Origin of the sequence: Paraburkholderia aspalathi (assembly GCF_900116445.1) — a bacterium.
Classification (GTDB): Bacteria; Pseudomonadota; Gammaproteobacteria; order Burkholderiales; family Burkholderiaceae; genus Paraburkholderia; species Paraburkholderia aspalathi.
This window is the reverse complement of sequence record NZ_FPBH01000003.1, coordinates 1-57,671: the sequence shown is the minus strand read 5'-3', so window position 1 is coordinate 57,671 and position 57,671 is coordinate 1. Positions and strand designations below refer to the sequence as shown.

At 60.8% G+C, this 57,671-nt stretch carries 51 protein-coding genes and 1 pseudogene (1 of these 52 running past the window's edge); 45 read left to right on the top strand and 7 right to left on the bottom strand.

Annotated elements, in window-relative coordinates:
- Together BM438_RS05410 and BM438_RS05405 are read left to right on the top strand one after the other, a co-directional pair.
- Nucleotides 1-304: the final stretch of a methyl-accepting chemotaxis protein gene (locus BM438_RS05410; protein WP_093633314.1), read on the top strand. Its footprint begins 1,424 nt before the window's first position; only the last 304 of its 1,728 coding nucleotides appear in the window; its start codon lies off the left edge, out of view; the stop codon is at nucleotides 302-304.
- Between the two features lie 120 nt (nucleotides 305-424).
- Complete coding sequence (locus tag BM438_RS05405; RefSeq protein WP_093633313.1) at nucleotides 425-1,018, top strand: DUF2844 domain-containing protein; 594 nt, start codon at nucleotides 425-427, stop codon at nucleotides 1,016-1,018.
- A gap of 107 nt (nucleotides 1,019-1,125) precedes the next feature.
- On the opposite strand, the gene BM438_RS05400 is transcribed toward BM438_RS05405, so the two are convergent.
- Nucleotides 1,126-1,977 (bottom strand): IclR family transcriptional regulator, encoded by an 852-nt coding sequence (locus BM438_RS05400; protein WP_093633312.1) that lies wholly within the window; start codon nucleotides 1,975-1,977, stop codon nucleotides 1,126-1,128.
- 193 nt (nucleotides 1,978-2,170) lie between these two features.
- On the opposite strand from BM438_RS05400, the gene BM438_RS05395 reads away from it, so the two are divergent.
- From BM438_RS05395 to BM438_RS05355, 10 genes are all read left to right on the top strand, one after another.
- Nucleotides 2,171-3,235: an ABC transporter ATP-binding protein gene (locus BM438_RS05395; RefSeq protein WP_093633311.1), complete on the top strand. Its 1,065-nt coding sequence runs from the start codon at nucleotides 2,171-2,173 to the stop codon at nucleotides 3,233-3,235.
- Between the two features lie 94 nt (nucleotides 3,236-3,329).
- Nucleotides 3,330-4,652, top strand: a complete 1,323-nt coding sequence (locus BM438_RS05390) for an ABC transporter substrate-binding protein (RefSeq protein WP_093633310.1) — start codon at nucleotides 3,330-3,332, stop codon at nucleotides 4,650-4,652.
- A 75-nt stretch (nucleotides 4,653-4,727) separates the two neighbouring features.
- Complete coding sequence (locus BM438_RS05385) at nucleotides 4,728-5,669, top strand: carbohydrate ABC transporter permease (protein WP_167378309.1); 942 nt, start codon at nucleotides 4,728-4,730, stop codon at nucleotides 5,667-5,669.
- A gap of 4 nt (nucleotides 5,670-5,673) precedes the next feature.
- Nucleotides 5,674-6,567, top strand: coding sequence for a carbohydrate ABC transporter permease (locus BM438_RS05380; protein ID WP_093633308.1), 894 nt, complete (start codon nucleotides 5,674-5,676; stop codon nucleotides 6,565-6,567).
- A gap of 7 nt (nucleotides 6,568-6,574) precedes the next feature.
- Nucleotides 6,575-7,711, top strand: a complete 1,137-nt coding sequence (locus BM438_RS05375) for a mandelate racemase/muconate lactonizing enzyme family protein (RefSeq protein WP_093633307.1) — start codon at nucleotides 6,575-6,577, stop codon at nucleotides 7,709-7,711.
- An 82-nt stretch (nucleotides 7,712-7,793) separates the two neighbouring features.
- A complete protein-coding gene (locus BM438_RS05370) occupies nucleotides 7,794-8,135 on the top strand; it encodes an L-rhamnose mutarotase (RefSeq protein ID WP_093633306.1) in 342 nt (113 codons plus the stop codon).
- A gap of 302 nt (nucleotides 8,136-8,437) precedes the next feature.
- Entirely contained in the window at nucleotides 8,438-8,713 is a 276-nt protein-coding gene (locus BM438_RS44655) for a hypothetical protein (protein ID WP_143131650.1), read from the top strand.
- Between the two features lie 6 nt (nucleotides 8,714-8,719).
- Nucleotides 8,720-9,085 (top strand): DUF2946 domain-containing protein, encoded by a 366-nt coding sequence (locus BM438_RS05365; RefSeq protein ID WP_093633305.1) that lies wholly within the window; start codon nucleotides 8,720-8,722, stop codon nucleotides 9,083-9,085.
- A 184-nt stretch (nucleotides 9,086-9,269) separates the two neighbouring features.
- Nucleotides 9,270-10,280 carry a transporter gene (locus BM438_RS05360; protein WP_425270727.1) on the top strand — a complete coding sequence of 337 codons (1,011 nt, stop codon included), beginning with the start codon at nucleotides 9,270-9,272 and terminating at the stop codon, nucleotides 10,278-10,280.
- Nucleotides 10,270-10,854 (top strand): TlpA disulfide reductase family protein, encoded by a 585-nt coding sequence (locus BM438_RS05355; RefSeq protein WP_093633303.1) that lies wholly within the window; start codon nucleotides 10,270-10,272, stop codon nucleotides 10,852-10,854. The genes BM438_RS05360 and BM438_RS05355 overlap by 11 nt, the downstream gene beginning before the upstream one ends.
- A gap of 116 nt (nucleotides 10,855-10,970) precedes the next feature.
- Here BM438_RS05355 and BM438_RS05350 read toward each other — a convergent pair whose 3' ends face one another.
- Complete coding sequence (locus BM438_RS05350; RefSeq protein ID WP_093633302.1) at nucleotides 10,971-11,822, bottom strand: hypothetical protein; 852 nt, start codon at nucleotides 11,820-11,822, stop codon at nucleotides 10,971-10,973.
- 394 nt (nucleotides 11,823-12,216) lie between these two features.
- On the opposite strand from BM438_RS05350, the gene BM438_RS05345 reads away from it, so the two are divergent.
- From BM438_RS05345 to BM438_RS05295, 11 genes are all read left to right on the top strand, one after another.
- Nucleotides 12,217-13,782, top strand: a complete 1,566-nt coding sequence (locus BM438_RS05345) for a multicopper oxidase domain-containing protein (protein ID WP_093633301.1) — start codon at nucleotides 12,217-12,219, stop codon at nucleotides 13,780-13,782.
- Between the two features lie 10 nt (nucleotides 13,783-13,792).
- Nucleotides 13,793-15,445, top strand: a complete 1,653-nt coding sequence (locus BM438_RS05340) for a multicopper oxidase family protein (protein WP_093633300.1) — start codon at nucleotides 13,793-13,795, stop codon at nucleotides 15,443-15,445.
- A gap of 17 nt (nucleotides 15,446-15,462) precedes the next feature.
- Nucleotides 15,463-23,733, top strand: a complete 8,271-nt coding sequence (locus BM438_RS05335) for a choice-of-anchor Q domain-containing protein (protein WP_167378308.1) — start codon at nucleotides 15,463-15,465, stop codon at nucleotides 23,731-23,733.
- A 13-nt stretch (nucleotides 23,734-23,746) separates the two neighbouring features.
- On the top strand, nucleotides 23,747-24,247 hold the full coding sequence (locus BM438_RS05330; protein ID WP_244179263.1) for a hypothetical protein: 501 nt from the start codon (nucleotides 23,747-23,749) through the stop codon (nucleotides 24,245-24,247).
- Nucleotides 24,248-24,289: 42 nt separating this feature from the next.
- Nucleotides 24,290-25,129 carry a LolA-like protein gene (locus tag BM438_RS05325; RefSeq protein ID WP_200620120.1) on the top strand — a complete coding sequence of 280 codons (840 nt, stop codon included), beginning with the start codon at nucleotides 24,290-24,292 and terminating at the stop codon, nucleotides 25,127-25,129.
- Between the two features lie 26 nt (nucleotides 25,130-25,155).
- The gene (locus BM438_RS05320; protein WP_093633298.1) at nucleotides 25,156-25,989 is read left to right on the top strand and encodes a LolA-like protein; all 834 of its coding nucleotides are present in this window, start codon (nucleotides 25,156-25,158) and stop codon (nucleotides 25,987-25,989) included.
- 2 nt (nucleotides 25,990-25,991) lie between these two features.
- Complete coding sequence (locus tag BM438_RS05315) at nucleotides 25,992-27,686, top strand: c-type cytochrome (protein WP_093633297.1); 1,695 nt, start codon at nucleotides 25,992-25,994, stop codon at nucleotides 27,684-27,686.
- A gap of 441 nt (nucleotides 27,687-28,127) precedes the next feature.
- Nucleotides 28,128-29,369, top strand: a complete 1,242-nt coding sequence (locus tag BM438_RS05310; protein ID WP_244179262.1) for a cytochrome C — start codon at nucleotides 28,128-28,130, stop codon at nucleotides 29,367-29,369.
- Nucleotides 29,370-29,395: 26 nt separating this feature from the next.
- A complete protein-coding gene (locus tag BM438_RS05305; protein ID WP_093633295.1) occupies nucleotides 29,396-30,070 on the top strand; it encodes a c-type cytochrome in 675 nt (224 codons plus the stop codon).
- 426 nt (nucleotides 30,071-30,496) lie between these two features.
- Complete coding sequence (gene ccsB, locus BM438_RS05300) at nucleotides 30,497-31,720, top strand: c-type cytochrome biogenesis protein CcsB (protein WP_093633294.1); 1,224 nt, start codon at nucleotides 30,497-30,499, stop codon at nucleotides 31,718-31,720.
- A 191-nt stretch (nucleotides 31,721-31,911) separates the two neighbouring features.
- Nucleotides 31,912-32,421, top strand: coding sequence for a DUF1269 domain-containing protein (locus BM438_RS05295; protein ID WP_093633293.1), 510 nt, complete (start codon nucleotides 31,912-31,914; stop codon nucleotides 32,419-32,421).
- Nucleotides 32,422-32,520: 99 nt separating this feature from the next.
- On the opposite strand, the gene BM438_RS05290 is transcribed toward BM438_RS05295, so the two are convergent.
- Nucleotides 32,521-33,153 carry a lytic transglycosylase domain-containing protein gene (locus tag BM438_RS05290; RefSeq protein WP_093633292.1) on the bottom strand — a complete coding sequence of 211 codons (633 nt, stop codon included), beginning with the start codon at nucleotides 33,151-33,153 and terminating at the stop codon, nucleotides 32,521-32,523.
- Nucleotides 33,154-33,710: 557 nt separating this feature from the next.
- Here BM438_RS05290 and BM438_RS05285 point away from each other — a divergent pair.
- The gene (locus BM438_RS05285; RefSeq protein ID WP_093633291.1) at nucleotides 33,711-34,493 is read left to right on the top strand and encodes a response regulator; all 783 of its coding nucleotides are present in this window, start codon (nucleotides 33,711-33,713) and stop codon (nucleotides 34,491-34,493) included.
- Between the two features lie 18 nt (nucleotides 34,494-34,511).
- Here BM438_RS05285 and BM438_RS05280 read toward each other — a convergent pair whose 3' ends face one another.
- A complete protein-coding gene (locus BM438_RS05280) occupies nucleotides 34,512-35,645 on the bottom strand; it encodes a sensor histidine kinase (RefSeq protein WP_093633290.1) in 1,134 nt (377 codons plus the stop codon).
- A gap of 284 nt (nucleotides 35,646-35,929) precedes the next feature.
- Between BM438_RS05280 and BM438_RS05275 the strand changes: the two genes are divergently transcribed.
- From BM438_RS05275 to BM438_RS05210, 14 genes are all read left to right on the top strand, one after another.
- Nucleotides 35,930-36,562, top strand: a complete 633-nt coding sequence (locus BM438_RS05275; RefSeq protein ID WP_093633289.1) for an SCO family protein — start codon at nucleotides 35,930-35,932, stop codon at nucleotides 36,560-36,562.
- Nucleotides 36,563-36,592: 30 nt separating this feature from the next.
- Nucleotides 36,593-37,282, top strand: a complete 690-nt coding sequence (locus tag BM438_RS05270; protein ID WP_093633288.1) for a response regulator — start codon at nucleotides 36,593-36,595, stop codon at nucleotides 37,280-37,282.
- A gap of 166 nt (nucleotides 37,283-37,448) precedes the next feature.
- Nucleotides 37,449-37,898: a type II secretion system major pseudopilin GspG gene (gene gspG / locus BM438_RS05265; RefSeq protein ID WP_093633287.1), complete on the top strand. Its 450-nt coding sequence runs from the start codon at nucleotides 37,449-37,451 to the stop codon at nucleotides 37,896-37,898.
- A 63-nt stretch (nucleotides 37,899-37,961) separates the two neighbouring features.
- Complete coding sequence (locus BM438_RS05260) at nucleotides 37,962-39,164, top strand: type II secretion system F family protein (protein ID WP_093633286.1); 1,203 nt, start codon at nucleotides 37,962-37,964, stop codon at nucleotides 39,162-39,164.
- 151 nt (nucleotides 39,165-39,315) lie between these two features.
- Nucleotides 39,316-40,956, top strand: a complete 1,641-nt coding sequence (locus tag BM438_RS05255) for a GspE/PulE family protein (RefSeq protein WP_234486822.1) — start codon at nucleotides 39,316-39,318, stop codon at nucleotides 40,954-40,956.
- Nucleotides 40,937-41,824, top strand: coding sequence for a hypothetical protein (locus BM438_RS05250; RefSeq protein ID WP_167378306.1), 888 nt, complete (start codon nucleotides 40,937-40,939; stop codon nucleotides 41,822-41,824). Before BM438_RS05255 ends, BM438_RS05250 begins: the two co-directional genes overlap by 20 nt.
- Nucleotides 41,821-42,348, top strand: coding sequence for a hypothetical protein (locus tag BM438_RS05245; RefSeq protein ID WP_093633284.1), 528 nt, complete (start codon nucleotides 41,821-41,823; stop codon nucleotides 42,346-42,348). Before BM438_RS05250 ends, BM438_RS05245 begins: the two co-directional genes overlap by 4 nt.
- Nucleotides 42,348-42,923 carry a hypothetical protein gene (locus tag BM438_RS05240; protein ID WP_093633283.1) on the top strand — a complete coding sequence of 192 codons (576 nt, stop codon included), beginning with the start codon at nucleotides 42,348-42,350 and terminating at the stop codon, nucleotides 42,921-42,923. The genes BM438_RS05245 and BM438_RS05240 overlap by 1 nt, the downstream gene beginning before the upstream one ends.
- Entirely contained in the window at nucleotides 42,920-43,618 is a 699-nt protein-coding gene (locus BM438_RS05235) for a hypothetical protein (protein ID WP_244179260.1), read from the top strand. Before BM438_RS05240 ends, BM438_RS05235 begins: the two co-directional genes overlap by 4 nt.
- Nucleotides 43,619-45,880 (top strand): secretin N-terminal domain-containing protein, encoded by a 2,262-nt coding sequence (locus BM438_RS05230; protein ID WP_093633282.1) that lies wholly within the window; start codon nucleotides 43,619-43,621, stop codon nucleotides 45,878-45,880.
- A gap of 9 nt (nucleotides 45,881-45,889) precedes the next feature.
- The gene (locus BM438_RS05225) at nucleotides 45,890-46,429 is read left to right on the top strand and encodes a type II secretion system protein (RefSeq protein WP_093633281.1); all 540 of its coding nucleotides are present in this window, start codon (nucleotides 45,890-45,892) and stop codon (nucleotides 46,427-46,429) included.
- A 9-nt stretch (nucleotides 46,430-46,438) separates the two neighbouring features.
- Nucleotides 46,439-46,828: a type IV pilin protein gene (locus BM438_RS05220; RefSeq protein ID WP_093633280.1), complete on the top strand. Its 390-nt coding sequence runs from the start codon at nucleotides 46,439-46,441 to the stop codon at nucleotides 46,826-46,828.
- Nucleotides 46,829-46,935: 107 nt separating this feature from the next.
- On the top strand, nucleotides 46,936-47,481 hold the full coding sequence (locus BM438_RS05215) for a type II secretion system protein (protein ID WP_244179258.1): 546 nt from the start codon (nucleotides 46,936-46,938) through the stop codon (nucleotides 47,479-47,481).
- 155 nt (nucleotides 47,482-47,636) lie between these two features.
- Nucleotides 47,637-48,317 (top strand): alpha/beta hydrolase, encoded by a 681-nt coding sequence (locus BM438_RS05210; RefSeq protein WP_093633279.1) that lies wholly within the window; start codon nucleotides 47,637-47,639, stop codon nucleotides 48,315-48,317.
- 137 nt (nucleotides 48,318-48,454) lie between these two features.
- Here the strand turns inward: BM438_RS05210 and BM438_RS05205 are convergent, their stop codons facing one another.
- Nucleotides 48,455-48,898: a PaaI family thioesterase gene (locus BM438_RS05205; protein ID WP_093633634.1), complete on the bottom strand. Its 444-nt coding sequence runs from the start codon at nucleotides 48,896-48,898 to the stop codon at nucleotides 48,455-48,457.
- Between the two features lie 316 nt (nucleotides 48,899-49,214).
- On the opposite strand from BM438_RS05205, the gene BM438_RS05200 reads away from it, so the two are divergent.
- The 7 genes from BM438_RS05200 (at nucleotide 49,215) to BM438_RS05170 (ending at nucleotide 55,955) form a co-directional block, all read left to right on the top strand.
- On the top strand, nucleotides 49,215-50,330 hold the full coding sequence (locus BM438_RS05200) for a branched-chain amino acid ABC transporter substrate-binding protein (protein WP_093633278.1): 1,116 nt from the start codon (nucleotides 49,215-49,217) through the stop codon (nucleotides 50,328-50,330).
- Between the two features lie 86 nt (nucleotides 50,331-50,416).
- Nucleotides 50,417-51,334 carry a branched-chain amino acid ABC transporter permease gene (locus BM438_RS05195; protein ID WP_093633277.1) on the top strand — a complete coding sequence of 306 codons (918 nt, stop codon included), beginning with the start codon at nucleotides 50,417-50,419 and terminating at the stop codon, nucleotides 51,332-51,334.
- Complete coding sequence (gene livM, locus BM438_RS05190) at nucleotides 51,334-52,620, top strand: high-affinity branched-chain amino acid ABC transporter permease LivM (protein WP_093633276.1); 1,287 nt, start codon at nucleotides 51,334-51,336, stop codon at nucleotides 52,618-52,620. The genes BM438_RS05195 and livM overlap by 1 nt, the downstream gene beginning before the upstream one ends.
- Nucleotides 52,617-53,468: an ABC transporter ATP-binding protein gene (locus BM438_RS05185; protein WP_093633275.1), complete on the top strand. Its 852-nt coding sequence runs from the start codon at nucleotides 52,617-52,619 to the stop codon at nucleotides 53,466-53,468. The genes livM and BM438_RS05185 overlap by 4 nt, the downstream gene beginning before the upstream one ends.
- Nucleotides 53,461-54,186 carry an ABC transporter ATP-binding protein gene (locus tag BM438_RS05180; RefSeq protein WP_093633274.1) on the top strand — a complete coding sequence of 242 codons (726 nt, stop codon included), beginning with the start codon at nucleotides 53,461-53,463 and terminating at the stop codon, nucleotides 54,184-54,186. Before BM438_RS05185 ends, BM438_RS05180 begins: the two co-directional genes overlap by 8 nt.
- Before the next feature lie 407 nt (nucleotides 54,187-54,593).
- Nucleotides 54,594-55,403, top strand: a complete 810-nt coding sequence (locus BM438_RS05175) for an NAD(P)H-dependent oxidoreductase (protein ID WP_093633273.1) — start codon at nucleotides 54,594-54,596, stop codon at nucleotides 55,401-55,403.
- Between the two features lie 93 nt (nucleotides 55,404-55,496).
- Nucleotides 55,497-55,955, top strand: coding sequence for a VOC family protein (locus tag BM438_RS05170; protein WP_244179257.1), 459 nt, complete (start codon nucleotides 55,497-55,499; stop codon nucleotides 55,953-55,955).
- A gap of 90 nt (nucleotides 55,956-56,045) precedes the next feature.
- On the opposite strand, the gene BM438_RS05165 is transcribed toward BM438_RS05170, so the two are convergent.
- Nucleotides 56,046-57,524: an aldehyde dehydrogenase gene (locus BM438_RS05165; RefSeq protein WP_093633271.1), complete on the bottom strand. Its 1,479-nt coding sequence runs from the start codon at nucleotides 57,522-57,524 to the stop codon at nucleotides 56,046-56,048.
- Between the two features lie 26 nt (nucleotides 57,525-57,550).
- Nucleotides 57,551-57,671: pseudogene (locus tag BM438_RS46115) on the bottom strand (CoA ester lyase); the annotation flags it as partial.

The window sequence follows — 57,671 nt, the reverse complement described above, 5'->3', positions numbered from 1 at the left end:
GATGGACGAGGTCACGCAACAGAACGCTGCGCTTGTTGAGCAGGCGGCCGCTGCAGCGCAGTCCCTCGAAGAGCAGGCAAAGACTCTTCAGGGCGCGGTGTTGGTGTTCAGATTTAGCGATCCGGCTTCCTCCCAATCGCAATTGATCGTCCCGGAAAGCAGGCCGCGCATTCCCGAGTCGCGGGTGTCGCGGCCCCGTGGGGCGCCGAAAGCAGCTGGGAAGTTGCCCGGTACAGTGACAGTTTCCGCCACGACCATGGCCACGTTAGCGTCCAGGGAAAATGAAACGTGGGAAGCGTTCTGATGAAAGCAAAGAATACGAGTGCCATTCGCGAACTCCCGAACAAATTCAGGATGCCTACCTTGCTCAACAGCAACAAGGTTTCATTTCTCAACACGCTTCCGACCAGACTGAAGGAGCAAAGTGGCAGCCAACGATAGATTGCTCTGGCGAAGCGTGCCGCCTTCCCGCAAGTCCCGATTTAACGTGCCCGCCGGGTCGTTGGTGAAACTTCCCGAATTGTTGATCTTCAAAGGATCAATCTTACCCGGGACACGTACAGCGTACGTCTTCGTTGGTCTCATTGGTCTGATAGTCGCTTCGTCATGCAAAGCGGAGCTCGGTAGCGCACCCACATGGCAACCTGGCAATTCGAATAACACTAAAACGTTTTGCAAACACGCAAATACACCTGGCATGTCGTTCTCAGTCAATGAGACGGCTTTCACTACGGGAGCTGTCGCGAGAGAATATGTCGCACAAGCGGGAACCGTATTTGCGGTGGCGTGGAACGGCCCCCAGATGGCGCCACTCGACGTACTTCTTGGACCTTACTTTCCGAATTATCGGTTAGCACTTGCCACCGCACTGACAGGGGCAAACGCCGGTGTCGACTCCATGAGAGTTGAGCAGAGCGGTCTGATCATCGAGATCGACAACCATGGCGGTGCATTTGCCGGCCGCGTGTATTTGCCGCAGGCGCTGCCAGCAGGGGTTCGAGACGACTCCATCAGATAGCAGATGGCGCGTCTGGCGTGAACTCGAGTTGACACGCCTCTGCACGTGCTTCGCCCGAGGGTTCCGTGCTTCGCCTGCCGAAGGTACTTGCTGGTTTATCTTCAGTTTCACCGACGATCGGATCGCTGGGTGGGCTGTGAAGCCGAATCCCAATAGACGTTGAAGCCCATCAATGAAGTGAGCGTTTGCGCTGCCCGTTCCATCATGTCGCCGACTTCGGTCATCGACGGCACGGGGGCGTCGTCGATTCGCTCGATATAAGGGGTAGTCAGTGCCGCAATGGCATGACCGTCCCGGCCGAACACAGGGTAGGCCAGATTCTTCACCCCCTTGACCTGCCGGCTGGACATACGTGCGTTGCCGTGTTTGCGGATCTGCGCGAGGTCCTTCGCAAGCTGTTGCGGGTCCATGGCCCGTTCGCCTTCCACCGGAACGTGCAGTTCGAACATCTCGACGCGTTGCGGTTCTTCCTGAAAGGCGAGCAGTACCTGTCCCGACGCGGTATCGGTGAGTCCTATCAACGTGCCGACCTTCAACGCAAAGCCCCAACGCTCCGGACTTTCGACGCCGGCGACGATCAGCACGCGTCCCTTCTGATACACGCACAGATGAAACGACTGGCAGGCATCTTTGGCGAGTTGTGTCATCAGCGGTAGCGCGCTCGATACTAGCGAGCGCACGGGCTGATGCCGGTGCGCCAGCTGAAAGAGCAGCAGCGATAGAACATACCGGTCGCCGATGGTGCACAGGTAGCCGCGCGTCTCCAGCGTTACGACCATCCGGAATATTTCGGCGGTGCTGCGGCCGAGGTCTTTTGCGAGTTCCGCAAGAGACAAACCCTCCGCGTGGTCCGCCAGCAGTTCGATGATGTCCAGACCCTTTTCCAGTGCAGGTGCCGAATAGCGCGGTGCGTTGGCGTTCAAGTTCCCTCCTGAAATCGCAGATGAAATGGCGCACATGATAACCAGACGGATTGTAGGGCGACTGAAGGTTGGACGAGCGTAAAACGACCCGTTCGACGGACGGGGAAAACACCTACTAAGTTTTCATCAATAAAACGTAGTTTCATATATACAATTTCCTCAGGGGTACGGCGAGAGTGGTCAGCTGCGCTCAACTGCCGGTTACTGAATAACCCGGGAAGGAGGGCAGATGGCAGCCGTAGCATTCGAGCAGGTCAGGAAATCGTTTGGTGAACAGGAGGTGTTGAAGCAGATCGACCTGCAGGTTCCGGACGGGGAGTTTCTCGTACTGGTCGGGCCGAGCGGATGTGGCAAATCCACACTGCTGCGTGCGCTGGCGGGCCTCGAAAGCGTCAGCCACGGGCGCATCGTGATAGACGGCGAGGTCGTCAATACGCGGCCGCCGCGCGATCGCGATATCGCGATGGTTTTCCAGAACTACGCGCTCTATCCGCACATGACGGTGCTCGAAAATCTGACGTTCGCGCTCAAGCTGCGCAATCGCGATCCGCAGGAGATTGCCTCGCGGGCGCAGAAGGCAGCGACGATGCTGGGTCTGCAGGATCTGCTGGATCGTCATCCCCGCCATCTGTCGGGCGGTCAGCGGCAGCGTGTGGCGATGGGCCGCGCGATCGTGCGCGACCCGAAGGTGTTCCTGTTCGACGAGCCGCTCTCGAATCTCGATGCGAGGCTCCGCGTGCAGATGCGCGCGGAGATTAAGGCGCTGCACCAGCGCTTGCGTGCCACGACAGTCTATGTGACTCACGACCAGATCGAGGCGATGACGATGGCAGACCGCATCGTCGTGCTCAACGGTGGCGTGATCGAACAGATCGGTACACCGCTTGCGTTATATGACGATCCCGACAATCTTTTCGTAGCGGGATTCATCGGCTCGCCTGCAATGAACTTCTTCGAGGGTACCTACGAACGGCAGGGGGATGGTGCATGCGTGCGCATCGGCGAGCTTGCGTTGCCGGCGCCGCTCGTCAATGCCACGCATGGACAGAAGGTGACGTACGGCGTTCGTCCCGAGCATCTGAGCCTTGCCGGCGCAGACGGCATGCCGTTCGCGCTCGAAGTGGTCGAGCCCACCGGGGCAGCGACTGAATTGTTCGGCACGGTCACTGGCCAGGCCTGTTGCGTGATGCTGACCGGCCGTACCGATGTGCGTGCCGGCACGACCATCGCGCTGCTAGCGAACCCCGCCAAGGTACTGGTGTTCGACAGCAGCAGCGGGCGACGGCTGCGCTAAACAGGATGGCGAGCCAACCGCCGCGGGGCTCGCATTGCACAGTTGCCGCCGGCAAGTCGTGCGGCCCACGGCGGAATCCATAAAGGAGGAGACAATGATGCGTTATAAAACCATGTTCAGGCTCGCTGCTTCGGTGTTTGCGCTCGCGGGTGTTGTCGCTTCGGGCCTTGCACATGCCGACGGTGAATACAAAGGCTACACGCTGCGGGTCAAGCTGATCGGCGGCGTCCAGTACGAGGCGCTCTACACGCGCATTCCGCTGTGGGAAAAACAGACGGGTGCGAAAGTCGAGATCGTCTCGCGCAAGAGCCATTTTGAGCTCGATCGCGAGCTGAAGCAGGACATCGCATCGGGTCATGTCGACTATTGCGTCTCGTCCAATCACACGAATTTCTCGGCACAGTACCCGATTTTCCGTGATCTGAAAGGCCTGTTTCCGGCCAGTTACCTGGCGGCGTTTTCGCCAAGTCTGCTCAAGCAGTCCGAAATCAAGGGACATCTGGTGCAGATTCCGCGCTCGGTCGACATCGAGGCGCTTTACTACAACAAGGCGGCCTACGCCGATCCGGCTAACCAAAGCGCCTATCAAAAGCAGTTTGGCGAGCCGCTCGCGCCGCCGAAGAACTATGTTGAATTCACACAGCAAGCGAAGTTCTTCACCAAAGCGCCGAACTTTTACGGCACGCAATTCCCCGGCAAGGATGAAGCAATCACAGGCACGTTCTATTCGCTGTTGATCGCCAATGGCGGGCAGCTGCTGGATGGCAAAAACCGTCCTGCGTTCAATTCGCCGATCGGCGTCAAGACGCTGAACTGGTTCGTGGATCTATACAAGGCGGGAGCCGTACCCAAGGGGGTGCCGAGCTATGTGTGGGACGATCTCGGCAACAACTTTGCTGCAGGCAAAGTGGCTCTGGATCTTGACTGGCCAGGCTTCGCTTCGTTCTACAACGATCCGAAGACGTCCAAACTGGCTGGCAACGTCGGCGTGGTGCCGGCGCCGTTCGGCGTTGCCAACAAGCGGCCGGGCTGGTCAGGTTCGCATAGCTTCTCGATCACGAACACCTGTGACCGCCCGGAAGTCGCAGCGAGCTTCATCCAGTTCCTGACCAGCCTCGATTCGCAGATGGTGGAGGCGCGGCTCGGCACGATTCCGTCGCGGGTCGATGCGCAGCAAGCGATCGTGAAGGAGTTCCAGGCGAAACAGGACGCGTATATGGCGCATGCAATCTCGGTGTTCAGCACGGCGGCTCAGCAGGATGCCTTTACGCCTCCGCGGATTCAGCAATGGGACGAGATTTCCAATGCGCTGTGGCCGGAACTGCAGAAGGCGCTGATCGGCGACAAATCCTCCCAGCAGGCGCTTGACGACGCGGCGAAAAAAGTTTCCGACATCATGCAGGACGCGTCCAACTAGCGACATGCATGGCGCGGCCTGCGCGCCGCGCCATGCAGCCGATCCGTTTTCTCCTGCCTCAATATGCGCTCCAATATGCGATTCAATATCCGCTATTCGTCTGCCGCACAATCCCCCGGGCCGGCCCTGAATGAGAGCCTGGCAGTTCCGTTAAGGCTGCTACTGCCGGCTTTTTTTTCGGTAGCGATCGTCGTTGTCCTGCCGCTGCTTTTTTCGCTCTACACAAGTTTCACCGCGTACAGGCTTATCGACCCGGACACGATCTGGAACGTGGTTGGCCTGCGAAACTATATGCGCGCGTTTGCGAACGGGGATTTCTGGGCCGCGTTCGGTCGCACCGTGCTGTTCCTGACGATTGCATTGAATCTGGAACTGTTGCTGGGTCTCGGCATCGCGTTGCTGCTCAACCAGATTGTGAAAGGCCAGCGTGCGCTGCGCACCATCATGATGTTCCCGATGATGTTTTCGCCGGTGCTCGTCGGCTTTCAGTTCAAGTTCATGCTTAACGACAGCACGGGCGTCGTCAATCATGTACTGCAAACGGTATTCGGACTGAAGACCACGATTCCGTTTCTGGTCGACGCGCAATCGGCGCTTGCCTCGCTGATCGCGGCGGAGGTGTGGAATTCGACGCCGGTGTTCGCAGTCATTCTGCTCGCTGGCCTGATGGCGCTGCCGAAGGATCCAATCGAAGCATCCAAAGTCGACGGCTGCACGCCGTGGCAAACCTTCCGTTACGTGACACTGCCTTACCTGATGCCGTTCATCTATATCGCGATGACGATCCGTTCGCTGGACGTCGGCCGGGCCTATGACATCGTGCGCATCATGACCAACGGCGGTCCGGGCGGCCGTACCGAACTGCTCTGGACGATGGTGGGCCGCATCGCTTACGACGATTCGCGCATGGGTTACGCGAACGCCATCGGCTACGTGTCCGTGCTCGTATCGGTGCTGTTCACGCTGTATTTTTTCCGCAAGCTCAACGCGGCACGCAAACACATGGGGCCGGCCTGACATCATGGGTACTACATTCAATCGCGCTTCCAATCGTGCGTCCACATTCGATTCGCTGCGAGCACCGGTGAAGCGGGGCGCTTTATGGCTCGCGGTCTTCCTTGTCATGTCGGTCATCTGCCTGCCCGGCCTTTGGGTCATGCTCAACGCTTTCCGCTCGAATGTCGCAATCCTGTCTAACCAGTCGCTGCTCGATACCGGCAGCTATACGCTCGATAACTTCCGCAATGTGTTCGGCTTTGGTGGAATGGCGTCGCTGCCGATTCGTCAGTATTTCGTGAACTCGGTGGTGATTTCTCTCGCGAGCACGATTGCTGCGATCGTAGTCGGGGTGGCCGGCGGTTATGCGTTTGCGCGTTTCGAGTTCCGCCACAAGAAGCTGTTGTTCGTGGTGCTGATGCTTACGCGTGCGATTCCGGGCATCGCGCTCTCGCTACCGATCTTCATGTTGTGGGCGTGGACAGGTCTGCTCGACACGCATATCGGCGTGATCATCGTCTACCTCGCGATGAACGTGCCGTTCACGGTCTGGCTGATCGACGGGTTCTTTCGCGAAGTGCCGGCGGAACTGGCCGAGGCCGCTCAGATCGACGGCTGCAGCCGCTGGCAGGCGTTCTGGCATATCGAACTGCCGCTCGCCCGCTCGGGGGTGGCGTCAGCTGCGATCTTTGCGTTTCTGACGAGTTGGAACGAGTTCGCGCTGGCGTCGCAACTGTGCCGCAGCCCCGATACCAAAACGCTGCCCGTCGGCTTGATGGACTTTACAGCGCAATTCACGGTGGACTGGGCCGGCATGTGCTCGATGGCCGTGATCATCATCATTCCGGCCATCATCCTTACGTTTATCGTTCAGAAACACCTGATCGCAGGTCTCACGCTTGGCGGCGTCAAAGGATAGAACAACCATGACCCACATCGAAACCGTAGAAATCCGGCAGATCGACCTTCAGCCGAAAGTGCGGCGCACGGATGCCATTCAGTCTTTCGTCGTTCAGGAAACAGTGCTGGTCACGATCCGTTGTAGCGACGGCAGCGAAGGCACAGGCTACACATACACAATCGGCACAGGCGGCTCGTCGATCGTCGCGTTGCTGCACGACCATCTGGCGCCGCAGTTGATCGGACGCAATCCTGCGGAATTTGAAGCGATCTGGCGGCATCTGTTCTATCACACGCACGCCACGGCGGTCGGTGCGATTACGAGTCTCGCGCTGGCCGCGATCGATACCGCGCTGTGGGATCGCAATACGCGTGCGGCCGGACTGCCGTTATGGATTGCCGCGGGTGGTGCGAAGCCACGCGTGCGGACTTATACGACGGAAGGCGGCTGGCTGCACCTGTCGGAGAGCGAACTTGTCGAGCAGACCTTGCAGGCGCAGGAGGCGGGATTCTGCGGCGCGAAGGTGAAGGTCGGGCGTCCACATCTTTCCGAAGACGTGCGGCGACTTGTGGCCGTGCGGGAAGCGGTAGGCGACGGTTTTGAACTGATGGTCGACGCGAATCAAGGCTTCACGCTTTCGGAGGCGCTGCGGCGAGCACACGCGTTCGAGCCACTGCACCTCGCATGGCTGGAGGAACCGCTGCCCGCTGAAAACATTGCCGGCCATCGGCAACTGAGCGCAGCCACGGCGGTGCCGGTCGCGGTCGGCGAATCGATATATCATCCCGCGCAGTTCGCCGAATATATGAAGGCAGACGCCTGTTCGATTGTGCAGGCGGACGTTGCGCGCGTCGGTGGGATCACGCCGTGGTTGAAGATCGCTCATTTTGCCGAGGCAATGAACATCGCGATCTGCCCGCATTTCCTGATGGAACTGCACGTGAGCCTGTGCGCGGCGGTGCCGAATTCCGGGTGGGTCGAATACATCCCGCAGATCGACACCCTCACGCGTTCGCGTGTGAAGATCGAGCAGGGGTATGCGGTCGCGCCGGACGAGCCAGGTCTTGGCATCGATTGGGACTGGGACGCGATTCGTGCGAGCCAGCACGTACATAAGTCGATTGGTACGCCCGCCGGGCGTGTCGCGGCCGCAGGCAGATGATGGACGGCGCGCAGCTTGAGAGAGGAACGGTGACGGGCGTGCACGAGCGGTCTGCGCCGTTGCGCGACCTTTGGAGAACCTGATGAGACGTTGCCTGATGTTGGACCTCAAGGATTCCGCCGATCTGATTGCCGAGTACGAAGCCATGCATCGCGAGATCTGGCCGGAGGTGGCGAATTATCTGCGCACTCAGGGTGTCACTCGTATGGAAATTTTCCGTTTGGGCACCCGGCTGTGCATGCTGATGGAGACAGATGACGCAATCTTCAGCGCTCAACGGTTTGCGGATGCTGAGGCAAATGATCCCGTGCTGAAGGAATGGCAGAGTCTGATGTCGAAATTTCAGGCCCCAACGCCGTGGACCCCGCCCGGTGAGAAATGGGTCGACGCGGCGCTTATTTTCGATTTGTCGCGACAACCATGATGGGTCGCTCGAAGGCGGGTCGTATTAGCGCCGAACCCAGGCGGGCGGTGGAATCACCCAGGAATTGGATGAGCGCCACCAGTGCGTGTGGGAGCTTGAATCGAGAGCGTCTGCTCTGAGGGCAGGATTTCAACTGCCAGTGTCGAACCAAAGCTACCGACCAAACGGACATGCAGTCCGACGGAAAGACCTATCCCGCTCTTTCCCTACACCTTTGTAGGACATCTACCCATCGGAGCCGTAAAGGGCGCGCGCGATAATCGCCTGTAACACACTAGCTGGTCGGCAAATCCGTAAAGATCATGTCTGGTCTTTTCTATTCGAAAATTGGCGAGATTCTTAGATTGCTTGCAATCCCGATGGCAATATTCGCACCGCCGGTTTCGCAAAGCCTTTCGGCCGATCAACGTGTCGATCTGACCGCGGGCGCTTTCTGTTCGGCGCGAAACGGTCCTGGGTTTCAGCTACCCAACGAAGTATCTGTCCAGCCGATCCAGCCCCTTCCGACTGATGGCATTCGTAAGGAAAGTGCTATACGGGCCCGCTATCCACTGGATAGTATCCTCGAAAAATTTTGACTAGCCATGAAGCTCCGCGCCCACAAACACTCTGTCGCATGGCTTGGCCTCATCGCCATGTGGCTCGTCGTTGTCGCGCCGCTCGTGAGCCAGTTGCTCGTTGCATCCCGCGCCCATGAGCCGGGCAGCGCCATTTGTTCTGCAGTCGGCAGTGACGCTCCCGCTGCACACCACGCGTCTGCGGACAAGCTTGCAGCGTGTGGGTACTGCGATCTCGTCTCTCATCATGTAGCAGCGCTGAGCGTCCCTCCGGCCGGCCTCATTGCAACGCTATTGCTAGCGGTTGCGCAAGTATCGGCGCCGCCCCTGTTTGTCCCTCACGCCGCCGCGTTTCCATCTGGCCGGCCTCGCGATCCTCCCGTCCTTTCCTAGTCGTCGCACTTGCCGACCGAAGCGTCAGCCTGCTTCGTAATCAGGCCGTCGCGGCCGCCTGTCGTCTCAGGAAAACACGCACGTCTTTCCACCTGAGGAGGGGAGGCGCGCGTCCGTATCGAGCGGAGAGGAAACCATGTCTACTAGCCAGAACGTGCTATTGCGCTACACGCTGCCTTTCGTTATGGCCGCGATCTTTCCCATTGCGGCTCGCGCATGCGCCACTTGCGGCTGCTCCTTGAGCACCGACGCAGCGATGGGCTATTCTGCCGCTCCAGGCTGGCGAATCAACATCGAATACGACTTCATCAACCAGAATCAGTTGCGCAGCGGTTCCGGTTCGGTGTCGAACACACAGCCCGCCAGTATCAATGACGCCGGCGGCAGCCAGGAGGTGGAGCGTCAGACGATCAACCGATACATCAATCTCGGCATCAGCTATAGCCCCGGCGCGAGCTGGAACTTCAGTGCTCTCATCCCTTACATTTACCGTAGCCACACGACATACGGCAACGCGACGACGGATCAGCTCACTCCTGACAATGTGAGCGGCGCAACCAGCAAAGGCTTGGGAGACATCAAGCTGATCGCCAGCTATCAGGGGTTTCTGCCACTGCGCAATCTTGGAATACAGCTCGGTGTCAAGTTACCCACGGGGCGGTACGGTGGTCAGAACGTCAATACGGGTGCAACCGTTGGGCACAATCCAGTGTTCTTCTCGAACGGCCCCAATGCAGCCGCAGGCCAGGCGCTAGACACCAGCTTGCAGCCCGGCACTGGCAGTACTGACATTATTGTCGGTGCCTACTATTACCGGGCGATCAGCCAGAACTTCGACGCGTTCATTAACGGGCAATTCCAGTCCGCAATCGTGGAAAATCTCGATCACGCTGGCGCGACATACCGCCCGGGGAATCTGGCCAGCTTGAGCGTGGGACTGCGCTATGAGGCGAACCCGAAGTGGGTTCCGCAGTTGCAGATCAACGTCACCCGCAAGAGCCACGACCAGGGCACGCTCGCGGATACTGCGAATACGGCGGGAACGGTCGTTTATGTCAGTCCCGGCATCACCGTCAACCTATGGAAAAACCTCGAGGTGTATGGCTTCGTGCAGCTCGCGATACACAGCAAACTCGACGGTTATCAGTTGTTTCCACGCTGGACCGGTAATCTGGGGATGAGCTATGCGTTCTGACGTAATGCGAGCGCCGCTGGCGCATACAGACGCCGTCTCCTCGACATCGACCGCGCGTCGGGCGTGGTTGCGTGCGGTGCTTGCATTGTCTCTAGGTGCGAGCGCGTTGGGCCGACCCTCCGCGCCCCGCGCTGACATGCTTGCCGTCGGTCAACCCGCACCGTCGCTCGTCCTTCATACGCTCGATGGCCGGAACATCAGCACCGCCGATCTGCTCGGCAAAGTGATCATTCTGACGTTCTGGGCTACCTGGTGTGAGCCGTGCCGTGACGAACTGCCTCTTTTGTCCGCCTACGCCGCGCGCAATGCGGATCGAGGGCTGCAAGTGCTCGGGTTCAGTCTGGATGGGGCCGACAATCTGTCTGCGGTTCGCGAGGTTGCAGCGAGCTTGAGCTTTCCAGTGGGGCTGCTGGGCAGCGCCTGGGCAGGCGATTATGGGCGCATGTGGCGCATTCCTGTGAGCTTCACGATTGGACGTACGGGTCTCCTGGTGGACAACGGATGGGACGACAAATATCCCGTTTGGACATCCGAGCGCCTGCAACGCGTTATCACGCCACTTTTGAGGCAATAGATGCGTAAGTGACGGATGCGAAGAGCAAACGCCGCCCGGACGTCCCCGGTGGCGAGCGTTATTGTCATGACTCGGCACACTGCGGTGTGTGGTTCGACGTTTTCGTGCGTGCCTGATCAGAGCCTCTCGAGAACCTCAAGAAAGAGCAATATGCCGATCAAGAAGCCAATCCATCTTACCGTGGTCATGAGACTAGTGAGCCGAACAGTCAGTGAGTTCACGGCGTCCGCGACAGGGTTTGCCGTTAATTCATCACCGCGGCCGCCGCTCGCCGTCGCGGTACGCAATTGAGCCGCTGCCAGGTCAATCCGAAGATGGGTGACGTAGCCAATTGCGATTTCCGGACATTCAATTGCGCCGTCGCTTTTGTTGGGCCTGAGAAAAAGGTTCGGCTCGCGCTGAGGGTCAGCTAAAGCACTTTCGGCTGTGTAGAGGTGCCGCAGCGCCAGTCCCAACTCGACTGCGCCAAACTGTCCATCGGACATCGCCTTCGAAAGCGCATGTATACAGGCTTCGGGAATGTGGCAGGCGAGCCACCACTGATCGGGTTCACCGGTCTCGGCGTCGGCCCGATTGGCGCCGAGACGAGCAGTACCGAGCGGCACGTCGGAAAACGAAATGCCGAGTTCGTCCTCCAACTCGCGCAGACCTAACCGGTCAGCCTTGCTGACGTCGCGTGCCTCGAAGGACACCTCGACGGTGCGCATCGCGTGTCCAGCGTCGCCAATGATCGACAGCTCCTGGCCATCGAGGCGCGCCACTCCGTGCAGCGACGTGGAAAGTGTTGGTTGCTTGTCTGCGTCGAGAGGCTCTGCGAGCTGTTGAGTCACATGAAGCTGTTCCAGCCTCAACCACATTGACCTGGCCGGAAAATATGTCTGCCTCTCGCCATCCAATCCAACATGTTCGAGGGTGTGATCCTTCCGCTCAACTAATTCCGTCGCGACGTTTTTTTCCAAAAACTCCATGGCGCTCCCCACTCGTGATTGCGTCAAACCCTTGGGCGATAAAGGACAAGGGTGTGGGTGTTCCGCCTGAGCGCATGGTCAAAGCGCCGACGGTTGCGTATTGCAATGCAGCATGCGGATGGTAGGAATTCTACCCATCCGAACGTTTGGTCGATATTAGGAAGAGCACACATAAATTGCAATTTCTTTCTGAGCCCGCTCCAGCCAGCCAAATCCGAAGAACGTCACTGGGTTTGCCCTACCGCAAGTGTAGGGGGGTGACCCATCCCAGGCTCCGTCGCTCTTGTTCAGAATCCAGATACGGGCTGATGTAACAACGTAACCAGCCCGCATTCGCAGTAGAGCATGACGTCCGGCGCGTATCGCACCGGCTGACCCCTGGGACGGAGGTCATATGTTCAGTACCCGCGCTTATCGCAGCAGTGTTGCCGCGCTGCTGTTCCTGCTATTTGCAGTTCCTTCGTTCGGCCAGTCGTTCCGGGTGCAATGCCCGCCGACCACGCCGGCGCATCCGACGGCGCTGCCGCCCGGTACGGGGGAGCCCGCCTATACCGGGCCGTCCTACACCGGACAGACCTCCACGTCGACAGGCGTCGTCAACGGCGCGATCAAGTGCCAGCAGATCTCGGGCGGAGATGGTTACGCAACGATGGCGAACGGCGTGCAGACCTATCTGTTTGCTTTCGGCCCGTTGTCCGGGCTCGCCGACATCAAGGCGGGCCTTCCGGGCACCGAGTTCGCCTCGGTGTTCAACACCGTCGGCGACCCAAGGTCGGACCCGACCTACAACGGTGCGGTCGGCCTCGTGCCTGATCCGGAGTCTGTGCCTCCGGGCCAGTTGACCGGCCATGTCGATCCACGCCCCATCATGGATATCGGCGTGATGAACGGCAACGAGCCGGCGCCGACGATGGCGATCGACGAGGACGACGAGTTCTTCCTCACGCTGACGAACGTCGGGATGATCATGCGCCCCGATCTGTTCGAGCAGCACACGGTGCACTTCCATGGCTATCCGAACGCCTCGTCGTTCTATGACGGCGTGCCGGATGCGTCGGTGGCGATCAACATCGGCGCAAGCTTCACGTACTACTACCTAGCGCCGGATGCGGGCACCTACTTCTGGCACTGCCACATCACGCCGCCAGAGCACCTGCAGATGGGCATGGTCGGCCAGATCTTCGTGCGGCCGCGCCAGAACCGCGTTCCCGGCGGCGCGTCGCTGTACAGCTCGCTGCAGCAGCAGCAATTGGATCTGCGCACGAAATGCGGCACTGACATTCTGTGCACGACACCGCTGCCACCTGCGAACAGCGTTCTCCACGTCAACAACAAGAGCGGCAAGCCGACGCTCTACGCTTACAACGACGGCGACGGCTCGACGGCCTACGACGTCGAATACCCGGTGCAGATACACGGTTTCGATCCGAACTTCCACTTCATCGGCATGACGTTCAATCCGGAGCCGTTCACCGACATGAAGGACAAGTTCTTCATGTTGAACGGGCGCAGCTATCCGGACACCGTGAATTCGAACCCGCTGTCGACGACGGTGGCGGATGGCACGCAGCATTTTTCGCAGCCGCTGCCGACGCTGATCAACATTCCGGCTGGTGGCAAGGCACTGCTGCGGATCTCAGACCTCGACGTGACGGAGTTTCAGACGCTGGCGTCGCTCGGCATTCCGATGCACGTGGTCGGTATCAACGCCCGCTTGCTGCGCGACATGTCCGGCAACGACATGACCTACAACACGAACTCGATCACGCTGGGCGGTGGGGAATCGATCGACGTGATCCTCGACGCCAGCGACACGACGAAATATAAGCCGGGTGCGATCTTTTATCTGTACACCCCGAATCTCGATCACCTGGCCAACGACCAGGAAAACTTCGGCGGCTTGATGACCGAGGTCCACATCTGCAACGCAGTGGACCCGACCAAGAAGTCCTGCACCTAGGAGAAGAGCCGTGGGACACATCAATCACAACACATGGATCGCCACGCTCGCGCGCCTTGGGCGGCTTGCACGGTTCGGCGCGGCGATGCTCGCCACGCTCGTCTGCATGCACGCGCAAGCCGCCGCGCCCGGCATCACGGGGACGCACTTCGACCTGAGTGCCGAGGCAAATCGCATCACCCAACCCGACGGCGCGAGTGTCTATTCGTGGGGCTATGGATGCCGCACGGCGCCGGCCGGCTTTTCGCCGTCCACGATCGCGGGCGCGAACTGCCCGAGCATGCAGATTCCCGGTCCGACGCTAATCGTGAAGCAGGGCGATGTCGTCACGGTGACGCTCACCAATAACCTGCCGGCGGCGGCGGGCAACACGTCGATCCTTTTTCCGGGATTCCAGGTCTGCGCCGCGGTGCTGAACCCCGACGGGACCTGTCCTGCCGCGCTCACCGGCTCGCCAGGATTGCTGACCCGCGAGGCCGCCCACGGCAACACGGTGACGTATAGCTTCGTTGCGGCGACGCCTGGCACGCACGCTTACTACAGCGGCACGCAGGGCGATCTGCAGATCGAAATGGGCCTGTATGGCGCGATCATCGTTTTGCCGACCTCCTCACCCGGCACGGTTGCGGTGCCTGCTGGTTGCCGCGCGGTTGCGGCGACGCTGCCCGATGGGCAACCCGATTTCCGCAATGCCGGCGCGGCTTATAACCACAGCGCAGCCTGCTATGACCGTGAGTATCTTTTTCAGTTCTCCGAAATGGATCCGCGCATTCATGCGCAGGCGGAGCAGCAGTCGGCGAACGCCTGCACGGCGCCGAACGGCTGCATGACCGTGGAGACGGAGCCCTACCACCCGGCCTATTTCATGGTCAACGGTCGCTCGATGCCGGACGACATGGACCCGAACTACGCGGCGCAGTACCCGCATCAGCCCTACAACGGTAATCCGCACATGCATCCGGGTGAACTGGTGCTGTTGCGGATCATCGGCACTGGCCGCTGGCAGCATCCGTTCCACGAGCACGGCAATCACGTGCGGGTGTTGGCGCGCGATGGAAACATGATCCTGAGCAAGACGGACCCGACCAAGGTGGCCGGACCGCTGCTGTTCACGACGACCACGACGCCGGGCCTCGCGATGGACGGAATTTTCTACTGGACGGGCAGGGGCCTGAACTGGGATGTCTATGGACACAAGCCCGGCGACCTGTACACCGATACCGATCCGAAATACGCGGCTTATCTCGGCAAGCCAGTTGTCTGCATCCCGGACGTGAACGGCTACTACACGGCCGACCCGCTGGCGCCGAACTACTACGAGTGGTGCGCCGATCACGGCAAGGCACTCGAAGCGCATCCGTTCGGCAACGTGGGTAGCGGCGGGCCGGTCACCCTGCCGGACTCGCACGTGCTGACCAACGGCTTCTGGTATGGCGGCAGTCCTTATCTTGGGCCCGACGCGACCGTACGCGCCACTGCGCCCACCGGGACCACACCGCCGAGCGGGACGGTCGTGAATCCACCCACAACAGAAGCAGGCTTCGCATTCATGTGGCACTCGCATAACGAGCGCGAGATCACCACGAACAACATCTTCCCAGGCGGAATGATGATGATGATGCTCGTCGATCCACAGGTTTTCCTGATTGACGAATCCAATTAGAGGCGGGGAGAAGCGCGATGAGATCCACTCAGTTTAAGGCGACCCTCTTCGACGTGTTCAAGGCAGGGGTCACGGCGTCGATTCTGCTGACTGCCAGCAGCATATCTTGTGCTCAAGTCGTCAATCTGACAGCGAAGGCGACGACTGCCACGCTGCCCGATGGGCAGGCGGTGCCGATGTGGGGCTACACCTGTACGCCGGCTGCGGTTGCGCCGGCGACCTGCGCGGCCGCCAATCCGGGCGCCGGAGCGAACTGGTCGCCTGTGGTGATTACCGTGCCGCCAGGACCGCTGACGGTCAATCTCACCAATAGCTTGCCCGGTGCCGTGCCGACCTCGCTCGTCGTTGTTGGACAGTTGGGTGGCGGCCTGGGGACGACGGCGACGAACATGCCGAGTCCGCCGCATCCAACGCAAACCGCGACGACCTGGCCGATTGCCAGCAGTGCGAGCGGCGCGACATTTACGCCACCAGCGCAGGGCCCTCGGGTCCAGTCGTTCGCGACCGAGGTGGCGACCGGCAAGACTACGGCGCTCACCTGGAGCAACCTCATCCCGGGCACCTATCTGATCGAGTCGGGAACGCATCCGTCAATCCAGGGGCCGATGGGGCTATACGGCGTGCTGGTGGTGAAAGCGCCGGTCGGCGGCACCGTAAGCTGTCCGGTAGCGTCGCAGCGGTATCAGGCTTATACGAATCCGGCTATCTGCTATGACGCCGACGTACCGCTCGTGCTGAGCGAAATCGACCCCGTGCAAAACACAGCCGTCGCAGCGGCGGTGACGACGGCGGGCTTCAGCGAAACCCTGGCGTGGTCGGGTCAGCCCGGCGGCTGCGGCGATTCGAAGTCGACGGCGTTCGGCACCTGCTATCCGCCGACCGTGAACTACGATCCGCGCTACTACCTGATCAACGGCGTCGCCTTCGACCGGACCAATCCCGGCGGCTCTTCGTTTGCCGCTACCGCGCCCGTTGCTACGGGCCAGGTGCTCATGCGTTTCGTGAATGCAGGTTTGCGGATGCACGTTCCGTCGGTAGTCGGTGCACAAACCGGCAATCCTGTCGCTTCCGGTTTCTCGCTGATCGCTGAGGACGGCAATGTGTTGCCCGGCAATCCGCGAGTCCAGTCTGAAGTGTTTCTGGCGGCCGGCAAGACCTACGACGTGATGATGAACGCACCGGCCACAGGCGCAACGGCGCTTCCGGTGTTTGACCGCGAACTGAGCCTGTCCACCAACAATCAGCGTGACGGCGGGATGCAGGCCTACATCGCCGTCAATGGCGGTGCGCTGCCGACGTCGGGTGCGGCGAATCAGAATGCGATTGCCAATTCCTCCACCTACTTCTTTGTCCCTGGCACCACGCTGACCGTGTCGGACCCGGCCAAGGGCGTGAAAGCCAAGGACGTGAATGTTTACGGCGTGGAGGTCAAGACAACGACCACCGGCGGCGCGCTGACGCTGAACCCGGACGGCACGTTCGTCTATGTGCCGAATGCCGGTACGACAGCTGACAGCTTTGTGTATCAGGCCAACGGCAATCCCGCGGTATCGGCAACGGTCACGCTGTCGGCCTGCAGCGCCGGAAACGGCTGCCTGTCCGGCCCGCCGGTGGCCAGCAATGGCGCTTACGTCAGCAACATCGCGTCGCGGCTGCAGATCGGCGCGCCCGGCGTGCTGGCCAATGCCTCGGATCCGAAGGGGCTGCCGCTCACCGCAGCGATTTCGGGGGCAGTGACAGGCGGGACCGTCACGCTGAATCCGGACGGATCGTTCACCGCGATTCCGACGACGCCGCCGGTCGGCAGCAGTGCGACTGCCACCATGACGTTCAAATACACGGCAAAGAATTCGCAGAACACGTCGAGCACCGCCGCGACCGTGACGGTGACGTTCAAGGGCGGCAGCGGACTTATCGTTAAGCCGCTTGACGCGCCGAGCACGGCGCCGGGCAAGACCGCGGTTCAGCTTGCCGACTACCGCTGGATCATCGAGGAAGACCGTACGTTCCAGATCGATCCCGCATGCCAGACGACCGCGGCGACGCGCCCGGCTAGCTGCCCGCCGCTGCCGGTTCCCAGCCTCGGCGCAAATTTCCACACCAGCTACATGCCGGTGGTGGCAGCAGGCTGTGTCGGCAAGGTCGCCTGCGAGTCGGGGCAAACCGTGTACGACCCGGCGAGCAACTCGCACTTGCCGGCCGTGTGCGATATCGGCAACGGCGTGTGCCGCACGACGGCTGCGCAACAGGTGCCGGTCAATCCGGCGCAGGTGTCGCTCGATCCGACCAAGCACTATTACATCTCGATCTTGCCAGGGGACGCCGGTAACAGCTTTGGGAATGGTGCGGGCACGCCGCAACCGGTCAATCCGGCGAACCCGAGCGGGCCGCAAAGACAGTTCGATATTTCCAAGGATTGCCCGTCGGGTCCCGGCGGCGCGGATTTTGCGCCGGGCACGGGTAAGTGCGGCCACACCATGGGCGGCGCTCCGATCGCACCCGGACAGACCACCGTCAACGTGCTGCTGCAGGAGACGCCGCTGGCGACCGCGAAGGTCTCGGTGTTCGTTTTCGAAGACGACGCTCCGCTGAATGGCGAAGTGGACGTCAGCGGCGGCACCGACACGTTCGGCACGGCGCGCGAACCGGGACTCGGCGGATTCGAAATCAAGCTCTTCGACGACGCGGGCGGCACTGGTGACGCGACCGGACAGATGACCTACGACATGTTCAACATGCCGCTGTCCAATTCCTTGCAGGGGACCATCGATCCGATCTCGGGGCTCAATGCCTGCCCGATTTCGACGTCGACCGACGGTCTCGTCGGCATGGTCCCGACGTGTCCGAAATTCGAATCGGATGGCAAGACGATTTCGCCGCTCGTCGGCCAGGCCATCATTGCCAACCTGATGCCCGGCCGGTACGGCGTCGTCGCGACGCCGGCAGCCGACCGGATCGGCAGGGGCGAGGAATGGCTGCAGACGAACACGCTGGACGGACAGAAGGCACACGACGCGTTCATCAAGGTGGGTGGGCCGGCTTACTTCCAGGAGTTTGGGCCCGCAGGCTTTCACGTGGCGGTTGGTTTTGCCAACCCGAAAATTATCAATGCCCGTCTGCCGATTCTGTGCGCGGGCGCGACATGCAACAACGGGCTCAAAGGCAGGGTAACGAACCTGCACTACAGCCGTCCGCCAAACGAGAATCTGTATGGCGCCGGCTCGCGCACCTCGCTGAGTTTCACGCAATGCTATATCAGCGTCGGCGATCCGGACGGCGAGGATGTTGCGTTCACCAAGTGCAACGCCGACGGGACGTTCAGTTTTAGCGGCTTGCCCGCAGGCACGTTCAGAATAACGATCTTCGATCAATGGAACGATCAGATCGTCGACGGGCTCGCAACGGCGGTGCAACTGGCGGGCGGCCAGACCACGGATGTCGGGGATATTTCGGTGCTCCAATGGCACACGAATCTCTACACCCGGACCTTCATGGACCTGAACGGCTCGGGTGTCTCGCAGGCGAGCGACCCGGGGCTCGCGCTGGTACCGACCAATATCCGCTTCCGCGACGGCAGCTATTCGAACTTCAACAACACGGACATGAACGGCTATGCGTCGTTTAACGAAGTGTTTCCGTTGTTCAACTGGTACGTCATCGACACCGACGAAACGCGCTTCAAGCAGACTGGCGTGCATGTGGTGTACGACGCGGGCGGCCCGCCCGACGGCACACCCGGCGGCGGCACCTCGGCCATCGCTGCCAATTACGCCAACACGCTGGAATCAGCGACCTCGCACCTGCCAACGAATCTGCGGGTGCCGGGAGCGGTGTATTGCAACGATGCGGACTGCAAGGACCGCTCGGGTACGACTCCTTCGACCGGCAGAGTCGATCCGCCATGGGTAACCACGATGGGTTGGCAGGGCTTCTCCGGACAGAGTTCCTTCATCGAGTTTGGCAAGGCGCAGTTTGGCGCGACTGAAAACGGCGGCATCCGGGGCGAAGTCATCTATGCATCGACGCGGCCGTTCGACGATCCATCGCTCCTGATCCACACGAGCTGGACGCCAGACGTGCCGAACGTCACCGTGAACCTGTATCAGGAGGGCATTGCGGCGGACGGCACCACCAGCCTGACGCTGGTCGACACGACGAAGACCGCCAGTTGGGATGACTGGGCGCAGGGCTTCCGCACCGACGGCGTGCCGAACATGAACTGTCCGGGACAGGAGACCACCGACCCGTTCTTCTTCACGTTGAAGGACACCACCCAGTGGCTCGACGCGCAGCATCGTGCGTTGCCGGCGCATTCGCAGTTCAAGTGCTACGACGGCATGCACGCGTTCAACCAGCTGCAGCCCGCGCCGTACGACGGCATGTACAAATTCCCCAGCGTGACTGGCCGGAATACGACGACCGGCAAGCCGACCGCGACGAACTGCACGGTCTGTGTGGCCAATCCTTCGGGCGACGGTACGCAGATGCTGCCGGCCGGCAAGTATGTGGTCGAAGTGATCGTGCCGCCGGGCTACGAACTGGTGAAGGAGGAAGACAAGAATATTCTCATCGGCGACAACTACATTGCACCGGTGACACAGCAGTTTGCTGGTCTGGGCAACATCTTCATCCTGCCCGACCAGGCCGCGGTGAACTCCACCTATAACCGCAACAACGGGCAGAATCCGACCGGGAATCTCGGCTCCAACACCTTTCCCCGGAATGAGGGCGACACGGGCAGCATTGAATCGTTCTGGCCTTGTGTCGGTGAATTGCGCATCGTGCCCGACTTCATCAGCCTGTTCCCGGGCTCACAGGAAGTCGCGCCTTTCGCGGGCGCCTCGCGGAACCTGTGCGACCGCAAGGAAGTGACGGTGTCCAACCAGATGACGGCGCTGGCGAAGTTCTGGATCTTCAGTTCGACGCACGTCGCCGCGCACTACACCGGCTTCATGCTGGATGACTTCTCTTCGGAGTTCGATCCGTATTCGCCGCAATTCGGCGAAAAGTTCGCGGTGCCGAACGTGCCGATCTCGATGAAGGATTTTGGCGGCAACGAAGTCGCTCGCACCTATACGGATCAATGGGGCATCTTCAACGGCTTGAACTATTCGACCTGGCAGGTCAATCCGCCGAACCCGACCGGCTATGCACCGACGATGATGGTCGCCTGCATGAACGATCCTGATATGCCCGATCCGGCGCATCCCGGCCAGACGATTCGCGATCCTCTGTTCAACCCGGCATACAGCCAGTTCTGTTACGAGATTCCGTTCATGCCTGGACAGACCCAGTACATGGATACGCCAGTGGTGCCGGTCTCGGCCTTCGCGGATGGCTACAACCAGCCGGACTGCGCGTACCCGGATGCCACGCCGGCGATCTCCAGCGTAACGGGCGACCCGATCAGCGGCGGCTCCGGACCGTGGGTCAGCGCTCCACTGCACACGCTGACCATCAACGCGCAGGGCAACGCGCAGGTGCCGAACCATGCCTACACGGGCCCGGCCGCGACCACCGCACCGTTCAACCAGAAGTTCCTCACGCGGCACTATGGCTTCGGGGCACAAAAGGGAACGGGATCGGTGACGATCGGCGGCGTGAATGCAATCGTGCAGTCATGGAGCGACACGCAGATCAAGGTGCTGGTGCCGATCCTGCTGCCGACGCAGTCGAGCTGCACGATCCAGCAGCGCGGCGTGCTGAACCCCACGTTCTGTGGTGAACTCGTCATCACGGCAGGCAACGGCAAGCGCTCGATCGACACGGTCACGGTCACGATCGGCGGCAAGACGCCAACCTATGTGAGTGGCGAGAACGCGACGAGCAACGCGATTCAGACCGCGATCGACAAGGCGGCCCCGGGCGACATGATCGTCGTCGGTCCGGGCGTCTATAACGAAATGCTGCTGATGTGGAAGCCAGTCCGCTTGCAAGGTGTCGGCGCGACCGCGGTGACCGTCAACGCGAACACCCACCCGTCGGGCAAGATGGACCCGTGGCGCAGACAGGTTGGCTGTCTCTTCGGCGATGCATTGAACGGCGGCCTGATTTCGTCGAGCAATCCGTACGATCCGACCGGCACGTATTCCTGTTCGACCGCGATGCAGCGCAAGGTGGATGCCATACCGCTCGAACCCGCCTCGGGATGGGATTTCAACCTCAACGGAAACCTGGCTGAACTGCTGATCGAGCCGACGCTGATGGGCGCGTATGAAGGTGCGGCCATTACCGTGCTCGCCAAGGGCGTAAAGGACGTGACGGTGGGCGGCGTGGCGCAACCCGACCCGAACTGCACGGCGAACGGCATTTGCACGCCGCTCACGGGCCCGACCCTGCTTCAGCCGAACCCGCCGGATTGCACGAACTACCCGAGCAACTTCCTGTGCAATCCGTCGCGTATCGACGGTATGACCTTCACCAACAGTTCGCAAGGCGGCGGCGGGATCTTCCTGCACGGCTGGAACCATTACACGGAGGTCTCGAACAACCGTGTCTTCGCCAACGCAGGGACGCTCACAGGCGGTATCACGGTAGGCCAGGTGGAAACCGCCGATGCGGCCATCGCTGCGAACGGCGTCACGCAGTTGCCGTTCCTGCTCAACCAGCATGTGAACATTCACCACAACTCGGTGACGTCGAATGCTTCGTACGGCGACGAAATAAACTCGACCACGCCTTCATCAGCGGGCGGCGTGACCTTCTGCACCGGTGCCGACTACTATCACTTCAACTACAACTGGGTCTGCGGCAACATGAGTGCCGGCGACGGTGGCGGTGTCGCGCACTTCGGGTTCAGCTACAACGGCGACATCTCGCACAACTGGGTGTTGTTCAACCAGAGCAACAACCCGACGCTGCCCACCTACGGTGGCGGCATCATCGCCCAGGGCGTACCGCCTGACGGCACGTTCTGCGAGAACGCTACGGTGGACACCGATTGCGCGCCTGAGCTTTCAGACGGCATTGGCCCGAAGCTTGTGATCGACGGCAATCTGATTGTCGGCAACACGGCGGAAAGCGGCAAGGGCGGTGGCCTGCGACTTCAGAACGTCAACGGTACCGATGTGCAGCGCAGCCCGAGCAACCCGAGCGCGTGGTATTCGGTTCAGGTGACCAACAACATCATCGCGAACAACGTAGCCGGTTGGGCGGGAGGCGGTGTCTCGCTACAGGATGCGGTGGCCGTGAACTTCGTCAACAACACGGTCGTCGCCAACGACTCGACAGCGTCCGCAGGCGTGCTGTTCAACACGCCCGCGGCCACCCAGGCCAACGTCGGGCCGCCGAACTGCACGACGGTGGGATCGGAAACGACGTGCTCGCCGATCACGACGTCGACTTTCGAGCCGGCTGGGCTGGAGACCGCGCGCCACACGCAGAATTTCATTGTCGCGTTCACCAATCCGGGCGTGGCGTGTCCGGCGGGGTTGCCCAACTGCACGACGTTCTCGAACCCGGTGCTGACCAACAATGTGTTCTGGCAGAACCGTACGTTCTATATCACCGTGGGAGGAAAGAATCCGAATATCGCGGGCCTGCAGAACGCGGTCACGTTGAACCCGTCGTTGAATCAGGCAGGCAAGGCGACCGGCTTCTGCGATCCGAACGCAGTCTATTGGGACATTGGCGCGTTCGGCGACACCTCGGCCAGCAGTCGTCAAGCGGCTTTGACGATGCACCCGCAGTACTCGATTCTGACTGACGCCGCTGACTACCCGGGGGCGCACAACAGCAATCTGAATCCGGCGGTGGTGCACCAGTACTGCAACGGTTCGCGTGTGCCGCCGGAAGCCGGCGGAATCGGTATCACGGTGCCTCCAGGCATTGCCGATACGGTTCTTCCGAATCCGCTGTTCACTCTGATGCCGTCGGCGACGCCGGATGAAGGCAATCAGTGGATCAACATGTCGTACGGTCCGTTGTCGCTGTTCAACGAAGCGCTCACGTCGGGCATGACCGGCTACAACGTAGTACTGGGCAACTACTCGATCAATACCGGTTCGCCGGCAATCAATGCCGGCACGGCGACCGGTGCGCCGAATCATGACATCTTCGGCACGTCGCGGCCGCAGGGGTTCGGATACGACATCGGCGCAGTCGAGTTTGTGCAGCCAGGCCTGTTCGGCGGCGGCACCCCGATCGATCCGCTTGCGTTGGGCGGCTCGTCGGACGGCCTGCTCAGTCTGCTCGGCCTCGTCCAGGGGTTGACGCCGAAGCCGGCCGTGACACCGCCAGCGGCGGCACCGCTGATCCCGGCGCAGACGCAGCCGCCGGTCGTCAAGTGAGAGGGGCGCAGCAATGAAACTTTGCTTCCCCGTGATGAGGCCGGCGCTGCGGATTGCGAGCAGCGTCTGTCTGGCCGCGGCCCTGGTTCAAGGGGCCTCGGCTCAGCAGAGCCCACCGGCAGCGCCCACGCTCAGGCACTCGCCGTATTTGCCGGTGAACATGTCGCAGCATGCGAAGAACTACTACGGGATGATGAAGGGCATCGACAACCTGAGCGTGCGCAGCACGGCATCGGGCAATCTGATTCGCTTCAGCTATCGCGTGACGGATCCGGTGGCGGCACATCTGCTCGGCGAGAAGAGCGCCACCGCCTATCTATACGGCGAAGCCAGTCACGCGCTGCTCGAGATTCCGGTCATGGACAAGATCGGCCAGCTTCGCCAGACCGGTCCGCTCGAAGCCGGGCAGGAGTACTGGATGGTGTTTTCCAACAAGGGCTGCCCGATCAAGCCCGGCGAGCGCGTCGACGTATTCATCGGTTCGCTTCATGTCGACGGACTGATTGTCGAATGATCGCGGCACGGCGATTTGCAACACAAATGGGGGAGGTGACTCATGTCTCGATTTCTTTTGAAGGCGATTTCGGCGGCCTCAGTGGCCGGTGTTCTGGCATCCGGCCCGGCTGCATTCGCGGCCTCGACCGCAGGAACGGCACAAGCCGCGGCGGCGAGTCACTTGAGTGCGGCGCAGATCGTCGAGCGGAACGTCGCGGCACGCGGTGGGCCTCAGGCGTGGCACGCGGTCAATACGATCACGATGTCGGGGCAGATCGAAGCAGGTGGCACGAAGAACACCAGGCTGCCGTTCACGATGACGATGAAGCGGCCGAACAAGAGCCGCTTCGAGATTCGCTTCAAGGAGCAGACGGCGTTTCAGGTATACGACGGCGCGCAGGGCTGGAAGGTCAGGCCCTTCCTCGGACGCAACGAAGTCGAACCGTATACCCCTGCAGAGGCTAAATCGGCAGCGGCATCGGCTGACCTGGAAGGGCCGCTGATCGACTATGCGAGTAAGGGCTCGCGGGTCGAAGCGCTCGGCATGGAATCTGTCGAGGGACATCGCGCGTACGTCCTGAAGTTGACGCAGAAAGACAATACGTCGCGCCGCATCTGGATCGACGCAAGCAGTTTTCTCGAACTGAAGATCGATGGCGAACCACGCAAGCTCGATGGGCGGATGCACAACGTCGCCATTTTCTACCGCGATTACAAGAAAGAAAATGGGCTCGTCATTCCGCACACGCTGGAAACCGCAGTCAGCGGTGTCAAGCCGACGCACAAGCTGATGATCGAGCACGTCACGGTGAATCCGCCGGCGGACGACACCCTGTTCGCGAAACCGCAACTGGCCATGGCCAAAGTGCCGGGCCAACAGCCACAAGCGACTAGCCACTAGCCAACATCCGTGCGAGGTCCACTGCCATGACACGAATCGCACTGTGGGTGCTCATCGGCTGCCTGACGGCGGCGGTGTACGCGAGCGAGCAGATACCGGAGCACGATCTGAGCCCGGATCAGATCGTCGAGAAGAACGTCGCCGCGAGGGGCGGGCTCGACGCATGGAGGAAGATCCAGACGATGGTCTGGGTCGGGCACGTGGATAGCGCGAATACACCCGCGGAGGAATTGCCGTTTGTCCTCGCGCTAAAACGTCCGAACATGACACGCTTCGAGATAACCGTGCTCAACCGGCGGGCTGTCAGAATGTTCAACGGCAAACAGGGCTGGAAAGTGAGTCCGAGCGCCACGGGCAGTGGGGAAGCGCGGCCGTACACCATGGACGAGCTGAGGTCGGCGCACGACGAGCAGGTCATCGATGGCTTGCTGATCGACCATCAGGCGAAGGGTGTCGATGTTGCGCTTGAAGGTGTCGAAAAGGTCGACGGACACGAGGCTTACCGCCTCGGCGTAAAGTTGCCTTCTGGTGTGACCCGTCATGTGTGGGTCGACGCACAGAGCTTTCTTGACGTGAAGTACGACCGCGCGGTGCGGGGCCCTCACGGGCCGATCACCGTTGAAGTGAAGTACAGCGACTACAAGAACGTCGAGGGTTTGCAGATACCGTTCACGATCGAAAGCGGTGTGGTGGCGGCCGGCAAGAGCGACAAGCTGACGATCGACAAGGTGTCGCTCAATCCGCCGCTTGACGATGGGATGTTCGCGAGACCGGCCTCGCAAGGCTGGCACAGTTCGGTCTCGATCAACGCCGAGCCGTCGCCGTCGACGCCGCCCGCCCTGAGCCGGCCGAGCCCCTAGCCATGGACCGCGCCCGGGTCAGCCGACGTGCCATCGCGCGGGTACGATCGCTCGCGGCGCTCGTGCTCATTCAATGTGCCTTGTTCGCCGCGTTAACGGTGCCGGTGGGCAAGGCGAACGCTGCCCCGTCAACGCCGCAGGTTACGTCAGGGAACACGGGGGAAGCGATCTTCCAGAAAGGCGTGCTGGGTTCGGGTGACCAGCTCGAGGCGATGCACGACGGTGGCGTGAACCTGCGAGGCACCGCCGCGGCCTGCATGAATTGCCATCGGCGCAGTGGCCTCGGATCCAGGGAGGGGAATAACAACATCCCGCCGATCACTGACCGTTATCTGGTCCATCCTCGCGCGGACAGTCCCGACGATCTCGACATTCCCTACATTCCCGGCATGCGAACCGATCGCGAGCCTTACACCGATGCGACGATTGCAAGAGCAATACGCGAAGGGCTTGACTCGGAAGGCAAGCCACTCAGCAATCTGATGCCGCAGTACGCGCTGAACGACACCGACATGGCAGCGCTGATCGGCTATCTGAAGCACCTCGATCGACGTGCGTCAACGGGTGTCACTGACACGGTGCTGCACTTCGCGACGATCATCACGCCGGATGCGGACCCCGTGAAGCGACGCGGCATGCTCGATGTGCTCAAACAGTACTTCGATGACAAGAACGTATTTCCGCTCGGTGCGACGCCGCCGCTGCGCTCTTCGCGCAAGATGATGTTCATGGTCAATCGTCGCTGGGAGTTGCATGTTTGGGAGCTGAGCGGACCGCCGTCGACGTGGCATGAACAGTTGAAGCGCTATCTGGCGGAGCAGCCGGTGTTTGCGGTGCTGTCGGGACTCGGCGGCAAGAACTGGGCGCCGGTTCACGAGTTCTGCGAGCAGGAGGCCGTGCCGTGCCTTTTTCCCAACGTGGAAGTGCCGGTCGAAACCGACCAGGATTTCTATTCCGTGTATTTTTCGAAAGGCGTGCTGCTCGAGGCGGCGTTGCTCGCCAGGCGGATTCTCGACGAAGGCAGTGGCAAGCCCATGCAAGCGAAGCCAAAGGTCTGGCAGGTCTATCGCACGGGCGACAGCGGCGAACGGGGTGCAGAGGCGCTTGCCGCGGCATTGAAGGGCCATGGCATCGCGGTGTCGAGCCGCGCTCTTGCGCCAGGCGACAGCGTTGCGCGTTCCCTGCGCGGAATTTCGCGGGCCGACGTGCTGGTGCTATGGCTGCGTCCGCCCGATGTCGAGGCGCTTGGGCATTTGCCACCGCCTTCGGACACCGTGTTCATGTCGGGGCTGCTGGGCGGGCTCGATAGCACACCGTTGTCGGCGAGCTGGCGCGGCGTCACGCGCCTCGCGTATCCATTCGACTTGCCAGACGGACGGCGTGTCCGTGTCGACTATGCATTCGGTTGGTTCTCGATTCGCAAAATCCCGATGGTTGCCCCGCAGGTCCAGGCGGACACCTATCTCGCATGCGGTTTACTGGCGGAGACGCTTGGCCATATGGTCGATGCGTTCGAGAGGGATTACCTGATTGAGCGCATTCAGGACATGCTTGAACGCCGCATCCTGACTGGCTACTACCCGCGCCTGACACTGGCGCCAGGGCAGCGCTTCGCGTCGAAGGGCGGCTATATCGTCCGCTTTGCCGGGCCCGACCGAGTCAGGCTCGTTGCCGACGGGGCCTGGATGGTGCCGTGACGATGTCGTGAGACGAGGCGTGGACCGGCGCGCAAGAACTCACGAGACGCTATCGCCTGCGCGGCCGGGCGTCTCCCCTACCGCAAGAATAGGACGTTGACCCATGTCGTTTCTCGTCGCCCATTTGCACAATGAAAACGTGGCGAAGAGTACAAATGCCTCATCGGAATGGATCACTGTAGTCGCAACACCTCTTTCTCACTTCGCTAGTTGCAGTCAGGCGCAACGTAGTAACGAAGTCAGTGACTTTTGCCGCCGTTGGTAAATGTGTGAAGCACGGCGCAGGGAGAGATAGCCATGGCAAAGACTATTATCAGTATTCCTGCATTTTATAGGATGCTTCATTGCGGTTGGGCGGCGATCTTGATGGCACTTTGTCTGTTCCATGCTTCTACCGCACATGCTCTGCCTATATTCGCACGCCAAACGGGACAAAGCTGCGTGGCGTGCCACGCAGGCGGTCAGTTTCCCGAGCTCACGCCGTATGGGCGCATGTTCAAGTTGAACGGATATACGCTCGGCGAACGCACCATCCCGCTCGCTGTGATGGGAACAGTCGATGTGACCAAAACCCGGCACAACAACGACGCCAACGGCAATCCCATCTCGCCCAAAGACGGCAATCTGACATGGGATGCGGCCAGCATTTTCCTCGCGGGGAAGATCACCGACAAGATCGGCGCGTTCGCTCAATATACCTACACGAACTACGATCACCAGAATGGCGACGGCAGGTGGATCGGTAAATGGGCATCCGACAACACCGATGTCCGTTATGTGGAACGGATCATCGGCGAAGCGAGCGACTTCATACTGGGCGTAACGTTGCACAACAATCCGACTGTGCAGGACGCCTTTAATACCGCGCCTGCATGGAGCTACCCCTACCTTTCTTCGTCGACGAGCGCGGTCGGGTCTCCGCAGTTTACGCCGCTCATCGAGGGGGCATTGGCGCAGCAGGTCGTCGGCATTGGCGGCTACCTGTACTGGAACAAGTTGATCTACGCGGAACTGACTGCGTACAGCACAGCCGACGGAATCTGGTCGTTTATGAGCCATGGCAGCAAGGCCGGAGACCTGGCCCACCCGCAGACCTATCTGAAAGGCTACAACCCGTATTGGCGCCTTGCGCTGACTCGCGAATGGGGCGCGCATAACATCATGGTGGGGACGTTCGGGTTGCTTGCCGATGTCTATCCCAACGATCCAAACGCTTTCCCGATATTCACGCAGGGTGTAACCCGCTATCGTGATATTGGCGTGGATGCGCAGTATCAGTACCTGCTCGATCCGCATACGATTACCGCGCAGGCCCGCTACGTTCACGAGAACATTAGCGATCCGAATAATTTCGTTTTAGGCGACAGTCAATCAGCAAATCTCAAATCGATGCTGTTGAAAATGTCGTACATCTATCAGGCCAAGTATGGCGTGAGCCTCGCCTTCTTCAATGTGACGGGCAGCACCGATAGCGTGGCTTACGCCAGCAGCGCGAACTTTTCTCCTGCCACGCAGGGATGGATACCCGAGATCTTCTGGATTCCAGTGCAGAACATCCGGGTCGGCCTGCAATACACGCATTTCACCAAATACCTTGGATCCCGATCCAACTACGACGGCACCGGGCGAAACGCATCGGACAACGACACGCTGTTTGTCTATTTATGGGCCGCGTACTGGTGAAATTTGGTGGTAAGGAGGTTCGTGACATGAAAACGTTGGCGCAAATCATCTCCCTTGGGATGCTGCTTGCAGGATCGGGCTGTCACGAATTGGATCGGTCAAGGGCGGTCGATAACCCGGCAGTCGCCGGAAAGACCATTGCTCTGCAGGTCTGTTCGAACTGTCATGGTGTGAACGGCGTCTCGGTGTCGCCGGCTTTTCCCAAGCTGGCGGGGCAACGAAAGGAATACATTGTCGATCAATTGACGGACTTCAAGACGCACGCCCGATCGGACCCGAACGCCAAGAGGTTTATGTGGGGCTTTACGCACTTGAGCGAGGCGCAAATCGACGAACTTGCCGCGTATTTTTCCAGTCAGAAGGCGGCTCTGGGTGAATCCGGAGACCAATCGCTGATTGGCGAAGGGAAAGCGATTTTTGTGTCCGGGTTGCCGGACAAGGGCGTCGCGGCATGCGTTTCGTGTCACGGCCAGCATGGCGAGGGAATGAATCAGTTTCCGCGGCTCGCCGGTCAACACGCGGACTACATCGTCAAGCAGCTATTGGTTTTCCAGAGCCGCGTCGATCAAAGACCTCGCGGTGAGGTCATGAAGGCGGTCTGCGGCAATATGTCGGAGCAGGATATGCGCGCAGTAGCTGCCTTCGTGGAAGCGTTTCCGCCGGAAACCGAGGCAGCGGCCAGCCCGCCGGCCGATCAATGAACAAGTTGACTTACGTGTCGCTGCGCCCGTGGACGTGGCGATTCAGAGTCCAGGCCGTCCGTCTGGTCTGTGCAACGCGGATGCACCGTTGCACGGCAGCGGCACCGGCAAGAACGCCTGCGTCGTTGTTGAGATCGCCCCGGGTGGGGGCATCGGCGGCGATGTGGCGAATAGTTTGCGCTCCGTCTCCCCCCGGCGGGCGCTTTTTTTTCAATCTGCAGTGGAAACTTACGGAGCGAATCGGAAAGCGGGCGCTCAAGGTCGCAAGGGGTCTTCCGGTCACGTCTGGCGGCGCGTTTGCGCGACGGGGACCACCACCGGTTGAGCATGCCTTGCGGCCCGGCCGTCGAACGAAGCGCGTCTGGAAAGCAGTCAATTGTGTGCCGACGGCATCATGTCGACGCGATCGGCACAACGGAGAGCACCATGAACCTGACCCAATCGTCTCTTGACGCCGCTGCGCCGGACCCGGTGCCCGTGCTTAAGTGGGATGTCTCAAAGACCGCGGCTCAAACGGTGGCTCCGCTCGACGAGCGGCCGTTTCTGAAACGCCTCGGTGTCGTCGACTGGCTGTTCGCCGTCGTGATGGTCGCGGGCGCGGGGTTTGCGCTGTCGCGCTATCACCCGTTCATGAATTATTACGACAAACTGGTCCTGTGCCTCGCGGTTCCGGTGTTCGTCGTACTCGGCTGGCGCTGGAAGCCGGTGCGTCCGCTGATGGTGGGCATCGCCGCGCTGTCGCTGCTGGCGATCCAGATCTATCACGGCGATCTGACGCGCGCGGATAACGCGTTCTTCCTCAAATATTTCCTGTCGAGCCAGTCCGCGATTCTGTGGATGAGCGCGCTCTTCGTGTTCGCCACCGTCTTCTACTGGATCGGCTTGCTGTCGCGTTCACCGACCGGCGCCGCGATCGGTTCAAAAATGACGTGGGCTGCGGTGGTGATGGGCTTCGTCGGTCTGATGGTGCGCTGGTACGAGTCGTACCTGATCGGCGCGGACGTCGGCCATATTCCAATCTCCAACCTGTACGAAGTGTTCGTGCTGTTCAGCCTGATCACGGCGCTGTTCTATCTGTACTACGAGCAGCACTACAACACGCGTGCGCTCGGCGCATTCGTGCTGCTGGTGATCAGCGCGGCGGTCGGCTTCCTGATGTGGTATTCGGTCGCGCGTGACGCCCAGCAGATCCAGCCGCTCGTGCCGGCGCTGCAGAGCTGGTGGATGAAGATCCACGTGCCGGCTAACTTCATCGGCTATGGCAGCTTCGCGCTGTCGGCCATGGTCGGGGTCGCGTATCTGGCCAAAGAGCGCGGTGTGCTGGCCGACCGCCTGCCGCCGCTCGATGTGCTCGACGACCTGATGTACAAGTCGATCGCCGTCGGCTTCGCATTCTTCACGATCGCGACGATTCTCGGCGCGCTGTGGGCTGCGGAAGCATGGGGCGGTTACTGGAGCTGGGACCCGAAGGAAACGTGGGCGCTGATCGTGTGGCTGAACTACGCGGCCTGGCTGCATATGCGCCTGATGAAGGGCCTGCGCGGCGCGGTGGCGGCATGGTGGGCGCTGACCGGCCTGCTGGTGACGACCTTCGCGTTCCTCGGCGTCAACATGTTCCTGTCGGGGCTGCATAGCTACGGCAAGCTGTAAATGAATGCCGGAGCGCTCACACCCTTCGCCCGAAGCTCCGGCTTGGCGGAGCATGGTTCGAGCGGCGATACGCACTGCGGGTCCCTACCCATTCCGTTCGGCGAGCATTCCTACTTTTTCTCGTTGCCACTCCGCGCAAGAATGTAGTCACGGGTCCGGACGGACCCCGATCCACGGTCAGCGAGGTCGCCATGAGACGCATATACTTTTTGCTGCCGAGCACGCAATGTGCGCGGATGATTGTTGACGAGCTTCTGGTGAGGCGAGTCGATTGGCGGCATATCCACGTGATTGCCAACCATAGCGTGCGGCTCGACGATTTGCCGGAGGCCACGCTTGCGCAGAGCAGCGACTTGCTTCACGCACTGACACGAGGTACAGCGGCGGGTTGCGCGACCGGCATGTTGACGGGCCTGGTTGCATTGGCTTATCCGCCGGCGGGCCTGACCATTGCGGGTGGCGTTGTCGTTGCGCTCACGCTCGCGGGCGCCGGGTTCGGCGCATGGACGGCGACGATGATCGGTGTCGATGTACCGAATACGCGGCTGAAACGGTTCGAAGAGGCGATCGAGCGGGGCGAATTGCTGATGATGATCGACGTCCCAAAGGACCGCGTCGAGGAAATTGAAGAGATGATCAAGCTCCACCACGCGGAGGCCGAGATCCGGGGAACGGAGCCGACCATTCCCGCATTTCCGTAAACTGTTCCCGCACTCGGCAACAGTACGACGAGGCCGGCGGCTGGCCACGCCTGGATGTCATCGATATGGGTGCCGGCTTGCCGCCGGAGCGCGCAACGGTTAACCGGCTGCGAGCATGCGTCGATAGCGCTCCAGAACCCGTGGCACGTAAAGGCGCGTTTCCCGCACTGAGGGCACGCGATAGCCGGCCCGAATCACAGCATTTTCCCCGGCGTTGTACGCGGCCACGGTGAGTTCGACATCGTCCTTGAAGAGATCGAGAAGGAAGCGTAGATAGCGGGCTCCGGTCAGCACGTTGTCTCGCGGATTGAGCATGTCTCCACCGGCAAAGCGCCGTGCCGTCTCCGGCATGACCTGCATCAGGCCCAGCGCACCTTTGTCTGAAACCGCTTTCGGGTTGTATCGCGATTCGACGTCGATCACTGCGCGCAAGAGTTCGGGCTGAACGCGAAAGGTGCGGCTTGCTTCGTCGATCACATCCGCGAACCGCGACGCGTCGCCGCTCCCGGACGATGAGGCTTGCGCACGCTTCGCATCGCGTTCGGCAGGTGGATCGCCGGCAACGATGACGGCCAACCCTGCTTTGCCAGGTACGTTGGTCAGGATGATCGCACCGTTACTCGCCACCGCTCCAAAAATCTCCGCGCGTGCCACCCCCGGTGATGCCATGCCAAGCACCGCGCATGCGATGAGGATCGCGTTTTCCGGTCTGGATGAAGGGCAATGGCGCATGGTCGTGTTCTCCCGCACCTCAATTGTGGTGTGGAGAAATGCGCATCGGCAATGGGGCACCTCCCTACACTTTGAGACGCAAGACGGATGCATCGGAGGGCTGTACAAAACCGTTACATTCGTAATGCGTGGTAACCGTGGGTAATCGGACGCGTCATGACCTGGCGTATCCGTCGAGGGAAAATATTTCCGATTCTGATTGTTAATTGGCAAGTCCTGTCACGCTGACCGATTCGTCGCGCAATGTCTACTCTATCGGTATTGCTACTAATCTCCAGTCCTGGGAAAAACAGTTCAGATTTGAAACATACACGTAGCTATCGTCGGCCATTTCAAACGTCGTATGAATTTAGCAGGCTGATCAATGCTGGCTTGCAGAGACATGGCGCGAACCTTGCAACGGAGACACGCGTGCGGCGTTGCCGCCCGGCAAGTGAAAAATAAAGTTAGTAATTCGAAAGGATTGGCCGCAAGGAAAAGACGAGGCATGCGGTGGGTGCCGTTTGACGGCTGTACTGCATTGTCGCGACCGGTTCATGGTTGCCAGGGGTAAACACATGAATACCAACTGCCGTGTCGTGATCGCCGAAGACCACGATCTGCTACGGAACGGGCTGCGCTCGATGCTCTCGGCGCAGGGGGGCTATGACGTCATCGGCGAAGCGAGGGACGGCAAGGAAGCCTGTCAAATGGCGATGACGCTGAATCCCGATCTGATGCTGATGGACCTGTCGATGCGAGGTATGAACGGAATCGATGCTAGCGCGGCGATCAAACGCCGATCGCCGAACGTACGAATCGTCGTGCTCACGGTTCACCAGAGCGAAGAGTATGTGCGTGAGGCGCTGCGCGCCGGTGTCGAAGGCTACGTGCTGAAAGACGTCTCGTTCGATGAACTCCTGGTCGCGATGCGTATGGTTATGCAGGGGAAGAAGCATCTGAGCGCCGACGTGTATGGCTACATGGTCGACTCGTTCGTCACAGGCCGAGAGGCGCCCGCGCCAAAGAAGGCGTGGGACATTCTGACGGCGCGGGAGCGCAGCGTTCTGAAACTGATCGCAGAAGGGCGCACCAACCGGCAGGTAGGGCAGTACTTGAATCTCAGTCCAAAGACGATTGAGAAGTATCGGGCCAGCATGATGCACAAGCTCAATATCGCCAATCTGACGGAATTGGTCCTGGTCGCTATCAGCATGGGTCTGCTGACTTCCCTGGCCGAGAAGTGTTCCGAGCCGAAAATTGACGACACACCTGTCCGATTGTCGGCCGATCTGGATCGACAGTCGGAATCGCCTGAAGACACGGGGTTGCCCAGGTACGGGCTGGGAGCGGGGCGTTGAGCGCGAACGGAAATTGCGCTAGGCGTTCCATGCCGCCGAGACCAGCGTTCCGCTCGTACCGAACGACTGGATTGAAAACGTGCCGCCGTGCGACTCGACCCGGTGCTGCATGCCGATGAGACCAAGCCCGGTTGTACAGGCGTCTTCTGTCGACAGAGAACGGTTTTCGTAGCCGATGCCATTGTCCTGAATCGTCATCAGGAGGCCGCCCGCAATACGCCGGAAACCGAGCGTGACTTCCGTGGCCGCTGCATGCTTGACGGTGTTGTTCAACGCTTCTTGGGCGAGTCTGAACATGTCGGCCTTCAGATGCTCCGGCACGTCCTCGTCGTCGACATCGCAGTTGAACACAACTGAGACGTTTTCGGCGCCGCGCTCGATGCGCCGGCATAGTGAACCCAAGGCGGCGGGCAGGCCGAGCTGATCGAGCATCAGCGGACGCAGCTCGCCGCATATCTGCCTCACGTCGCCGATCGTCTCGCGGATTCTGAGCACCGTTGCATCCAGCAGCTGGGCTGCGTCGTCGACCTGCCCGCGGCGTATCCGCATCAACGCATCCTCAGCCATCAGCTTGACGAGCGTCAATGCTTGCCCGAGGCCGTCGTGCAGTTCCGCTGCAAGGCGTTGACGTTCTTTCTGTTGACCCATAGTTAAATACGTCAGGTGGTCCCGCGCACTCGCATCGGGCAAACGCGTGGCATTCGCAAGCTCGGGTCCGGAAACCAGTGGCTCCTCAAAAAGCGTCAGCAACGCACTGCGCCCGGTCTGGCCGGTGGGGACCGACTGCTGGTGCAGCATGAGCTGGATCGGCTGGCCGGTGCGGCCGCCGAGTACCGTAGGAAAGGAGTGAAATTCTCGATGAGCGCTCACGGACAATTCGCTCGCGAGCGGCGCGCAAGAGCTGGCCGGCGCCATGTCGGCGAGTTGCTTGCCGACCAGGTCGGAATTCGAGTAGCCGAGGAGGGCAGCCGCAGTGCGGTTTGCCGACAGGAATGTTCCATCCGGCGTGAGAAGGGCAAGTGCCGCGCCGCGCGCATCGGTGACGCTGGCGGTACCTGGCTCGTGGGTCCGGGCCGCAATGCAAAGCTTGCGCATGGCCTCGATCAGGTCGGCCAGCTTTATCTGCAATCCCGTGGGCTCGTTTGCATCCATTGGAGGTCCCGATGCGTTTTCTTAAGGAAACCTTAAGGCTATAAGTGATTGTAGGCCTCGATTGACGCTCGCTGCAACCGGGCAAGTACTGAGTCGCGATGTGGGGACACCCCGGCTGAACGAGGCGGGTTTTCCCGCAGGCGGACATGCCCTACCGTGCTTTGGGGGCTCTCATCCAATGACGCTTGCGCGCAAATTCATGAGACTGAACATGCACGGTGGCGCGCCTTTCATGCGCTCACGCGGGTATCGACGCCGTGCTCATGATACTTCTGGAGCCAGCGATGAGAACGACCAACGTAGTCCTGATCGGCGCGGTCCTGCTAGCCGGCGCCGGACTGGCAGGTCCCGCGGCATGGTGCGCGTCTGCCGCAGACGCTGCCGATGGCGCCGACGCGCATATGCATCATCACATGATGTCGGGGACGATGCGCTCCACAGTCGACTACACGCTGCCGCCGGTGAAACTGGTCAGAGACGACGGCAAGACGGTCTCGTTGATCGATGAATTGAATGACGGCCGGCCGGTAATCCTGACTTTCATTTACACCACGTGCACCACTATTTGCCCGATGGTCAGCCAGACGCTCGAGAAGTTGCAAAGCGAGTTGGGCAGCGACCGGGACAAGGTGCACATCGTGTCGATCTCGATCGATCCTGAGCAGGACACGCCGGCACGTCTTAGAACGTATGGAGCCCGATTCGACGCCGGCCCCGAGTGGCAGCACTACACCGGCACGGTCGAGGCCAGCATTGCGACGCAGCGCGCCTTCAACGTCTATCGGGGTGACAAGATGAATCACACGCCGGTTGCATTTGTGCGGGCGGCGCCTGGAAAGCCGTGGCTGCGTATTGACGGCTTCGCGACGCCGGCGGAACTGCTGAGCGCCTACCATGACGCTGTCGCGTCCAACTAGCGGCGCACGGTGCAGACAGGAGCGACGAAATTGGCAAAACAGCACCGTGTGCTGATTGCGGAGGATCAGCATCTCTTGCGCAGCGGCCTTTGTCGCATGGTGTCCGAACTATGCGACTACAGCATCGTCGGCGAGGCGAGCGACGGACTCGAGGCATACCGTCTTGCGATTGCTACGATGCCCGATCTGATCCTGATGGACCTGTCGATGCCGGGCGGCAGCGGTTTCGAGGCGATCGCCGCAATCAAGCGCCGCGCGCCGCAGATCCGCATTATCGTCCTCACCGTTCACCGCAGCGAAGAACATGTGCGAGAGTCGTTCGCCGCGGGTGCCGACGGATATGTGATCAAGGATGCGTCATTCGAAGACCTCGTCGGCGAGATGCGGCTTGTCATGCAGGGCAAGCGCAACACGAGTCTCGACGTTTGCGGTCGCTGTGCCGGTGCACCGGATTTCGCTTCGGCTACCCGGCAAAAAGCGCACCTCTGGGATGCGTTGACCGGCCGCGAGCGGTCGGTGCTGCGGCTCGTTGTCGAGGGGCACACCAATCGGCAGGTCGGCGAGCACCTGAAGCTCAGCCCGAAAACGATCGAAAAGCATCGCGCGAATCTGATGCGCAAGCTGGGCATCACGAACGTGACAGGTCTGGTGCGCATCGCGATCGACATGGGCGTGCTGACGCTGCCGGACGAAGAGCACGTGCATCACCCCTCCGTATAAGCGCGGCGCAACTGGAGGGTCTTTACCCATGTCTTTGGACGGCTCTCCCTACTTCTTGCCCGTATCGACCTGAACAAGAATGCATTCAACGGCTTCGGCAACGCCGAAGCGGTGGGTCGTTACAGGGGGAGCCGTGTACAACGAATTGTCCTCTATCAAGCCCGGCATGCCCGGGCGTCCGTGGCAGTGCGTCCGCCTTGAAAGGGGCGCGCGACGCAGCCACGGCTTCACGCTGCTCGAGCTGCTTGTGGTGATGGTCATCATCGGCTTGCTGGCAGGTCTCGTTGCTCCTCGGTATTTCGAACAGGTCGGCAAGTCGAATACGAAGATCGCGCGCGCGCAGATTGTCTCGCTCGGGCAGGCGCTCGATCAATACCGGCTGGATGTCGGTTCCTATCCGTCGACCGAAGAAGGGCTGCAGGCACTGATCGCCAAACCGCAGGACGCGACGCATTGGAGCGGGCCGTACCTGGCGAAGGCGGTGCCGGTCGATCCGTGGGATCGACCGTACCAGTATCGTTCGCCGGGCGAGCACGGCGACTACGATCTGTTTTCGCTTGGCAAGGATGGACGAGGCGGTGGCGTCGGCGAGAACACGACCGTCTCTTCGTGGTAACGGTGCACCGCGCGGTTGCCGCGACGCCGGGCCAGTAGTGGGTTGTTTGCAAGGAGAGTCGACGTGAAGTTCGTGCTGCGTGTTTTCGATACCAGTGGTGCGGTTCAGACGCTTCGCATCGATAGCGATTCTTCGTCGACTGCGGCGTCGCTTGCACGCGCCCGCGGCCTTCGTGTCGTATCGGTTCGCGCAGACGCGAGCCGGCGGCGCCAGGGGAAAAACTGGGCGGCGCTGCCCGGCGGCAGATTCAACGTCGAACTGTTCGCGCGCGAACTGGCGGCATTACTAGATGCAGGCGTCGGCGTCGTCGATGCATTGCGCACGCTCGGGGGCAACGAGCGCCGCGAGGCATCGGCACAGGTATATCGCGAACTGTTGCGGCTACTGGAAGAGGGGCAGTCACTCTCCGCGGCGCTCGAACACGCGAGCCACATCTTTCCGCCGGTGCTTGTCGCCTGCGTGAAAGCCAGCGAGCAAACCGGCGGCCTCGCGGATAGTTTGACCCGCTATTCGCGCAACAGCGCGATGCTTCACGAACTGCGCGGCCGGGTGGTGTCGGCAGCGATCTATCCATCCGTTCTGCTGCTGGTGGGCGCGGCGGTCGTGCTGTTCCTGCTGGGTTTCGTCGTGCCGAGGTTCGCGACCTTGCTCGAGCACAGCGGGCGTGAGCTCCCGTTGCTCTCGCGCTTGCTGATCGCCTGGGGCAGCATGGTGCACGCCCACGGGGCGGAGTTGAGCGCGAGCCTCGCTGTGCTGGCGGTGGCGGCCGGTTTCGCGCTGCGCAGACCGGCGGTCCGGAGCTGGATCGCCGATCGCATGTTTGCCCTGCCGGGCATTGGGCAACACTTCCGCATCTTTCGCCAGTCGCAGTTTTATCGCACGACCGCCATGCTGGTCGACGGCGGTATTCCCGCTGTGCGCGCGTTCGATCTTGCGCGTGGGCTAGTCGGCCGCGCGGACCAGGCCGCACTCGCGGACGCCCTGCAGCAGGTGCGCAACGGCACAAAGATATCCGACGCGTTTCAGCAGGGCGGACTCGCCAACCCGATTTCCTATCGACTCCTGACGGTGGCGGAGAAGACCGGTGGCCTTGGACCCGTTCTCGACAGAATTGCCGCGTTTCAGGAGGCGCAGGTGTCTCGCACGATCGATCTGATCTCGCGTTTGATCGAACCCGCGATGATGATCTTTATCGGTGTGGTCATCGGTGGAATTGTCGTGCTGATGTACATGCCGATTTTCGAAATCGCATCGAGCATTCAATAGACCCACCTGGAGAAAACACGTGGATACCGTCAGCACGATTCCGGCAAGCCTAAATGTCGAAACGCGTGTCGAACCGCGTGTCGAGTTGCGCGAGGCACTGCGAACGCTCGGCGAGCGGCACGGTTCCGGTATTCGCGCGCTGGAAGAGTTGATGACACAGACGGCACTGAGCGCGGACGAGATGCGCGCCCAGTTGGCTGTGCAATTTCGCATGAAGCCGATCAGCATGCGCGAGTTGAATCAGTACGAGCCTGATTTCGACGTGATGTCGTTTGTCGAAGCGACGACCCGCCTGTGCGTGTGTTTTCGCGAGGCAGATGGAACAAGCGGCACAAACGGTTCAGGCGGCACAAACAGTGGCAAGGGTCTGCTGTTCGTCATCGCCGATCCGCTCGACGCGCGCACGCGAGGCTGCGTCGAACACCGCATGCGCTCGCGGCCGACCGTGCCGTACAGCTGGGCGCTCGCGAGCGCGGGGGACATCAGCGCGTATCTGGCCGTGCGCGAAAAAGACGTGCGGGCGATGGACTCGCTCGCGTTCGACGACCCGATCCAGAGTGCAGTCGATCCGTCTTCGCTCGCGTTGACGCTGCAGGGCATCAGTAGTGACGACAGCCCGGTGGTGAGGCTGCTCAACTCGACGATCTATGACGCGCTGAAGATGATGGCGAGCGACATTCACCTCGAATGCCGCGCCAACGGGTTAATGATCAAGTGCCGCGTGGACGGTGTGCTGACTGTGGTCGGCCGGGTCGAAGGCCGCGATGTCGCGGACCAGGTCCTGTCGCGCGTGAAAGTGATTTCCGAACTCGACATTTCCGAGCGCCGCGTTCCGCAGGATGGGCGTTTCAAAGCGCAGTACGCGGGACGTGACATCGATTTCCGCGTGTCGATCATGCCGAACCAGTTCGGCGAGGACGCGGTGCTGCGGATCCTTGACCGCTATCAGCTTTCGCAGGCCTCCGGCGGTCTGACGCTCGAGGCGCTGGGCTTTCAGCAGGCTGATACACGTTTCATGCGCTCGGTCGCATCGATGCCGTACGGGATGCTGCTCGTGACCGGGCCGACCGGCAGCGGCAAGACGACGACGCTCTACGCGATTCTGACTGAGATCAACAACGGTCTTGAGAAGATCGTGACGATCGAAGACCCGGTCGAATATCAGCTGGGCGACATCCTGCAGATTCCGGTCAACGAAGCGAAGGGCCTGACGTTCGCGCGCGGACTGCGTTCGATTTTGCGGCATGACCCGGACAAGATCATGGTCGGCGAAATCCGCGATCCGGAAACCGCGCAAATCGCCGTGCAGGCAGCGCTGACCGGTCACCAGGTGTTCACCACCGTGCACGCGAACAACGTCTTCGACGTGATCGGCCGCTTCACGAACATGGAGGTCGACCCGTACAGCTTCGTGTCCGCGCTCAACGGCGTCGTTGCCCAGCGTCTCTTGCGGCAGTGCTGTCCGGATTGCACGACCGATGAAGCGGTCGACGCGGACACGCTGGTCCGTTCGGGCATCGATCCGGATACCGCCGGCAGCTACCTGTTTCATCGCGGCACGGGCTGCGCGGCGTGCCGCGGCAGCGGGTACCGCGGACGCCGCGCAATTGCAGAAGCATTGCGCATGAACGACGAGTTGCGGCAACTGCTGTCGGAACGCGCACCGCTTGGGGCTATCAAGGCGGCAGCGATGCGCTACGGCATGCAGTCGCTGCGTACCGCTGCAGTCGAGCTCGTGAAGCGCGGCGAAACGACTCTCGAGGAGATTAACCGTGTCACCATGGTTGAATAGTCCGGTTGCAATCGGAGTCGGCACACGTGAGATTGTCGTCGGTGCGCGCGTGCCTTGGCCGTTACGCCTGCGCAAATCGGCATCTGCCGCCGAGCCTGCCAGCGTTGCGATTCCCGAGGAGCAGTGCTGCACTGAACCGGGTGCACTCGACACGCTGCGCAGAGCGCTTGCCGACACGCTCATCGCAACGCCCGCCGCAGATGCGGCGCCAGTGCCGCAGGAGTTTGTGCAGAAGCGCAACGCACACGTGGTGCTGGATGATTTCTGGGGCAATCACGCGATCTTACGTGGCGATTTCCGCACGCTGCGCGCGCGCGAACTCGAAGAGATCGCGTTAGCGCATTTCACCGATACCTATGGAATTGACGGTGCGTCGCTGGTGGTCCGTTTCGGCGTGCAGCGCGGCGGCCGGGCTCTGTTTGCCAGCGCGATGTCGCGCGAACTGCTTGCCGGTATCCACGACGTGAGCGCAGCCGAACATGTCGGGATTAGCCGCTTGACGTTATGCCTTCCGGAGATGCTCAATCGCATCGGCGATGCGGCCGAGGGCGGTGAGGCGCTGCTGCTGTTCGTCGCGGACGAGCAGATGCAGGCGGTCATGATCGAACAGAATCGCTGGGTCGCCTACGATGCACAACGCCTGTTTCCTGGAGATGCGGACGACGCGTCCCGGCTGGCCGAACTGGCCGAGCAGTTGTTCGAACGCTCGGCAACCCGGGCGAACCTGAAGCACGAAGACTGCAAAATCTTTCTGTTCGGGATCGAGACCGAGTTGGCGCCGTTCGAAGCGCGTTTCGCCGCGGCAATCCGGCAGGCGCCGCCGGCGGACCACTCGCCCGCGCATCGGCTGATGGAGTGTGCGCAATGATCCCGCGCCTTGACCTCGACTTCAGCCGGCGCCGCGCCACCCCTGCGGCGGGCGGGTTGATCCTGCTGTGCGCCGCTGCCGTGCTGTTGCTCGCAAGCGGCGCGCGGCTCTGGCATGCGCACTCGGAAAACGATCGTGCGCAGGCACAACTGGAGGCCGTCCAGCGGCAGACAATGGCGAGCCGGCATGTGGCGAAGGCGCCGCTGACGCCGGCTGCCCGGCTCGCGGAAAAGCAGAGCCAGTCGGTTCTGCGTGAACTGACCGTGCCGTGGCAGGACCTCTTCTCGATCGTCGAAGACTATCCGGATCACGATGTCGCGCTGATCGGCATCGATCAGAACCCCGCGCAAAGCCAGATCCGTATCACGGCCGAGGCGAAGAACTTCGACGCGATGATTGCCTACCTGAAGTATCTGCAGAGCAGCGTTCTGCTGCGGGAAGCCGTGCTGAACGATCACCTGATCGAGACGAACGTACCGGGCAAACCCGTGCGTTTCCAGATCACTGCCGTCTGGAGGAAATGATGAAAGCAGACCAGTTGCAGGACATGCTGTTGACGCTGCGCTTCGAGATGCAGCGCTCGTTCGGCCTGCCGGGACTGCTCGGCGTGCTGGTGATTGGTGTTGCCGCCATCGTGGCCGTCTCGACGCCCAGTGTGGAGTCCGGGACGCACGGAATGGGTGAGATGCAGGATGCCGCGCGAGTCGCGCGGACTGCGAACGCGCATCACCTTGCCGGCGAGCGTAGCGCGGCGGTGGATCCAGTCGCACTCGATACCTTGCCGGGACTGTTCCCGGGTTTCACACAAAGCGCGAACGATATCGCGGTGATATTCGCGCAGGCCCGCGAGAGCAATCTGACGCTCGGCTCAGCCGAATACCAGGTGACGACCGAAGCCGGTGCGCCCTTTACGCGGTATCAGGTGCTGTTGCCTGTCAAGGACCAGTACAGTGCGATCCGGCGTTTTCTCGCGGCAGTCCTGAACAACGTGCCCAATGCGGCGCTCCAGGCGATCCACGTCGAACGTCCCGCAGTCGACGGCAATATTCTCGATGCGCGGGTCCGCTTCGAGCTCATCTACCGGACTGCACAGCCATGAACCTCGCTCTGGTCAAACGCGTTCGAGCGCATCTGCCGGACAGCGCAGCCATGAAACCCGCTCTGGTCACGCGCGTGTTGCTGACGTTCTGCGGGATCGCCGTCGTGGGACTCGGGTATCGCGCGCAGGTGGCGGCGACCCAGACGCCGGTGGTGCTTGCCGCGCTCCACGGCAAGGGGCATGACGACGTGCGGGCGCGGCCTGCTTCCGCTCATCTTCAGTCCGCCGCGTCTGCCGTGCCAGCAACCTCGCGGGGAGCGGCGCCAGCCCCGGTTCCTGCGTCGCGCGTCGGCGCCGCTAGCGCGAGACCGTCGATAGCGACGATAGCGGTGACGCCACGCGCAAAGCTGATCGCCCTGCGCGCGCCGCTGTCCGTCGAATCGGCCAACAATCCGTTCGCCGCCTCTTCGTGGCTTCCGCCGCCGCCTCCAGTCGAGGTGCCGGTCGTACCCGAGGTGCGGGCACCGGCGCCGACTGCGCCGCCCGTGCCTTTCACGTACGTGGGCGAGCTGGATGCGAAGGCGGCCAAGCCGCAGGTATTTCTCAGCAACGGCGAGCGGTTGCTGATCGTTTCGCCGGGCGAAGTGGTTGATGACCAGTACCGCGTCGAATCGGTTTCGGAATCCGACGTGGTGCTGACCTATCTACCGCTTAACCAGACGCAGTCCGTATCCATTCCAAGAGAGGCAAAGTAGATGAAAACCTCACGCACACGGGGTGCGAGCCGCAATGGGGACAGCGGCCCGGCGAACCATCTCTTGCCATCTGTCCCGTTCCGTGCTCAGTGCACCCCAATCGGAGGGATCGCGAGAAAGCGTGCGCTCGCGGTCGCTATCGCCATGCTTGCCGTCAGCGGTTGCATGCAAATGCCGGCCCGGCAGGACAATCCGACCGGCGCCGAGGCGAAAGTCGACTATCTGAACGACCGCAATAGTCAGGTCAACGCGCTGCTCGATCAGGCCGACCAGTTCCGTCTGAGCTACCAGTTCGATGCCGCGATCCAGAAGCTCTACGCGGCAAGCCAGATCGATCCGACCAGCGAACGCGGCCGCAAGATCGGCGCGCTGATCGACCAGGACCGTCGGGATCTTACGACCCTGCAGGAAGCGGACCGCATGATGCAGCGCGGCTCGCTTGCACCGGCGTCCGATCGCGTGCACCGCGTGTTGTTGAGGAATCCGACCAATGCGCTGGCGTTGCAGATGAAAAAGGAAATCGACGATAAGATCCGGCAGCAACGCGCGGACAGGGAAGAGGGGCTCGCCGCTTCGTCGATCATGCGTACGCCGATCACACTGCAGTTTCGCGATGCCAACGTGCGCATGGTCTTCGAAGCGTTGTCGCGCACTTCGGGATTGAACGTCATCTTCGATCGCGACGTCCGTGCGGATTTGAAGACGACCATCTTCGTGACGAACGCGTCACTGCAGGATACGGTCGATATGATCCTGATGCAGAATCAGCTCGACAAGAAGCAACTCAACGCGAATACGCTTTTCATCTACCCGGCGACTCCCGCCAAGCAGCTTGAATATCAGGAATTGAAAGTACGCACGTTCCAGTTGTCGAACGTCGAAGCCAAACAGATTCAGTCGTTGCTGAAGAGCCTGCTGAAGATCAAGGAAGTCGTGATCGACGAGCGCGCGAATACCGTAACGATCCGCGGCACCCCGGACACCATCAAGGTTGCCGAAGAGATGATCGCCGCGCAGGATCTGCCTGAACCGGAGGTGATGCTGGAAGTCGAGGTGCTGGAGGTCTCGCACGAACGCCTGTCCAATCTCGGGATCGAATGGCCAAATTCGTTCTCGGTGTCGACACCGTCCACGGTGGACACATGGGGCGCGTTGCACCATCTTCCCATCAATGCGCTGAATGTCAGCGGTCTGTCTGCGACGGCAAACTTCAAGCTTACGGATACCGACGCGAATTTGCTGGCGAGTCCACGTATCCGGACGCGCAACAAGGAGAAGGCCCGGATCCTGATCGGCGACAAGTTGCCGGTGATTTCGAGTTCCAGCACGCCCAGCACGAGCGGACCGTCATACACGCAAATGATTCAGTACATCGATGTCGGCATCAAGCTCGAAGTGGAGCCACAGGTCTATCGGGATGGCGATGTCGGCATCAAACTGAATCTCGAAGTCAGCAATATCACCAATACGATCCAGAGCGGTAATTCGCAAACAGGTCTGAGTTCGCTCGCCTATCAGATAGGAACACGTAGCGCATCGACAAGCCTGCGCCTGAGGGATGGCGAAAGCCAGATTCTCGGCGGGCTGATCTCGGATCAGGACCGCAGGTCGGCCGACAAGGTGCCTGGCCTCGGGCAGTTGCCCATCCTCGGGCGCCTGTTCTCGGACCACAACGGCGACCATGTGAAGACGGAGATCGTATTGCAGATCACACCGCACATTGTGCGGCCGCAGCTCGCGGCGGATGTGGACACGCAGGAGGTCTGGTCCGGCACCGACGTCAATGTGCACGCCGACCAGCTTCGGCTCGATCCCGTCATGGCCGCCGCGGCGGTGCCCGGAGCGCCGGCTGTAAGGGCGCTGCCCGGCAGCGTAGGCGGTGGCACGGTGGGCGGCAAGTCCGCTCAGGCTGGTGCGGCGGCGAACGGTTCGACGACGGCGCCCGCGACCGGTTCGTTTGGGCAACTACCGCCGCCGCAGCGCACGACGCCGCCACCCGCACCCTACGGCGGACGCTTTGCGCCGCAATCGACCGCGCCGGCGCCGGTGCCGGTTCCCAATGCGCCGCCGGCAGCGGAGCAGGCGGGAGGAGAGGCCGAACCGGGCGCTGGGGCGAACGCGGCGCCGGCGGCCACCCAGCCGCCCGCGCCTCCCCCGGCTGCACCCGCACCGGCGCCCGCGCCCGCTCCGTCGATCTTGCAGATGCCGCCGGGTGACATGGGCAACGATAACCCGCTTCGCTCGATTCAGAACGGGTATTGAGCCGTGGCCATGCCGACGAACACAGTCCGCTCGCGTGGCGCAAGCCGGCCCGATCAGCGTGGATTCACGTTGATCGAGCTGGTGATTACGCTCGCGCTTGTGGCTATCCTGTCGCTCGCGATCATGCCGTTCTCCGAACTGATCGTGCAGCGTCAGAAGGAACAGCAGTTGAGCGCCGCGTTGCGCGAGATTCGCACGGCACTCGACGCATATAAGGATTCGAGCGACGTGGGTTTGATCGACAAGGAGGCGGAGGCGTCCGGCTATCCGCCGTCGCTGACCGTGCTCGTGACGGGCGTGCCCAATGCGAAGGATCCGAAAGGCAGTCTGTTGATGTTCCTTCGCCACGTGCCGCGCGATCCGTTTTTTTCTGGCGATCCGGACACGGCCGCGGAAGACACCTGGAACGTGCGGTCCTATGGCGTGCCGCCGGATCAGACCGGCGCCGATGGGCCGTCCGGGAATGATCAGGCCGGCAAGGACGTGTTCGATGTGTCGTCGAAATCCGATCGCGCCGGCATCAACGGCGTTCCGTACAAACAATGGTGACGGTGCATCATGAAACCCGCTCATACGCGCAGATTCCGCGCATTTACGCTGATCGAACTGGTTGTCGTGATGGCGATCATTGGCCTGCTTTTGACGATCGCTCTGCCGCGTTATATGCACAGCATCGAACGCGGCAAGGAGCAGGTCCGGCAGCAGAACGTCGCCGTGATGCGCGATGCGATCGATAAATACTACGGTGACAACGGCCAGTACCCGGATACGCTCGATGAACTGGTGACGAAACACTATCTGCGGGCGGTTCCGGTCGATCCGGTCAACGGCGACGACAAGTGGGCGGTAATCGCCTCGCCCGATGAAAGCAAGACGGGCGTGTACGACGTCGTGCCGGCGAGTGGTGCGCAGGGCACGCCTGCCGATCCGGCAGGAGCAGGCAAGTGAGTCGCGGCGCATTCTCAGCGCGAGGCGGCGCGCGCATTTCGTCGGTATCGAAGCGGGCTGCGCGACGCCGTGCCTCGCTTTGCGCCGCGCGCCAGCGTGGGCTTGTGATGCTGGCGCTATTGATCGCGCTGATGTTGATGTCTATTGCGTTGGCGGGCGCGCTGGATGTCTGGTCGCTGGAACGTCGGCGCGAGCAGGAGAAGCAACTGTTGTTCGTGGGTGACCAGTACCGGCAGGCAATCGTGCGGTATTACCGCGTTGGTCGCGTCTACCCCGCGTCGGTCGACGATCTGCTGGACGACGCGCGCTTCCCGGTTCCGATGCATCACCTGCGTCAGGCATACCCGGATCCGGTCACCGGCAAGACCGATTGGCTCTTCTTGCGGCAGGGCGATCGCTTTTATGGTGTGTATAGTAGCTCGGAGGCGCCGACGATCAAGCGCGCGGAGTTCCCGCGGCGATACGTAGACTTCGAGACCGAGCAGACTTACGGCGGGTGGAAATTCATCTACCTTGCGCCGGGGCTGCGCAGCACGCCCACCACTGCCGTTCCGGCGGCGCCCGGTCGTCCAGTGAGGACCATTGATCCACAGAATGGTGCGGTCCGCTTTCCGTCGGCAGGCTTCGGTGCAAACAGGATCGGTGGTCGTTAGCATCACAGGAGCAAGCCTCAGCTCTTCCATTACGGTCTCTCCCACGGGATGAGCCGTATCGACTACCAACCGAAGCGCTGGTGCCGCCCGGCGGTATCCTACTGGTATCGATCCCGATCATCTGAACGTTTTCCGAAGCCGAGGAGTTGCGAAACATGACCGAGCTATCACCAGCCATCGAAATCGAAACCGCGCCAGATCCCAGATTCGCCGTCATCCTGATGCACGGTCTCGGCGCCGACGCCAATGACTTCGTGCCGCTTGTCCCCGAATTGCGCCTCACCGGCGGACCCGCTGTGCGCTTCGTGTTTCCCAATGCACCTGAGATTGCCGTTACTGCAAACGATGGCTACGTGATGCGCGCGTGGTACGACATACGGTCGTTTCAGGACGTTAATCGACAAGTTGACGAAGCCGGTATCGAATCGTCTTGCGCGACCGTGCGGCGATTGATCGAAGTGCAGAACCAGCGCGGCATTCCGACTTCGAACATCTTTCTCGCGGGTTTTTCGCAGGGCGCGGCGATGACCTATTCAGCAGGACTGACGCACCCTGAGGCGCTTGCCGGCCTGATCGTGATGTCGGGCTATATACCGTCGCAAGGCTTCGTGGACAGCCGGTTGAGCGCCGCAAACAGCAGCACGCCGATTTTTGCCGCGCATGGCATACACGACGACGTGTTGCCAATCCGGCTAGGGGAGGCCGCGCGTGACTTTGCGATCGCGCGAGGTTGCAACGTCGCCTGGAGTGCGTATCCGATGCCGCATTCGGTGTGTGAGGAGGAGATCGCGGCGTTGCGCGTGTGGCTCGGCGGGCGCCTCACGGGCTCTCGTTGAATGCGCCGCAGCGTCTATTCGTGGAGCACGGAATTAGTGTTTCGTACATCAAGCACGACCAGCGCCTCAATGGGCGGCCAGAGACGCTGGCGATCGCGCGATGACGCCAGGCTGGACTGGTTCCGGTCCAGTTGGTCCTACTTCTCCACCCTGTCGTGCATCACCATGATCGTTTGTTGCATCAGCGCACAAAGCGTTTCATGGTCATCTTTGACAGCGAATACCTCTGCCTGAGTGACGATTAGCGTTCGGCCGGGACGGACAACCCGCCCACGGGCGATCAGGATTTCGCCGTCGGCCGGAGCGACCAGATTCATCTTGTATTCGACAGTCAATACAGACGCACTGGCCGGCACCAAGGTCATCGCAGCGTAGCCGCCTGCGGAGTCGGCAATCATACCGACCACGCCACCATGTACGAAGCCGTGCTGTTGCCCGACACCACTCCAGACTGGCAGGTGAATTTCGGTGCGGCCGTGCTCAATCACGGCCAGAGTCGCCTGAATCAATGTCATCGCATTCTGGCGCGTGAAGCTGGCGCGAATGCGTTCAGCGAAGAGGGAGTCGGGTATGTGTGCCATAAAGGGTATTGTATTGGTAAATTCCATGATCATATCCGTAGCACTGTCGGCGATAAATACGCGTAGTTTGCCGACTAGTCGTTTACTCGGTCATGTCTCTGGTCGAACCGCTGAATTGTGCCTTTTGCCGCGTACACCACACGGTATTCAGCATCTTTAGGCTGCACCTAATCCCCGCTTTCGAACAATCAAATTCCAAGCTGTTTTTGGCGTCGGCAACCTGCGTTCTACCTCGTGAACGAACGCGAGGCGACACTCAGGAACGATAGCCGAGACCTGTTCGTTCCTGCATCGAAGCCTGCTCTTGGAGATGGTTATGAACGGCCGGAAAGGATTGGTTAAATTAGGTGCGGCACTCAGCATGGGCGGAATGGCTCTGGCCTGCTCGGCCACTGCGGACGCAAGCGTTGTGGTGGGAGTGGCAGGTCCGATGACGGGGGAGTACGCGTCGGGGGGCGACCAGTTTCGCAAGGGCGCAGAACAGGCAGTGAAGGACATCAACGCGGCAGGCGGTTTGCTCGGGCAGCAACTTGACCTGGTCGTCGGTGACGACGTTTGCGATCCCAAGCAGGCAGTTTCCGTCGCCAACAGTTTCGTCAACAAGAAGGTGGCGTTCGTCGATGGCCACTGGTGCTCCAGTTCCACATTGCCCGCATCCGATGTCTACAACGACGCGCAGATCCCGCAGGTGACTGTGTCGACCAACCCCAAAATCACGGAACGCGGCATCAAGGGGATTTTCCGTATCACGGGCAGGGACGACCAGCAGGGGCAGGTCGCGGCGGACTATATCGCTGCAAACTTCAAGGGCAAGAAAATCGCCGTCATTGACGACAAGACGGCGTATGGCGGCGGTCTGGCGGACGAAATTGCAAAAGATCTGGCGGCGAAGCAGACACCCGTGGCGCTCCGCCAGTCGATCACTGCCGGTGAAAAGGACTACTCCGGCTTGATCAGCAAACTGAAGGCGAACGGCATTCAGGTTCTTGCTTACGGCGGCTACTACCAGGAAGTCGCGCTGATTCTGCGGCAGGCGGCGCAGGCAGGGCTCAACCTGACGGTCCTCGGCGGCGACACGCTGACGAACAATGAACTGGTGACGGCAGCAGGGCCGGAAATCAACAAGGTCCTGTTCACCTTCCCGCCCGACCCGCGTAAGAGTGTCGCAGCTGCAAAGGTGGTGGCGGCCTTTCGCGCGCAGAAGATCGAACCGGAAGGCTACATGCTGTACTCGTACGCCGCCATGCAGGTTTTCGCAGAGGCCGCGAAAAAGGCCAACTCCACGGACTACGCGGCGATCGTGAAGCAGCTTCACAACGCATCGTTCAGTACAGTAGTCGGCCAGGTGGACTTCGACGCGAAAGGCGATCTGAAGAGCCCCGGCTATGTGGTCTACCGGTGGAAAGGCAACAACTACGACTATGTGAAGTGACGCGTCCTGTCCAGTTTTTGTAGCAAGGAAAGAGGCGGCGCGTCGCTCTATTGCGCCGCCTCTGCAGCAGATTCACCGGAGAGGACATGAGCCAGGCACTGCAACAACTAATCAATGGGCTGACCTTGGGCGCCGTCTACGGCCTGATCGCGATCGGCTACACAATGGTCTACGGCATTATCGGCATGATCAATTTCGCTCATGGCGATATTTACATGGTGAGCGCGTTCATCGCCGTGACCTGTTTCACGCTGCTTGCAGGCAGCGGGGTCTCGTCGGTCGTGGCGAGCATTGCAATTACGCTGATCGTATCGATCGCACTGACGTCCGTATTCGGCTGGACCGTCGAACGTGTGGGTTATCGGCCGCTTCGCGGATCCAATCGACTCGCGCCACTGATCTCGTCAATCGGGATTTCCATCTTCCTGCAAAACATGGTTCAGCTGACTCAAGGCGCGCGAGTCAAGTCTATCCAGCCGCTTGTGACCGGAGGCGTGAACCTTTTCTCCGGCGAACAGTTTCACGGGCCATACGTTTCATACGTGCAAATTCTCATCGTGGTTGTGACGATTCTGCTGATGTGCGCCTTCACGCTATTCATCAATAAAACACCTTTCGGCAGACAGCAGCGAGCTTGTGAACAGGATCAACGGATGATGCAGTTCCTCGGCTACAACGTCGATCGGATCATCGCCCTGACGTTCATGATTGGCGCCGCACTGGCGGCCGTCGCAGGTGTCATGGTGACGCTGTACTACGGTGTGATCGATTTCTCGATCGGATTCGAGGCGGGTATCAAGGCGTTTACCGCAGCCGTGCTCGGTGGCATCGGCTCGATTCCCGGGGCAATGGTGGGCGGTGTGATCATCGGTTTGATCGAAGCATTCTGGGCTGCCTACCTCTCGCCCGAATACAAGGACGTGGCTACGTTCGTCATCCTGATTGTGGTCTTGATGTTTCGTCCATCCGGGCTTCTTGGCCGTCCCGAAGTGGAGAAAGTGTGATGAGTTCGACAGTCATGCAGGAAACGAATCTACATTTTCGCGTCAAGGATGCGCTTGGCGCGGCGCTGGTCGCGGGCCTCGTCGGCTTGCCCATGCTGGGTTTGACGACGCGAGATGGCAGCAATGGTCTCGAGGTTCATACACGATGGGCGCTGCTGGCGGTTTTCATCGCGATCGCATTTGCCGGGCGCATCGTCATGCAGCTTTTGCTGCAGCGTTTTAGTCTTTTTTCAAAGCGCCGGTCGCGTGCCAGGCCCGCTGCTCAAGTCGCGGGTAATGGCTCGCTTGTCTGGGCCGGCGCCGGATGCGTGGCGTTCGCGGTGCTGTTGCCCGCGTTATTCGCTGGAAACCGCTACGTCGTCGATACAGCGACGACCGTACTGATTTACGTCATGCTTGGCTGGGGCCTGAATGTCGTTGTCGGTCTGGCGGGGCTGCTGGACCTGGGTTATGTCGCGTTCTATGCGGTAGGTGCGTACACGTACGGCCTGTTGTCGACGCATTTTGGCTTTGGTTTCTGGCAGTGCTTGCCGATCGCCGGGGGCCTTGCTGCGGCGTTCGGCATGTTGCTTGGTTACCCAACCCTCCGGCTCAGAGGTGATTATCTGGCCATCGTCACGCTCGGCTTCGGGGAAATCATCCGGTTGATACTCGTGAATTGGGGCGACGTGACAGGCGGACCCAACGGCGTCTCATCCATTCCGAAGCCGACCTTCTTCGGGCTCCCCATGCAGGCATCTGGCGATGGTCCGACCTTCGCGACCGTGTTCGGCCTTGATTACTCGCCTGGCCAGCGAGTCGTCTTTCTGTACTACCTGATCCTCGCACTCGCGCTGCTGACGAACCTACTCGTCTCGCGCCTCAGACGGCTGCCCGTTGGGCGCGCGTGGGAAGCGGTGCGCGAAGACGAGATCGCCTGCAAAGCAATGGGGATCAACGTAACGAATGTGAAACTGTCCGCCTTTGCAACCGGCGCAATGCTGGCCGGATTCGCCGGCGTGTTCTTCGCCGCGCGGCAGGGGTTCATTTCGCCAGAAAGCTTCACCTTTTCGGAGTCGGCCACGATTCTCGCGATCGTGGTGCTCGGTGGTATGGGGAGCCAGCTCGGCGTCGTCCTTGCGGCGGCCTTGCTGGTGATTTTGCCCGAGTTAGGGCGTGATTTCTCCGAGTACAGAATGCTGCTTTTCGGTGTTGCAATGGTCTTTATCATGGTCGTGCGGCCAGGCGGCCTGATCAGCCATCGCCGTGCGACGGTCAGTGCGCCTCACGTGGAGGCAAAACAATGAACGACTCCACTTCGCTGCTCTGCGTTGAGAATCTGACCATGCAGTTTGGCGGCCTTCGCGCGATCGAAGACCTGTCCATGACGGCGCGCGCAGGAGAGGTGACGTCGGTGATCGGGCCGAATGGAGCCGGAAAGACGACGTTTTTTAACTGCCTGACGGGCTTCTATAAGCCGACCAAGGGCGCCATCACGTTGGGGCATCCCCGTCATGGGAAGCTTCGGCTGGATGCGATGAAGAATGTCGACGTGGCGCGGATTGGCCAGGTCGTCAGAACCTTCCAGAACATACGGCTGTTCCCGCGTATGACCGTGCTCGAAAACCTGATGATTGCCCAGCACAATGTGTTGCAGGACGCGTCCAGGTTCTCGCTTGCGGGCGCACTCAACGCGCGGTCGTTTCGACGCGCGAACGACAAGGCGATAGACAACGCTTTGACGTGGCTCGAGCGCTTGAGCGTTCGGGATATAGCCAACAAACCCGCTGGCGACATGCCCTATGGTGTGCAGCGTCGCGTCGAGATCGCGCGCGCGATGTGCGCGGACCCCATTCTGCTGTGTCTGGATGAGCCGGCTGCCGGTCTCAATCCGCGCGAGTCGGCGGAACTCACCGCGTTGTTGACCTCGCTCGCGAGAGAGCAGGGCATCGGGATATTGTTGATCGAGCACGACATGAGCGTCGTCATGAAGGTTTCAGATCACATTGTCGTGCTCAATCACGGTAAGAAAATTGCGGAAGGCTTGCCTGCTGACATCAAGGTGAATCCTGAGGTGATCAGCGCATACCTCGGGGAGGACGACGAGACGTCGTCACTCGGTGAAGCATCGCAGGAGAAATCAGCTCATGCTTAAGATTACCGAACTCAGTGCCCACTATGGCAGCGTCCAGGCACTACGCGGAGTCAGTCTGAGTGTGAAGACCGGTGAGATCGTCACGTTGATCGGCGCGAACGGCGCGGGCAAGTCGACGCTGATGAATACCATCTTCGGCTATCCACGGGCTAGCGGCGGCAAGGTCGAATTCGACGGACAGAATATTTCGAATCTGCCATCGCATGCGATCGGCAGGCTCGACATTGCGGTTGTGCCTGAAGGGCGCCGTATCTTTCAGCGGATGACCGTGCTCGAGAATCTGCTGATGGGCGATACGTCGGGCAATCGCCGGACCGCGGATGATCTCGAGCGCATGTACGAGATGTTCCCCATCCTGAGAAGCCGAGCTTCGCAGCGTGCCGGCACGCTGTCGGGAGGGGAGCAGCAGATGCTCGCGATAGGGCGCGCGTTGATGTCGAAGCCGAGATTGCTCCTGCTCGATGAGCCGTCGCTTGGTCTCGCGCCGATCTTCATCAAGAAGATTTTTTCGGTCATCAAGGAATTGAACGAGCAGCTCGGGATGACGATTCTGCTTGTCGAACAGAATGCGCATCACGCGCTGCGTGTGGCGCATCGAGGCTACGTGCTTCAGCACGGACAGATTGCCCTCGAGGGGAGCGGTGCTGAGTTGCTGGCCAACCCTGCAGTGCGGGCAGCGTATCTGGAGGGCGATACCGCTCAACTGGATGCGGCCTGAGCGGTGATCCGGCGCATGCGGGCTGCTCGTTCCCTACTTTGCGAGATCCGGAGCGGGGAATCACGGCAATTCTCCGCAACGCCATGATGCCCGGTAAGGGAGTTGAGAACCTTTGTTGATAGGGGTTCAGCGGCCAGTGTAAGAGCACTGACCATCAAGAAATATGCAGAATTCCGCGCAAATTAGCCGAGCCCTCTCAAGACCGGAATTTCGCAAAGATCCAGAATGCTGTAAACCGAATCGATCGCCGCTGCGGGATTGCGTTCCAGAATGAGGGCTGATCCATAAGCCTGCCTACTGGAACTACACGGGACCACACGGGGCGAATGGCGGCATATACGGAACGAATTCAAGTGCAGGCCACCGGCCGGCACGCTCAATGAACTGGTTTTTTGTGGAGTTTTGGCATGAAAGTGCTCATCGTTTTCGCTCACCCCGAACCCAAGTCGTTCAATGGTGCGCTGAAAGATACGGCTGTCTCGACCCTGAAAGCGCAAGGACACGAGGTTCAGGTAACCGACCTGTATCAACTGAAGTGGCGGCCCGAGCTCGGCATCGAGGACTTCGTAGGTGAGCGTCTCAATCCTGACTTCCTCGATCTTTCGGCGGAACAGGAACATATGTTCGGGACGTCCACGAAACCGACGCCCGATGTCTACGCCGAGCAGCAGAAGGTGCTCTGGTCCGATCTGATCATCTTCCAGTATCCGATGTGGTGGTTCGGGATGCCGGCGATCCTGAAGGGCTGGGTGGATCGCGTGATGACCCGCGGATTCGCCTATGCGACCGGGCGAAAATACGAGACCGGTATGTTCAAGGGCCGCAAGGCAATGGTCTCGACCACGACGGGAACGGCCGCGAGCCTTTACGAGCCGGACGGTGTCGACGGCGATATCAATCACATCCTCTGGCCGATCCACAACGGGATTTTCAATTACCTCGGCTTCGATGTGCTGCCGCCGCATGTATCGTGGATGCCTGGCCGCGTGAGCGCCGAGCAGCGGCAAGCGTACCTCGACGCCTACGCAGCGCGGTTGCGCACGCTCGAGAGCACGGAGCCCTTGTTCTTTCATCCCTTTGCGGACTTTGGTCCGGACCAACGTCTGAAGCCAGGTGTCGTGGCCCGTTCCGGTTTCCAATGGAACCCGGCCGTCGGCCAGTCGCACGACGAGGCGGCGGAAGCCTACACGCCGAAGAAGATTGCCAAGGCGGGATGATCCGGTGTGACGTCGGGCCGCAACTGCTGTAGAGAGCTTCTGCGGCCCAGCATCGAAACTGACCAGGAGAAACACACGATGGAAAAGCTACTCATGTTTCAGAAGCTGCACCACGTCTGCATCGTGGTTCGTGACATTGACAAGGCCGTGAAGTACTACGAGTCGATCGGAGTCGGTCCGTGGACAGATTTTCCGCCGTTGGATGCATACGAACTGGACGGCTACGATCGTGACGCTTTTCTTAAGATGCGCTACAAGTTCGCGAACATTGACAACGCCCAACTGCAGCTTTGCCAGCCAGGAGACGGAGACACGCCGCAACGACGCTTTCTGGAAACGCGCGGCGAGGGTGTTTTTCATCTCGGCTTTTCCGTCGAGAGTTGCGATAAAGCAGAGGAACAGGCTGCGAACGCCGGACTGAATGTTCTGGCACGCGGGCGTCTCGACGATCGAAGTGGCTTCACGTACTTCAAGACGGTCAACGAAGGGGCAGGGGTCACGTTGGAGGTTCGGGCGCCGAGTACCAAGGCAACTCAAGGCATCAAGTCCTGATACACGCTTTCCGTGTGATCCTTTCGTTATTCCGGTTACCCCAATTTAATTCAGAACTGCCCCGCGGCATGCCGCGGGGCATCTTCATTTTTATCTCATGACGAACGGGTTTGCAGTCTTGACCCCCGTATTGATCCAGACACTCTTCGTTTGCAGATACTCGCGGATCGCGTCGATACCGTTCTCGCGGCCAAGTCCCGAATCCTTGTAGCCGCCGAACGGCGACATGTAGCTGACCGCGCGATAGCTGTTCACCCAGACCATGCCGGCCTGCAGCTTTTCAGCGACGCGAATGGACCGGCCGATATCCTTCGTCCAAACCCCTGAGCCCAGACCGAAGCGCACATCGTTGGCGAGTGCAACCGCCTCGTCTTCGTCCTTGAACTTGATGATCGACAGGATGGGACCGAAGACTTCCTCCTGCGCGATTCGCATCCTGTTGTTCACGTCACCGAAGATGGTCGGCTCGACGAACCAGCCATTACCGCATTCGGGCGCACTCCCGGGCTTTCCACCGAGCAGCAACGTCGCGCCTTCCTGTTTCGCGGTTTCAATGTACGACAGAACCTTCTGGTATTGAGGACGCGTCGTTACCGGCCCGACCTGGGTATCCATACTCGAGGGATCACCCATTTTCGCGGTGCGTGCCAGCGTCAGGAGTTTGTCGACGAAGGTGTCGTAGATGCTTTCTTGCAACAACAATCGCGAACCGGCAATACAAGTCTGTCCGGTCGCGGCGAAGATGCCGGAAACCGCGCCATTCACCGCGTCTTCCAGATCGGCATCGTCGAACACGATGTTGGGTGACTTGCCGCCGAGTTCGAGACTAACGTGTTTGAACTGACGCGCTGCCGCCTCGTTGATCGCGCGGCCTGTGGAATCTGCGCCGGTGAACGTGATCTTCTTGACGAGGGGATGTTCCACCAAAGGCGAGCCGACGTCCGCACCGAATCCCGTCACGACGTTTACGACGCCCGGCGGAAAGCCAGCCTCGGTGAAGAGCTTCGCAAACTCGATCGTGGACGCCGAAGTGAACTCGGACGGTTTGATCACAACCGTGCAACCCGCGGCCAACGCGGGCGCAATCTTCCATGTCGCGAGTAGCAGGGGCGAATTCCACGGCGTGATCGCGGCGACTACGCCCAACGGTTCATTGCGCGTGAAGTTGAAGTAGCCCTTCTTGTCGAGCGGAATAACGGCACCCTGAATTTTGTCCGCGAGGCCGCCAAAATAGTAATACCACTGGGGCAGATACTGGCACTGCCCGAGCATCTCCGCCATGAGCTTGCCGTTGTCCCGAACTTCGAGCTCGGCAAGCCGCCTGGCGTCTCGCGCGATCAGGTCACCGACCCGATGAAGCAGCAGGCCTCGCTGGCTCGGAGACATCTGTGACCACGGTCCTGTACTGAATGCGGCATGCGCCGCTTGCACAGCTCGATCGACGTCGGTGCCGTTGCCTTTTGCAATCTGCGCCCAGGTTTCTCCGGTGAACGGATTTTCCGTATCGAACCATTCGCCCGAAGCGGGCTGGCAAGATTCGCCGTTGATGTACATCTCAAATCGTTGCATGACTCTCGTCTCCAATTGGTATTGAATCAGGCGCCAAGGGGCAGACGTCGCAGGGACTCTGCCAGGATTTCCTGCGCCTTCAGAATGACCGGCCGGTCGACCATGCGGCCGTCCACAGCAACGGCCGCGCCGTGGGATGCAGCGGCG

What these genes read in the sequence shown, in the direction of transcription:
- BM438_RS05175 (WP_093633273.1), top strand. Translation starts at nt 54,594, where the DNA reads ATGAAAGTGCTCATCGTTTTCGCTCACCCCGAACCCAAGTCGTTCAAT.
- BM438_RS05325 (WP_200620120.1), top strand. Translation starts at nt 24,290, where the DNA reads ATGTCTCGATTTCTTTTGAAGGCGATTTCGGCGGCCTCAGTGGCCGGT.
- BM438_RS05185 (WP_093633275.1), top strand. Translation starts at nt 52,617, where the DNA reads ATGAACGACTCCACTTCGCTGCTCTGCGTTGAGAATCTGACCATGCAG.
- BM438_RS05235 (WP_244179260.1), top strand. Translation starts at nt 42,920, where the DNA reads ATGAACCTCGCTCTGGTCAAACGCGTTCGAGCGCATCTGCCGGACAGC.
- BM438_RS05350 (WP_093633302.1), bottom strand. Translation starts at nt 11,822, where the DNA reads ATGGAGTTTTTGGAAAAAAACGTCGCGACGGAATTAGTTGAGCGGAAG.
- BM438_RS05275 (WP_093633289.1), top strand. Translation starts at nt 35,930, where the DNA reads ATGAGAACGACCAACGTAGTCCTGATCGGCGCGGTCCTGCTAGCCGGC.
- BM438_RS05290 (WP_093633292.1), bottom strand. Translation starts at nt 33,153, where the DNA reads ATGCGCCATTGCCCTTCATCCAGACCGGAAAACGCGATCCTCATCGCA.
- gspG (WP_093633287.1), top strand. Translation starts at nt 37,449, where the DNA reads ATGCCCGGGCGTCCGTGGCAGTGCGTCCGCCTTGAAAGGGGCGCGCGA.
- BM438_RS05220 (WP_093633280.1), top strand. Translation starts at nt 46,439, where the DNA reads ATGAAACCCGCTCATACGCGCAGATTCCGCGCATTTACGCTGATCGAA.
- BM438_RS05320 (WP_093633298.1), top strand. Translation starts at nt 25,156, where the DNA reads ATGACACGAATCGCACTGTGGGTGCTCATCGGCTGCCTGACGGCGGCG.
- BM438_RS05295 (WP_093633293.1), top strand. Translation starts at nt 31,912, where the DNA reads ATGAGACGCATATACTTTTTGCTGCCGAGCACGCAATGTGCGCGGATG.
- BM438_RS05360 (WP_425270727.1), top strand. Translation starts at nt 9,270, where the DNA reads ATGGCCGCGATCTTTCCCATTGCGGCTCGCGCATGCGCCACTTGCGGC.
- BM438_RS05280 (WP_093633290.1), bottom strand. Translation starts at nt 35,645, where the DNA reads ATGGATGCAAACGAGCCCACGGGATTGCAGATAAAGCTGGCCGACCTG.
- BM438_RS05370 (WP_093633306.1), top strand. Translation starts at nt 7,794, where the DNA reads ATGAGACGTTGCCTGATGTTGGACCTCAAGGATTCCGCCGATCTGATT.
- BM438_RS05365 (WP_093633305.1), top strand. Translation starts at nt 8,720, where the DNA reads ATGAAGCTCCGCGCCCACAAACACTCTGTCGCATGGCTTGGCCTCATC.
- BM438_RS05255 (WP_234486822.1), top strand. Translation starts at nt 39,316, where the DNA reads ATGACACAGACGGCACTGAGCGCGGACGAGATGCGCGCCCAGTTGGCT.
- BM438_RS05380 (WP_093633308.1), top strand. Translation starts at nt 5,674, where the DNA reads ATGGGTACTACATTCAATCGCGCTTCCAATCGTGCGTCCACATTCGAT.
- BM438_RS05395 (WP_093633311.1), top strand. Translation starts at nt 2,171, where the DNA reads ATGGCAGCCGTAGCATTCGAGCAGGTCAGGAAATCGTTTGGTGAACAG.
- BM438_RS05390 (WP_093633310.1), top strand. Translation starts at nt 3,330, where the DNA reads ATGATGCGTTATAAAACCATGTTCAGGCTCGCTGCTTCGGTGTTTGCG.
- BM438_RS05285 (WP_093633291.1), top strand. Translation starts at nt 33,711, where the DNA reads ATGAATACCAACTGCCGTGTCGTGATCGCCGAAGACCACGATCTGCTA.
- BM438_RS05245 (WP_093633284.1), top strand. Translation starts at nt 41,821, where the DNA reads ATGATCCCGCGCCTTGACCTCGACTTCAGCCGGCGCCGCGCCACCCCT.
- BM438_RS05205 (WP_093633634.1), bottom strand. Translation starts at nt 48,898, where the DNA reads ATGGCACACATACCCGACTCCCTCTTCGCTGAACGCATTCGCGCCAGC.
- BM438_RS05355 (WP_093633303.1), top strand. Translation starts at nt 10,270, where the DNA reads ATGCGTTCTGACGTAATGCGAGCGCCGCTGGCGCATACAGACGCCGTC.
- BM438_RS05400 (WP_093633312.1), bottom strand. Translation starts at nt 1,977, where the DNA reads ATGTGCGCCATTTCATCTGCGATTTCAGGAGGGAACTTGAACGCCAAC.
- BM438_RS05335 (WP_167378308.1), top strand. Translation starts at nt 15,463, where the DNA reads ATGAGATCCACTCAGTTTAAGGCGACCCTCTTCGACGTGTTCAAGGCA.
- BM438_RS05230 (WP_093633282.1), top strand. Translation starts at nt 43,619, where the DNA reads ATGAAAACCTCACGCACACGGGGTGCGAGCCGCAATGGGGACAGCGGC.
- BM438_RS05210 (WP_093633279.1), top strand. Translation starts at nt 47,637, where the DNA reads ATGACCGAGCTATCACCAGCCATCGAAATCGAAACCGCGCCAGATCCC.
- livM (WP_093633276.1), top strand. Translation starts at nt 51,334, where the DNA reads ATGAGTTCGACAGTCATGCAGGAAACGAATCTACATTTTCGCGTCAAG.
- BM438_RS05215 (WP_244179258.1), top strand. Translation starts at nt 46,936, where the DNA reads ATGCTGGCGCTATTGATCGCGCTGATGTTGATGTCTATTGCGTTGGCG.
- BM438_RS05195 (WP_093633277.1), top strand. Translation starts at nt 50,417, where the DNA reads ATGAGCCAGGCACTGCAACAACTAATCAATGGGCTGACCTTGGGCGCC.
- BM438_RS05305 (WP_093633295.1), top strand. Translation starts at nt 29,396, where the DNA reads ATGAAAACGTTGGCGCAAATCATCTCCCTTGGGATGCTGCTTGCAGGA.
- BM438_RS05200 (WP_093633278.1), top strand. Translation starts at nt 49,215, where the DNA reads ATGAACGGCCGGAAAGGATTGGTTAAATTAGGTGCGGCACTCAGCATG.
- BM438_RS05225 (WP_093633281.1), top strand. Translation starts at nt 45,890, where the DNA reads ATGCCGACGAACACAGTCCGCTCGCGTGGCGCAAGCCGGCCCGATCAG.
- BM438_RS05345 (WP_093633301.1), top strand. Translation starts at nt 12,217, where the DNA reads ATGTTCAGTACCCGCGCTTATCGCAGCAGTGTTGCCGCGCTGCTGTTC.
- BM438_RS05170 (WP_244179257.1), top strand. Translation starts at nt 55,497, where the DNA reads ATGTTTCAGAAGCTGCACCACGTCTGCATCGTGGTTCGTGACATTGAC.
- BM438_RS05315 (WP_093633297.1), top strand. Translation starts at nt 25,992, where the DNA reads ATGGACCGCGCCCGGGTCAGCCGACGTGCCATCGCGCGGGTACGATCG.
- BM438_RS44655 (WP_143131650.1), top strand. Translation starts at nt 8,438, where the DNA reads ATGTCTGGTCTTTTCTATTCGAAAATTGGCGAGATTCTTAGATTGCTT.
- BM438_RS05385 (WP_167378309.1), top strand. Translation starts at nt 4,728, where the DNA reads ATGCGATTCAATATCCGCTATTCGTCTGCCGCACAATCCCCCGGGCCG.
- BM438_RS05330 (WP_244179263.1), top strand. Translation starts at nt 23,747, where the DNA reads ATGAAACTTTGCTTCCCCGTGATGAGGCCGGCGCTGCGGATTGCGAGC.
- BM438_RS05375 (WP_093633307.1), top strand. Translation starts at nt 6,575, where the DNA reads ATGACCCACATCGAAACCGTAGAAATCCGGCAGATCGACCTTCAGCCG.
- BM438_RS05180 (WP_093633274.1), top strand. Translation starts at nt 53,461, where the DNA reads ATGCTTAAGATTACCGAACTCAGTGCCCACTATGGCAGCGTCCAGGCA.
- ccsB (WP_093633294.1), top strand. Translation starts at nt 30,497, where the DNA reads ATGAACCTGACCCAATCGTCTCTTGACGCCGCTGCGCCGGACCCGGTG.
- BM438_RS05240 (WP_093633283.1), top strand. Translation starts at nt 42,348, where the DNA reads ATGAAAGCAGACCAGTTGCAGGACATGCTGTTGACGCTGCGCTTCGAG.
- BM438_RS05165 (WP_093633271.1), bottom strand. Translation starts at nt 57,524, where the DNA reads ATGCAACGATTTGAGATGTACATCAACGGCGAATCTTGCCAGCCCGCT.